We start from the raw sequence: 57671 nt of genomic DNA, 5'->3' as shown, positions 1-57671 counted from the left end.
CTGGAAGGAGGCATCGCTTTTCGTGGGGGAGTTTTATGGGGATCTGCCCATCACGCCAGCGTCATTAAAGTAAACGTCCGCACAGCATTCCCAGCATGATCAGTCCGGCATGGACGCTCCGAGCAGCGTCAGCACCTAGATGCTAAATCGTGACGGTCATGGAAAGTGCCTTAGATGTTGCGGCAGGGGCGAGAGTCGAACAATATTGAATCTCCTGCAACTCAAGAGACCGATATGATCCGGCTAGCCGAAGCAAGCGATGAGCCTGAGATTAGAGATTGTGCCGAACAGGCCTATGTTCGCTATGTTCCAATGATCGGGCGTAAGCCAGCTCCGATGGTCGCCAATTTCGTCGCTCAGATAGCGGCAGGAATGGTGTACGTGGCGACGGATGACCAAGCCACCTTTCAGGGGTTCATTGTGTTCTATGCCGAAGAGGAGCATATCTTGCTGGAAAACGTGGCCGTCCTGCCCAGTGCAGCCGGACGCGGTGTAGGCAGAGCGCTGATCAGCTTTTGTGAAGATGCTGCTCGGCAGCGTGGCATGAACGGCGTACATCTCTATACCAACGAGAAGATGACCGACAACCTCGCGATTTACCCCAAGCTAGGGTATGTGAAGGTGGCACAACGTACGGAAGACGGGTTCAAGCGCGTTTACTTCGAAAAATCCCTCACCTGACCAAGTGCGGCTTGACCCAAATTGGCGCCGCTTTTCCAGCATCGATGGCAAGACTCGAAACATCCCATGCCATGAGTTTATAAATCAGACCACTAACTAGAGAGCCTGCCCCCATGAGTTTCAACTGGCACAGTGATCAGCTCACAAGAAATACGACAATTTGCAAGAATTACCGAAATACACAGAATGTCCGCAGATTCATGATGGAACACTGCGGCGCGAACTTTAAACTTGACAGAGATTTTATGGCCTGGATACGTAATGGCGTACCTAAAACACTCGGAGAAGTTGTCGATGAGTGGCTGCGCCGAAATCGCGATGCCCATTGAACGACCGACCTGCATCAGACCAAACACTCTAGATGTTCAACCAGGCGCCCACTTCATCCATCCGAATCGCTGGGGGAATATATTCAGCGTCGCGGCCATCTCCCCGGAGGCGCGGCGGTATATGAGAGTAGGAGTACTACGATAAGGAAAGCCACCTGGGACAGGTAGAACGGCTCCAGCCATTGTTGCTTCAATGCGACGTAAAAAGTGTTATGGATTACGTCGACCATGATAATCGCTACCGTAAGCACGATTCCGGCCCTTGGCTTGATGAAAAGTAGCGAAGCTGCAAGCGGGTCAAAAAACGTAAGCGCCCCCCAAAAAATACGGCTGGCCAGGTAAGTGTCAGGCCCGTATCCGTAGTCCCAGAGCAGTCCATGCGAAACGTCTGCACGGATGTGATTAGCGGTTGCGATAAAAAGGCAGCATGCGAACAATATTCTGACGGCGAATGACAGTTTTGCAGCTACACAGAGCCTGATCTCAGCCCTGAAAAGATAAGTCTTGAAGTCGTCAGCTTTCATAATAACCAAGGCTCAACGGGGCTGAAATCTTAGCCCCGCGACGCCAATATACTGATCCTATTTTTGGCTGAGTGTCGCTATCGATACGCCCGAAGCCACGAAGGTGAGTCCTGCCCCTACGTTCAGCCCATTTACCAGTCGTGGCCTTTGACGCAAAAAACGGGACAGTGCAGTGGCAAATACGCCCATCAATGCGAATCCCACTGCCGTCAGTGCGGCGAACCATATGCCGTACACCAGCATCTGTACACTCACTGATCCGCGTTGCGGGTCGACGAACTGCGGGATGAACGCAAGGACGAAAAACCCAGGCTTCGGATTGAGTGCTGCCGAGAGTAACCCCGTGAGGAAAATGCTCGGCAGTGATTGCCGAGTCGCTGGCTGGAAACTAATCAGGCTACGAGAGCGTAGGACTTTTATACCAAGCCAAAGTAAATAACCGGCGCCGATGAGCTTGACGACCCAGAAGGCAACTGCGGACGTCTGCATAAGCAAAGTCAGTCCTAGCGAAGCGGTTGCCACATGAAAGAGAATTCCCGCCCCGGATGCCATGCCCGATACGATAGCGGCTGTTCTGCCCTGACTGAGTCCTCGGCCTACGGCCAGCAGATTGTCCGGGCCGGGTGCAAGTACCAATAGCAAGCACGCGGCAGTATAGGCAACCCAAATATTGATCGGAAACACGGCATTATCCTTAAGCCTCACCGAGGCATCCATCCTCACGTAATGCCAGACTGTGCCTTTATCAGGTAGCAAAGTCAAAGCCACTGAATTCGATAAAGATGTATTTGCCGAACGGTTATTCATGAGCCGAGCGATAAACAACATCAAGGAACACCGCGCTGCGTTTTTACACACTCCGGCCGTCCTTCAGGACAACTCTCCAGGCTTCGCGATATTAGATTCGATCTTTTTCCCCATGCTGATGCGCGGTTCGGTCGAGTAGCCCAGAGATTCGTAGAAAGTCTTGACGCTTTCATTTGCGCTGACGATTTGCAGGTTGATTTTCATGCACCCCCGTGCGGTCAAAGCGCCTTCAGCATGACGGACCAGATTTGCGCCTAAGCCTCTTCTGCGATGTGAAGGATGCACTGCAATCGAGTACAACCAGCCACGATGGCCGTCGTATCCGGCGAGAACGGTGCCGATAACCTTATGTCCTGCCAGAGCAACAAAAAAAAGGTTCTTCACGGAATCCCGGGAAACACAGAAACAAGAACGCCGATTTGATTGATGATGTTCGTGCGAGCAAACACATCTAACAAACCGGCGTTCTTATGCGCGATATTAATACTTTCCTTCCTTTTTGGGAGGGCTTTTCTGTTGTCACCATCAAGCCTGATGGCGATACCCTACAAATCGATCTAACCCCTCACGCCACCCGGTTCCCATCTTGTGGCGGGTGCCAAAAGCCCTGTTCAACCACTCATGAGTATTGCGAGCGAACCGTTCGTGATTTGCCCATCCTCGGCCGTGCGGTGCGTCTCAGCGTGTTGCTCAGACGTGTTGGCTGCCGTGATTGCGGCAAACGCATGGAAGCCGTCAGTTGGCTGGATCGCTATGCCCGCATGACGCGCCGCCTGTCTGAGGCCGTCATTCAAGCCTGCGAGCGTCTGCCCACGCTGCACGTGGCTCAGATGTTTGGGCTGCATTGGGACACCGTGCGGTTGCTGGAGCGTCGGGCCTTGCAAGCGGCGCTGAGTGTTTTGCCGAAGGCGCAGCCACGGCGCCTGGTGATGGACGAATTCGCCCTGTTCAAAGGTCATCGCTACGCCAGCGTTGTGCTGGATGCGGATACACGACGAGTGCTGTGGATCGGCGAAGGCCGCAGCCGAGCGGCGGTCAGGCCATTTTTCGAAGAGCTCGGACCGCAGGGTTGCGCTCGCATAGAAGCGGTGGCGATGGACATGAACACCGCGTTTGACCTGGAGGTTCGCCAGCAATGTCCGAACGCGCGAGTGATCTACGACCTCTTTCATGTGGTGGCCAAATATGGCCGAGAGGTCATTGATCGAGTCCGCGTCGACGAAGCTAATCGGCTACGTCACGACAAGCCTGCGCGCAAGGTCATCAAGCAAGCGCGATGGCTGCTTCTGCGTAATCCGCAGAACCTGAAAACGCCGGAGCAACAGGTCCGTTTGGAGGATCTGCTGGCGGCCAACCAAGCGTTGATGACGGTCTACTTGATGAAGGCTGAACTCAAAACGCTTTGGACGCCGAGCACCGCTTGGGGCTGGCGATCAGCCTGGAAGCAATGGCTGCGCCATGCTCAAGAAAGTGAAATACCGGCTCTGATCCAGTTTGCAAAGCGACTAAAGGGTTACTGGCGGGGCATCGTCAGCCGGGTTCGCTGGCCGATGCACACGGGTCAGCTGGAAGGCATAAACAATCGAATAAAGGTCATTAAGCGGATGGCGTACGGTTACCGGGACAGCGAATTCTTTTTCATGAAGATCAAGAGCGTCTTTCCCGGTAATCCGTGAAGAACCTTTTTTTGTCTGAAGGTTTTGTGGTGTCTGGTCGGGCCTCTTCGCGATCCGACTTGCCCGCGAAGAGGCCATCAGCCCAATTGTTTGTCAGACGATAGGAAAACTGTTGAAGTCGACGACGTTGGCCAGTCGGCTGTCGATCAGGCCGATAAAGCCGTGCATTTCGGGGCAGTTGAAATGCACGCATCATTGTGTAGAAGTTGCGTGGATGAAAAGCCTTCGATCCCACTGCTGGAACCCACTGGCGGTGAGCTTTCGGCAATCGTTGGTAACCGGCATCGACCTTGGTCAGCACTTGGTGCGGCGGTAAAGGCAGGTGGCACTGCATGACTGTACAATGCCGACGAGCCCGTTAACCTCTCGCGGGCGCGTGCACATTGCTAATGAATAATCTCGGTTCAAATGTTATCGCGAGAATTGAGTGTTGCCGTGGCAACTTCCGGGGTTTGCCCTCGATCCAGATCTGATTTATACAATAAGGCCACATGAAAAATGAAAATGAAAATAGTATTCATCGTTTCGCTAGGCATTTTATCGTTAATCCAAACATCACTGTCCTTCGCGGATAATGCCAATGGGAAAAATCTCTATTCGCAGAGATGTATCATGTGCCACGGAACCGATCTCAAAGCAACAGGGCCATTGGCTAATAAAAGCAATCCTCCTACACCTGATCTCACAACATCCGCTTTCAAAAAACGACTAAATGATTATCCGGGCGTTATTGTGTCATCGATAATACTTCGTCCAAATGGAGACTTGATTCCAAGAACTTTGAAAGAGAATGGTGTAAAGCTACCGCCGTACGCTTGGAGGATTCAGGACCTGCGTGATTTAAATCAATACATGAGTGGGGTGATTTCAAAAAATCGATGATCTGAAATGATGGATGGTCGATTGTCATGCTTTTTACTCTAGCAGGGGGTTGCGCAGTTGAATGGGGCAAGCTCCCCCCGCCATAGGTGCGCATCTGCAATTGTGGTCGCCATGCAGAGGGCGTGCGGTTTAAAGTGGTCGGCCACGCACCGATCAAGGACGAACAGCACCGTGCCAGACCATGACCCCGCCATTCATCTCGAACGCTTCAACGAATCGCACATCGAGGGCGTTACTGCGCTCTACAACGATCTGGCCGTGGCCCGGCAGGTGCTGCAGATGCCGTTTCAGTCCACCGAGGTCTGGCGCCAGCGCCTGATGGCGGATAACGAGCGTGCGGTCAAACTGGTGGCGCTGCACCAGGGATCGGTCATCGGCAACATTGGCCTGGAACAGTTTTTCGCGAATCCGCCGAAGCCACGCCGGCAGTCTCGGCATGGGCGTTGCGGTGGCGTGGCAGGGCAAGGGCGTCGGTTCGAAACTGCTGGCGGCGGCACTCGATGTTGCCGACAACTGGATGAACCTGCAACGGGTCGAGCTGTCGGTGTACGCCGACAATGAAGCCGCCATCGGGCTGTACCAGAAATTCGGCTTCGAGACCGAAGGCCTGTTTCGCGATTACGCCGTGCGTGACGGGCGACTGGTCGATACCCTGAGCATGGCGCGCCTGCGTCGCACGCTCAAGGCAGACTGAATCAGTCACCCAACGCAAATGCCACCGCCGCCTGCGCATGCAGTTCGGTGGTGTCGAGCAAGGGCAGGGCGCTGTGCTCGGGTTTGATCAGCAGGCCGATTTCGGTACAGCCGAGGATGATCGCCTGGGCGCCGCGCTCGGACAGCGACTCGATCACCCGTTGATAGACCTGGCGCAAGGCCTCACTGATCACCCCGACGCACACCGCAGATCTGACAGGTGAAACCTGGAAAAGCAGGAAAAACACGACCGTTTGTCGCGTTCATCCGCCCAGGCTCTGTAGCCGTTCGCACCTTTGCCATACGCGAGCGGGCGGCATCTGCCATGATCAACTTCCGCAGCACCGCTTCAACCAAAGGAACACCGCAATGGACGACGTACAGCAATTGGGCGAGATGCTTCGCCATTACGCAGATAGCGAAGCGCACAAGAAGCAACTGTTTGAATCGCAATCGGCCGTGTGGGCGACGCGAATTGGTGAGTTGTTCGATCAGATCCAGCAGTGGCTGACACCGGTCCTGGCGCCAAATCTGTTGGAAGTGAGCCGCGAGGTGTATGTCGCGTCCGGGTCGAGCGTGCCGGTCGAGACGTCGACGTTCAAGACCGAGAAACTGTCCATTGTGATTGCCGGTAAACCGGTGGAGTTCGTGCCGGACGTGATGGGTGCGGGAGGGCAGATTTCCCTGGCAGTGATGGGCTTGACCGCCGCGCGTTATGGCAGCATTTCGCTGGTGTGCCTGCCACCGTCCAGCGACTGGCAGTGGCGCAAAACCAATGGCTTGAAAGATCCGGATATCTTTGCGTTCGATGCGAACTTCCTGGCGCAGCAGCTACAGGGCCTCATTCCCCGCGAACGCAGCTAATACTGCAGTAACAAATGAATATTGCGTGGTTTCATAACAAAATGCCGGACATTGGCTATACCTGTAATTCCCATATGCAATATTGTTGCCGGCTGACAGGAGTTACAGCATGAAGCTTGCGTTAATGATGAGCACACTGTGCATCGCCTCTATCGGGGTGGTGGGTTGCTCCAGCAAAGTCGTCGAGCCAGACCAGTATTCCGGCTTTCTCAAGGACTACAGTCAGCTGAAGGAAGCCAAGTCGCCATCGGGTGCCGTGGTGATGCGCTGGATGGACCCCAAGCTTGATATCAACAAATTTACCAGTGTCTACATCGAGCCGACTCAGCTCTATCCCAAGCCGCAACCGACGGCGAAAATTCCTCAGACCACGCTAAACGGCATTACCGGCTACTACGATCAGGCGCTCAAGCGCGAGGTGGGTAAATCCCTGCCATTGGCCTCCGGTCCTGGCCCCGGGGTGATGGTGGTGCGTGCGGCGATCACCGGCATCAGCAGCAAGACCGAAGGCCTCAAACCTTATGAGGTGATCCCGATCGCCCTGGTGGCAGCGGCAGTCAGCACTGCCAGCGGTATTCGCGATCAGGAAACCGACTTGGCCACCGAAGCGGTGTTTCTTGATGGCGGCAACAACAAAGTCATTGCCCAGGTCGTGCGCAAAGGCACCGGCAAACCGCTGGAAAACGCAGATCAGGTGATGAAGGCCGATGACGTGAAAAGCGTGATCGATGGATGGGCATCGGACCTGCATCAGTCGTATCTGAAACTCAAGTCCAAGTCCAAGTAATGCGGCGGGGCTGAGGGCCTGTATCGCGAGCAGGCTCGCTCCCACACTGGATCTGCTGTGAGCACTATTTGTGAACACCAGAGATCAAATGTGGGAGCGAGCCTGCTCGCGAAAGCGGTCCTTCAAGTGCGCTTCAGTGCTTCTTCGCCTGCGCACGCACGCGCTCTTCCTGCTCGCGCAACTGCGGTGTGAATTCGGCACCGAAGTCTTCGGCCTCGTACACTTGGCGAATCTCGATCTCGGCCTCTGTACCCGGCATCGGGTTAGGGCAGCGCTTGACCCACTCGATCGCTTCCTCTTTCGACTTCACCTGCCACAGCCAATAGCCGGCGATCAGCTCTTTGGTTGTGGCGAACGGGCCGTCGATCACCGTGCGCTGGTCACCCGAGAAACGCACACGGGCGCCTTTGCTGCTGGGCTGCAGGCCATCGCAATCGATGAGGATGCCGGCCTTGGCCAGTTCCTCGTTGAAATTGCCCATCGCGGTCATCAGTTCTTCGCTGGGCATCACACCGGCCTCGGAATCCGGGCTGGCTTTCACAATGATCATGAATCGCATGGTCTTGTCTCCGCTGGATTTGAATGACTCATTGTCTAGTCGAATGGCAGTCGCCTGAATCGACACTATCGCTAACAAAAGACCGCAAAAGGAACGGATTTGCTACCTCTGTGAGTGGCTCATGGCACCTCGATATAAATCCACACCGATAACTATGTACCGCACCTGACCGCGGCTCCATCGACATGCTGTGCCTACAGACAAGGAGTGACTGTATGGCACAAAACATATTGAACGATGAATCGACAGGGGAAGTTGTCATCAGGCCGGGACCCTCATCCTCGGGCAGCGTTTTTTAGCGTCGGCGGAGGGGTTTCAGGCGGATTCGGTGGTACGAGCAGCAAGAAGAGAAAAAGGGCCCGAAAACGGGCCATGGAAGCGCATCGTCAGGCGCAGGAAAAAGAGCGGGCTCAGGCTGCAGCCAACGCTCAAGCCGAAGCGGCGCGAGCACAAGCGGCCGCTGCGCAAGTTCAGGAACAGGCGCGGCATCAAGCGCTTTTGCAATTTCTGGCAGGCCTGACGCAGCGGCACGACGTCATCCGATCCGAAGTGGATCGCCGTTTTGCCGAGAAGGCCAGACAACTCACCTCAGCGCTTGAACAGGAAATCCTCGCAACAAAGAGGCCCCCTGACGCCAACCAGACCGAGCGTTGGCAGCTCTACACCATCACCAAAGAAAAAAACGAAATCGACGGGCTGCTCGCACGCAAGACCATTGAGCTCAATGCAAAAAACGCGGTTGCCCGGTCCTTCGATGGGCATGATCCATTTACCCGCACTTCGAATGATTACCTGACGCGATTGGGGGCGTTCGGTCAGGCGCTCAATGACGGCCACCAAATTTGGGAAAACGCCTACAACGCGGCCCATGAAGCGCGGTTGCTGACATCGCAAATCAATGCGCTTACGGGCAAATCCAATGCGCTGGCAAGGCATCACGCTGACCAGACCGTGGTCTGGCGCGAAAGGGAAGCCGTCTGGGAGGCCCAACGTCAATACGCCGAGCAGCGTGAAGCACGCGTTCGCTTCAAGCAGCAGACTGATGAGGATGTACGAGTTGAAAGGGTCAGGCAGGCCCACACGCTGACGGCTCCTGTTACCTCCGTTGCCGCTGGCGGGATGGTTTTGACGCGTGACGGCGTATTTGTGGCGCGGCAAGCGGCGGCAGCGCTTGAGGCGGCTGTCCAGTCTGCCGTCAACACCCTCATCGATTTCGGGCGGATTGCCGCAAAAACGGGGCCGGTGTTCGTCACCGCGATGGTGTACTCGCCAACCTTGGGCAATGGCGAGTTGACTGCCGAGCAACGTCGGCGTTTGTTCCAGGCTGTCGGGGTGCCGGCGCAAGCGTTGGGCCTTACGGACCGACAAGCATTGCAATCAATTGCCGATTCGGGTGGTTCAGTGGAGGTCGCGTACCGGCTCAAATCTGAGACCGTGCCGGAAGGTACAGCGATCATCGTTGCCAGCACGGGTGAGGAGATAGGTGCCCATGTGCCGGTCGTCAACGCAGAGCTTGACCCGTTGACCGGCTTCTATAGCGCCGAGATTCCCGGGTCACCAACCAGGCACCTGCAATTCACACCGGACACCCCTCAGGTTGCCGCTGTCACTCAGCCAGGGCTGAGCGTGTTGACACCACAGGTCGAGGCCATTGCGACGGGTGTCGATCTGCGTTTCAGCGATTGCATTGTGTGCGTGCCTGGACAGCCGCCGATCTACTTCACCTTCAATCTGCCACCCATAGGGTCGGGCGTCGTCACGGGGATCGGTAAACCAGCGGCGAATGATTGGTGGAAAACCGCGAGCCAGGCACAAGGTGCCGCCATTCCCGTGCAGATCGGCGACCAATTCCGTGGCCGTGAATTAAATTCGTTCGCCGCCTTCGATGAAGCGCTGTGGCGAACGCTCGGCGAGCATCCGGCGCTCATCGCCCAATTCGATGAGGTCAACAAAAAACGCATCGAACAAGGTTTCGCGCCGTACGCGCCGAAAAGTACCTGGGTCGGTGAGCGACGCGAGTTCGAATTGCGCTATCAGGAGCAGGCAGAGCTCGGCGCCAATCCTTTTAATCTCGACAAAATCAGCATCACCACGCCGCAAAGCACCCAGGGACGACTGGGGATCACTCCTGCAGTCCTGCCCTGGCCGACTCGTCCGGTCGGCGTTGGTATCTGGACACCACTGGCTCCGCCAGGTATCGAACACCTCGGTCCTACAACCTTACCGGTTACACCGTCGATTCCGACGGTTTATCCCGGCGCTCCAGTCATCCCGGTCCTACCGCAAAACGAGACGTTTCCGGCTGTTGACGAAGGGCAGATCGGTGCCAGTATTCCTGGGTACCCGGCGGATATGGAGTTGCCTTCGTCGGACGTCCTGTTTCTGGATCGGCGAGACGATCCGGGTGTGGCGATGGGGTTTGGGGAGTCGGTTTCAGGAGTATGGCTCGGCGACGCTGCACGAATGGACGGTGCGCCGATTCCTTCGCACATTGCGGATCAATTGCGGTGGCAGGAGTTCAAGAATTTTCATGGGTTCAGGCGGGCGTTTTGGAAGGCTGTTGCGGCGGATGTGGAACTAAGAACTCAATTCACGCCTATCGATTTGCACTTGATGAAAATGGGTAAGGCTCCTTTTCCGTCGGCAGAAGATAGAAATGGAGGTCGAGTTAAATTCGAAATCCATCATCTCGTAGAAGTTGCGCAAGGTGGGGCTGTTTACGATATGGATAATTTGGTGGTGATGACACCTAAACGGCATATTAATTTTCATGGAAAAGGAAATTGATGATGGTTTTTAAAGAGAAATTTGAAGACTACACCGAGGCTGAATTTTTAGAGTTTCTGCGCGGACTTTATGAAGAGAGAGATGATTTGTCCGCTGATGCATTTGATGACTTCATAGTCAAGGGTGTATTGCACTTCGAGGCGGTGACTGAACATCCGGATCGATCTGATGTGATTTTCTACCCCAAGGATGGGTGTGAAAGTACACCGGAAGACGTACTGAGGGTAGTCAAAGAATGGCGCGCACTCAATAACAAACCCGGCTTCAAGCCAGAGTAACTGCACGCATACAATTCAAAGGCATCTGCTCATCGCAACATGAGCAGATGCTGTTATCTGGCAGCCGTTGTGTGCCCGAAACAAGGAAGCAATAAAGATGGAACTTAAAACAACACTCAAGGATTACACCGAATCGGAATTCCAGGCCCTGGTGAACAGAATCTGGGCCGTCGATCTGCCGAAACAGGACCACAACCAACTGATCAATCATTTCGATAGCATCGTGGGTCACCCCAAAGGCGCAGACCTGCTGTTTTATCCGCCAGAGGACGATACGAACACCTATTTATCGGGCTCGGTCGTGTACTACGTCAAAGACTGGTACCACAAACAGAACCGTGCAGCATTCAAGGGGGAGGGGGCTCCTGTTCCACGTCCGGTTGTTGCAAGACCGGGAGCGCCGTTGACCCCGGCGCAGATGACGCAGCAGCGCATTGCCCATAATCTGGCTGACGTACAGAAAACCGCTGTCGATCTGGCTGCTTCAGAACGGGTGGCAGAAGCGGCACTCAGTGTGATCGAGCAACGAATCGAACACCTGCGTCAGCGACAGAACGCCTACGTGGACATCCATGGGCGGGAAGCGGACATCCGTGCTCTGGAGGTCGCCGAGTTTGAAGCGCGCCTGGCGGCTCGCCGGTACGAATTCTGGAAAATGAGCATCGGGCTCAAAAGAGACAGCGCCCGACGCGACCTGTCCTACGCCCGATCCGAGCACGCGCAGTGGCAAAGTATTGCCCACCAGATCAACATCACTTACGACCTCTATCTGACGAAGCTGAATGAGATCAATCAACGCCTCCATCGCCTTCAAATGGATGCTGAAGCGCTGCTGGTGGTCGCGCAAACACAACTCGTTGATCAGCGTTATCAGCAGGGAACAGGGCCGACTCAGGCGAGCGAACAGCTTTTTGCACCGCTTGCCTTTGCCAATGCGCGACCGGGTATTGTCCTCGATGGCGGCCTTTCACAACCCTTGGAGACCCATCGGGTCGCACTGCAAAAAGCCATACGCTCGGCGGTGGCAGAGTTTACCTGGCAGATCACTTCGGGAACCCAGGATCATCAAGGTCAATACGCCGCCGTGCTGCAATTCGATTTTTCCAGTCGGGCCGAAGTGGGGAGGTACGGGCTCAGCGTTCCTCTGCTCGAGTTGCTGCCAATCGAGGGACAGAATTGGCAAGGCCTGGCCGCGACGGGTGCCGAAGTCGATCTTCCATTCAGGATGAGCAGCGGCACGTACACCGTTCCACCAGGGACGATGTCCCGAGGCCTGAGGGAAATAAAGACGTTGCTACAGGTGGCCATTACGCCGACGAATGGCAGCATATTGTCGTCCAGAGTGAGGGTGCGAGCCGCCGTCTGGAATGAGCAACTGAAGACCTACTGCTTCACCGCTGACGGATCGGCCCCGATGATCGTGAGCTGGAGCGCGCCCGCTACCCTTGAAACCACTTCGACCCTGGCGCCTGCTCCCGAGTATCGGCTCGGATTCCTCCGATCTTTATCTGTGCCTATGTTGGAGCCCTTCAGTGATATGGCCGCAATTCGTTTCGATGATTATGTCGTTGTCTTCCCGCCAGCGTCTGGCCTGGACCCGCTTTACATCATGCTCAGAGACCGGCGTGAATATCCCGAAATGAGCGTTGCTGAAGCAAAGCCTGATGCGACGTAGCGCTAATGCCGCTGCCAGTCAGTCTCTCGCCAAACAAAGGAATGTTACCGTCTATGCCTGTTCTGGAACTCACTACCCTGATCCCCAATCGCACACCTGAGCTAGTCCTCGACTTCTGCCTGGAAGGCGTCAACTTCCCGAAGGTCTTTCCAGAACGTGTCACGCTGTTGAGCGATATCGATTTAAGCAACCTGCGCATCGAAGCCGGTCGTCAGTTCCGCTTTTGCCAGTGGATGTTCAATATCATTCCTGTGAGCTGGACGGTGGTGATCCGCGAGGTGGGCGAGCACCATTTCATCGATGAAATGCTCAAGGGGCCAATGGCGGCCTTTCGTCATGAACATCGGGTGGCGGCGGGTGAGGGCGGTACGCTGTACACCGACCGTGTGACCTATGCGGCCATTGGTGGCGCGCCGTTGGAATGGCTGGTGGTCAATGCCTACATGCGGCGGATTTTCGAAGCGCGGCACCGCAATATGTTGCGATTGCTTGGATAGTGCGGAGTGCATCCAATCCTGTGGGAGCAAGCTTGTGTGGCGAGGGAGCTTGCTCCCGCTCGGCTGCATAGCCGTCGCAAAGCTTTTGGGGCCGCTTCGCGACCCAGCGGGAGCAAGCTCCCTCGCCACACAAGCCCGCACACAGGGTTATGCAGTGTTAGTAAGTTTTGTTGAAACGCGTGTATCCAGTTTTATGCGACGACATATCACAATTTGTATCTGGGCATAGGTCGTCAGGCCATTTCGTGGTTAACTTCGGCCTCGTCAAAACTCTCTACATCAACGTTCAGAAGGACTCCGTTCATGGCTCAAGTCACTCTTAAAGGCAACCCGGTTCAAGTCAACGGCCAATTGCCACAAGCCGGTTCCCAGGCGCCAGCCTTTTCCCTGGTGGCCGGCAATCTGTCTGATGTGACCCTGGCGAGCTTCGCCGGCAAGCGCAAAGTGTTGAACATCTTCCCAAGCATCGACACCCCGACCTGCGCCACCTCCGTGCGCAAGTTCAACGCCCAGGCCAATGATGTCGCCAACACCGTCGTACTGTGCATCTCCGCTGACCTGCCGTTCGCCCAAGCCCGCTTCTGCGGCGCCGAAGGCCTGGAAAACGTGCAGAACCTGTCGACCCTGCGCGGTGCCGAGTTCATTGAGAACTACGGCGTGGCGATTGCCGATGGCCCACTCAAAGGCCTGACCGCCCGCGCCGTCGTGGTGCTGGACGAAAACGACAAGGTCCTGCACAGCGAACTGGTCAAGGAAATCGCTGAAGAGCCGAACTACGACGCAGCACTCGCCGTTCTGAAATAAGCGAAGTTTGATAATTGTTAACGGCCTGGCCCTGTCCAGGCCGTTTTCATTTGTGCTCTTAACTTCCTGTTACGTAATCCAAAGGTAAATTGCCGGTAAAGGCGCTTTGCTTAATACCCGCCAGTGCTTATCGTTCAGCCTCCTGTAGAAAGAAGCTTCACGCGCCCAATGGTTGATCATTCCATGCAATCCTCCGCTTCCCGCAATCCTCGTCGCTGGCTGTTCGGCCTGCTTGTCCTGTTGGTCATCGCTGGCCTGTGCTGGAAATTCTGGCCCGCAGGCAGCAGCCCGAAGGAGGGCGCAGGGCAGAAAGCCGTTGCCGGGCATGCAGGTCGGTCGGGGGGGATGCGTCCGGGGTTCGGCGGGGCGAGCGGACCGGTGCCGGTGCGCGTGGCGCCAGTGGTTAAAGGCGATTTCCCGCTGTATTACAAGGCGCTGGGCACCGTGACCGCGCTGAACACCATTAACGTGCGCAGTCGCGTTGGCGGTGAATTGATCAAGATCTCATTCGAAGAAGGGCAAATGGTCAAGGCGGGCGATTTGCTGGCCGAGATCGACCCACGTCCTTACCAGAATGCCTTGCTCCAGGCTGAAGGCACTTTGCTGCAGAGTCAGGCACAACTGAAAAACGCTCAGGTCGATGTCGAGCGCTATCGCGGCCTGTACCGCGAAGACAGTATCGCCAAGCAAACCCTGGACACCGCCGAAGCACTGGTCGGCCAGTACCTGGGCACGGTCAAGACCAATCAGGCGGCGGTCAATGACGCCAAGCTCAACCTGGAATTCACCAAAATTCGCGCGCCGATCGCCGGGCGCGTGGGCCTGCGTCAACTGGACGTCGGCAACCTTGTGGCGGCCAACGACACCACTGCGCTGGTGATCATCACCCAGACCCAACCGATCAGCGTCGCATTCACCTTGCCGGAAAACAGCCTGGACACCGTGCTGACCCGCTATCGCACCGGTGCCAAACTGCCCGCCGAAGCCTGGGATCGTGGTGACACCCAGTTGCAGGCCACCGGCGTGTTGCAGAGCCTGGACAACCAGATCGACGTCACCACCGGCACCCTGAAATTTAAGGCCCGTTACGAGAACCGCGATCAAGCGCTGTTCCCTAATCAATTCGTTAACGTCCACTTGCTGGCCGACACCCTCAAAGGTGTGGTGCTTGCGCCTTCGGCGGCGATCCAGTTCGGCACCAACGGCACGTTCGTCTATGCCATGGACGGTGACAAGAAGGTCACCCTCCGTCAGTTGAAAGTCGGTGCCAGTGACGGTGACAACACGGTGATCACCGAAGGCCTGGCCGCTGGCGATCGGGTGGTGCTGGAAGGCACCGACCGCCTGAAAGAAGGCAGCGAAGTGGAGGTCGTCAACGACAGCAAGGATGTCCCGACCACTCCGACCGAACACCTGCAAGGCAAGTCGGCCGCCACTGCGCCTGATGCGACGGCCACCGACAAGGCGAAAAAGGGCGGCGCATGAACATCTCGCGGCTGTTCATCCTTCGCCCGGTCGCCACGACCCTGAGCATGCTGGCGATTATTCTGGCCGGCGTGATCGCTTATCGGCTGCTGCCGGTGTCGGCATTGCCTCAGGTGGACTACCCGACCATTCGCGTCATGACGCTCTATCCCGGTGCCAGCCCGGATGTCATGACCAGCGCCGTGACCGCGCCGCTGGAGCGTCAGTTCGGGCAGATGCCCGGCCTGACCCAGATGGCCTCCACCAGTTCCGGCGGCGCCTCGGTGCTGACCTTGCGGTTCAGCCTCGACATCAACATGGACGTTGCCGAGCAGCAAGTGCAGGCAGCGATCAACGCTGCGACCAATTTGCTACCCAAGGACTTGCCCGCGCCACCGGTGTACAACAAGGTCAACCCGGCGGACACCCCGGTGCTGACCTTGGCCATCACCTCCAAAACCATGTTGCTGCCCAAACTCAATGATTTGGTCGACACCCGCATGGCGCAAAAAATTGCCCAGATCAGCGGTGTCGGCATGGTCAGCATTGCCGGCGGCCAGCGTCAGGCGGTGCGCATCAAGGTCAATCCCGAAGCCCTGGCGGCCAACGGCTTGAACCTGTCGGACGTGCGCACCCTGATCGGCGCCTCCAACGTCAACCAGCCCAAGGGCAACTTTGACGGCCCGACCCGGGTGTCGATGCTCGACGCCAACGACCAGCTGACGTCACCCAAGGACTACGCCAACCTGATTCTCGCGTACAGCAACGGCGCGCCGTTGCGGCTCAAGGACGTGGCAGAGATCGTCGACGGTGCCGAAAACGAACGCTTGGCAGCGTGGGCCAATGAAAATCAGGCGGTGCTGCTGAACATTCAGCGTCAGCCCGGCGCCAACGTCATCGAAGTGGTCGACCGGATCAAGGCCTTGCTGCCGAGCATCACCGACAACCTGCCGGCCGGCCTCGAGGTCACGGTGCTCACCGACCGCACCCAGACCATCCGTGCCTCGGTCACCGACGTGCAACACGAACTGCTGATCGCCATTGCGCTGGTGGTGATGGTCACGTTCCTGTTCCTGCGGCGAGCCAGCGCCACGATCATTCCGTCGGTGGCTGTGCCGCTGTCGCTGATCGGCACCTTCGGCGTGATGTACCTCGCAGGTTTTTCGGTCAACAACCTGACGCTGATGGCGCTGACCATCGCCACCGGTTTCGTGGTGGACGATGCGATCGTCATGCTGGAGAACATTTCCCGATTTATCGAAGAGGGCGACAGTCCACTGCAAGCCGCGCTCAAGGGCGCCAAGCAGATTGGCTTCACCCTGATTTCCCTGACGTTGTCGCTGATCGCGGTGCTGATTCCGCTGCTGTTCATGGCGGATGTGGTGGGGCGCTTGTTCCGTGAGTTCGCGATCACCTTGGCGGTGGCGATCCTGATTTCCCTTGTCGTCTCCCTGACCCTGACGCCGATGATGTGCGCGCGGCTGCTCAAGCGTGAGCCCAAGGAAGCAGAACAGGGCCGGTTCTACCGCTCCAGTGGCGCCGCAATTGATTGGATGATCGCGGCTTACGGGCGCAAGTTAAAGTGGGTTCTCAAGCACCAACCGCTGACCTTGATGGTGGCTATCGGCACGCTGGTCTTGACCGTGTTCCTGTACATGGTGGTGCCCAAGGGTTTCTTCCCGGTGCAGGACACCGGGGTGATCCAGGGTATTTCCGAGGCGCCGCAGTCGATTTCCTTTGCGGCGATGAGCGAGCGGCAGCAGGAACTGGCCAAGGTGATTCTGGCCGATCCGGCGGTCGAGAGCCTGTCGTCCTATATCGGGGTCGATGGTGACAACTCGACGCTAAACAGCGGCCGGCTGCTGATCAATCTCAAATCCCACAGCAATCGCGACCTGAGTGCCACCGAAGTGATCGCGCGCCTGCAACCAGAGTTGGACAAGCTGATCGGCATTCGCCTGTTCATGCAGCCGGTGCAGGACCTGACCATCGAAGATCGGGTCAGCCGCACGCAGTACCAGTTCAGCCTGTCGTCGCCGGATGCCGAGTTGCTCAGCCTGTGGAGCGGGCGTCTGGTGGAAGCCCTGGCCCAGCGGACTGAGCTGACTGACGTTGCCAGCGATTTGCAGGACAAGGGCTTGCAGGTTTATCTGGTGATCGACCGCGATGCGGCGTCGCGGGTCGGCGTATCGGTGTCGAACATCACCGACGCGCTGTATGACGCCTTCGGTCAGCGGCAGATTTCCACCATCTACACCCAGGCCAGCCAATACCGCGTGGTGCTGCAATCGCAGTCCGGCGAGAAGATCGGCCCGGATGCGCTGAACCAGATTCACGTCAAGACCACCGATGGCGGTCAGGTGCGCCTGTCCAGCCTGGCGCATATCGAGGAGCGTCAGGCGCAACTGGCGATCACTCACATCGGCCAGTTCCCGGCGGTGATGATGTCGTTCAACCTGGCGCCCGGCGTGGCGTTGGGCCATGCGGTGCAGATCATCGATCAGGTGCAGAAAGACATCGGTATGCCAATCGGCGTGCAGACCCAGTTCCAGGGCGCGGCCGAAGCGTTCCAGGCGTCGCTGTCGAGCACCTTGCTGCTGATTCTGGCGGCGGTGGTGACCATGTACATCGTGCTCGGCGTGCTCTACGAGAGCTACATTCACCCGATCACCATTCTCTCGACCTTGCCCTCGGCGGCAGTCGGCGCCTTGCTGGCGTTGCTGTTGAGCGGCAATGACCTGGGGATGATCGCGATCATCGGCATCATCCTGCTGATCGGTATCGTGAAAAAGAACGCGATCATGATGATCGACTTCGCCCTCGAGGCGGAACGCAACCAAGGCATGGACCCGCAAACCGCGATCTATCAGGCAGCGCTGTTGCGCTTCCGGCCGATTCTGATGACCACCCTGGCCGCGTTGTTCGGCGCGGTGCCGCTGATGCTGGCCACCGGTTCCGGCGCGGAATTGCGCCAGCCTTTGGGTCTGGTGATGGTCGGTGGCTTGCTGGTGAGTCAGGTGCTGACGCTGTTCACCACGCCCGTCATCTACTTGTACTTCGACCGCCTCGGGCGGCGCTGGGGCCGTAAGTCCGAGTCCGTGGAACCGGTAGAGCAGCCATGAACCTGTCCGGACCTTTCATCAAGCGCCCGGTCGCGACGATGTTGCTGAGCCTGGCGATCATGCTGCTGGGCGGCGTGAGCTTCGGCCTGTTGCCGGTCTCGCCACTGCCGCAAATGGACTTCCCGGTGATCGTGGTTCAGGCCAGTTTGCCCGGTGCAAGCCCGGAGGTCATGGCCTCGACCGTGGCCACGCCGCTTGAGCGTTCCTTCGGCGCCATCGCCGGGGTCAACACCATGAGCAGCCGTTCCAGCCAGGGTTCGACGCGGGTGATTCTGCAGTTCGACCTGGACCGCGACATCAACGGCGCGGCGCGGGAAGTGCAGGCGGCGATCAACGCCTCGCGCAACTTGCTGCCCAGCGGCATGCGCAGTATGCCCACCTACAAGAAGGTCAATCCGTCCCAGGCGCCGATCATGGTGTTGTCGCTGACCTCGGATGTGTTGGAAAAAGGCCAGCTCTACGATTTGGCCTCGACCATTTTGTCCCAGAGCCTGTCGCAGGTGCAGGGCGTCGGTGAAGTGCAGATCGGTGGCAGTTCGTTGCCGGCGGTACGCATCGAACTCGAACCCCAGGCGCTCAACCAGTACGGCGTGGCCCTGGACGATGTACGCACCACCATCGCCAACGCCAACGTGCGCCGGCCCAAGGGCTCGGTCGAAGACGGCCAGCGGCTGTGGCAGGTGCAGGCCAACGATCAACTGGAAAAAGCCAAGGACTACGAGTCGCTGATCATTCACTACGCGGACGGCGCCGCCCTGCGCCTGAAGGATGTGGCCAAGGTCAGTGACGGCGTCGAGGACCGCTACAACAGCGGGTTTTTCAATGACGACGCGGCGGTGTTGCTGGTGATCAACCGCCAGGCCGGTGCCAACATCATCGAGACGGTCAACGAGATCAAGGCGCAGCTGCCGGCGTTGCAGGCCGTGCTGCCGGCCAGCGTCAAACTGAACCTGGCGATGGACCGTTCGCCGGTGATCAAGGCCACCCTGCACGAAGCGGAAATGACTTTGCTGGTTGCCGTGGCACTGGTGATTCTGGTGGTGTTCCTGTTCCTCGGTAACTTCCGCGCCTCGCTGATTCCAACCCTGGCGGTGCCGGTGTCGCTGGTGGGCACGTTTGCGGTGATGTACCTCTACGGCTTCTCCCTGAACAACCTGTCGCTGATGGCGCTGATCCTGGCCACCGGGCTGGTGGTGGACGACGCCATCGTGGTGCTGGAGAACATTTCCCGGCACATCGACAAGGGCGTGCCGCCGATGAAGGCCGCGTACCTTGGGGCTCAGGAAGTCGGCTTCACACTGCTGTCGATGAACGTTTCGCTGGTGGCGGTGTTCCTGTCGATCCTGTTCATGGGCGGGATCATCGAAAGCCTGTTCCGCGAGTTTTCCATCACCCTGGCGGCAGCCATTGTGGTGTCGTTGCTGGTGTCGCTGACGCTGACGCCAATGCTCTGCGCGCGCTGGCTCAAGCCGCATACGCCGGGGCAGGAAAACCGTTTGCAACGCTGGAGCCAGCGGACCAACGAATGGATGGTCGGCAAATACGCCACCAGCCTCGATTGGGTGCTGCGTCACCGTCGTCTGACTTTGCTCAGTCTGTTCGTGACGATTGGCGTGAACATCGCGCTGTATGTCGTTGTTCCTAAAACATTTTTACCTCAGCAGGACACCGGCCAGTTGATCGGTTTTGTGCGCGGCGATGACGGGCTTTCGTTCAGCGTGATGCAGCCGAAGATGGAAATCTTCCGCCGTGCCGTGCTCAAGGACGAGGCGGTTCAAAGTGTCGCCGGGTTCATCGGCGGCAACAACGGCACCAACAACGCCTTCATGCTGGTGCGGCTCAAGCCGATCAAGGAACGCAACCTGTCCGCGCAGAAAGTCATCGAACGCCTGCGCAAGGAAATGCCCAAGGTGCCCGGTGCGCAATTGATGCTGATGGCCGACCAGGACCTGCAATTCGGTGGCGGCCGCGAGCAGACCTCCTCGCAATATTCCTACATCCTGCAAAGCGGCGATCTCGGCGCGCTGCGTCAGTGGTATCCGAAAGTCGTCACCGCCCTCAAGGCGCTGCCGGAGTTGACGGCGATTGACGCGCGCGAAGGCCGGGGCGCCCAGCAAGTGACTCTGATCGTCGATCGCGATCAGGCCAAGCGTCTGGGCGTGGACATGGACATGGTCACCGCGGTGCTGAACAACGCCTACAGCCAACGGCAGATTTCGACGATCTACGACAGCCTCAACCAGTATCAGGTGGTGATGGAGGTCAATCCGAAATACGCCCAGGACCCGATCACCCTGAATCAGGTCAAAGTGATCACGGCCGACGGTGCGCGGATTCCGCTGTCGGCCATCGCTCACTACGAAAACAGCCTGGAAGACGACCGGGTCAGCCACGAAGGTCAGTTCGCTTCGGAAAGCATCGCCTTCGACATGGCCGAAGGCGTGACGGTAGAGCAGGGCTCCGCCGCCATCGAGCGGGCGATTGCCAAGGTCGGTTTGCCCGAAGACGTGATCGCAAAAATGGCCGGTACCGCCGATGCGTTTGCCGCCGCTCAGAAAAGCCAGCCGTGGATGATTCTCGGCGCGCTGGTGGCGGTGTATCTGGTGCTGGGCGTGCTGTATGAAAGCTATATCCATCCGCTGACCATTCTCTCGACCTTGCCGTCGGCCGGGGTCGGGGCGCTGCTGTCGATCTATGTGCTGGGCGGTGAGTTCAGCCTGATCTCCTTGCTTGGGCTGTTCCTGCTGATCGGCGTGGTGAAGAAAAACGCGATTCTGATGATCGACCTGGCGTTGCAGCTTGAACGAAAGCAAGGCCTGGAGCCGCTGGAGTCGATCCGCAGTGCCTGTCTGCAACGGCTGCGGCCGATTCTGATGACCACCCTGGCGGCGATCCTCGGCGCGTTGCCGTTGCTGTTGAGCCGGGCCGAAGGGGCGGAAATGCGTCAGCCGCTGGGCCTGACCATCATCGGCGGGCTGGTCTTCAGTCAGGTGCTGACCCTTTACACCACCCCGGTGGTTTACCTCTATCTCGACACACTGCGCCATCGCTTCAACCACTGGCGTGGGGTGCGTACCGATGCTGCTCTGGAAACTCCGCTATGACTGACCGTTCGCTTATCAACCGGGTTGCACCGCTGATCACGGCCCGAGGCTCGCGTTTGCTGAGCCTGTCGCTGTGTGTGGCGATGCTCAGTGCCTGCGCCATCGGCCCGGATTACCAGCGCCCGCAAGCCGCCGCGCCGGCACAGTACAAAGAAGCGGCTGGCTGGCGTCAGGCCAATCCCAGCGACTCTCTGGCGCGCGGTGCCTGGTGGGAGCTGTACGGTGATCAGCAGCTCAATGGCTTGATCGAAAAACTCAACAGCGCCAACCAGACCGTCGCGCAGTCCGAAGCCCAGTACCGTCAGGCCCAAGCCTTGGTGCGCAGTGCCCGGGGTGCGTTTTTCCCAACGGTGGACCTGACCGTCGGGAAAACCCGTTCCAGCCAGGGCACCGGTAGCAGCAGTTCGAGCCTGAGCAGTTCTTCCAGTGGTATTCGCGACACCTACACGGCGCAGGCCGGGGTCAGCTGGGAAGCGGATGTCTGGGGCAAGTTGCGCCGAGGCCTTGAAGCTGACACGGCCAACGCCGAGGCGAGTTTTGCCGACTTGGCGGCGATGCGCCTGAGCCAGCAATCGGAGCTGGTGCAGAACTACCTGCAACTGCGGGTGATCGACGAACAGAAACGCCTGCTGGAAGCGACGGTCGAGGCCTATCAACGTTCGCTGACCATGACCGAAAACCAGTACCGCGCCGGTGTCTCCGGCAAGGACGCAGTGGCCCAGGCCACCACTCAGCTTAAAAGCACCCAGGCGGAGATGGTCGACCTGATCTGGCAGCGCGCGCAGTTCGAAAACGCCATCGCTGTGCTGATTGGTCTGCCTCCGGCCGAATTCAGCCTGGCTGAAACCAAAGATATCCCGGCATTGCCGCAGGTACCGCTGAGCCTGCCTTCGCAATTGCTGGAACGCCGCCCCGACATCGCCTCCGCCGAGCGCTCGGTGATGGCCGCCAACGCCAACATCGGCGTGGCCAAAGCCGCTTACTACCCAGACCTGACCCTGAGCCTGAACGGCGGCTATAGCAGCAGCACCTCTAACAACTGGATCAGCGTACCGAACCGCTTCTGGTCGGTCGGCCCGCAACTGGCCATGACCCTGTTCGACGGTGGGCAGCGCTCGGCGGAAGTCGATCGCAGCGAAGCGGCCTATGACGAAACCGTCGCCAAGTACCGCCAGACCGTGCTCGACGGCTTCCGTGAAGTGGAAAACTATCTGGTGCAACTCAAGGTGCTGGAAGACGAAGCCAAGGTGCGCCAGGAAGCCCTGGATGCGGCGCGAGAATCCTTGCGATTGACCCAGAATCAGTACAAGGCCGGGGTGATTGCTTATCTGGATGTGGTGGTGGTTCAAGCCACGGCGTTGAGCAACGAACGCAACGTGCTGAGTTTGCTGCAGAGCCGCTTGATCGCCAGCGTGCAATTGATTGCCGCACTGGGCGGCGGGTGGGACGGGCAGCTTCAGGTGAGTGACAAGGAATAACGCATGATCGTACCCACGCTCTGCGTGGGTACGATCAGTTGAGCAACAGTCAAACGTTTCATCTTCTTGATGGCCTTTTGATTACTTTGTGAGTGCGTTCATCCACGAAATCAGTACAATCGCCGGCTTTGCTCCCCGAGAATTACGCAAACCGGCGGGAGCGGTCACGAGAAGTCCCATGCTTATCGGTAGTTATTCCATTACCCTGGTTTTCATATCATTGTGTGTGGCGATACTCGCCTCTTATACCGCGCTCGATCTGACCGGGCGCATCGCCACGTCCAAGGGGCGGGCGGTGCATCTGTGGACAGCGGGTGGCGCTTTTGCGATGGGGATCGGCGTGTGGTCGATGCATTTCATCGGCATGCTCGCCTTCACATTACCGATCGATCTGGGCTTCGACGCGGTCTTGACCTCGCTGTCCCTATTGATTGCGATCCTGTCTTGCGGTTTTGCCCTGTGGCTGGTCAGCCAGCCGCAACTGCCGGCCTGGCAACTGGGGTTCGGCTCGCTGGTCATGGGCGCGGGCATCAGCGCGATGCATTACACCGGCATGGCCGCCATGCTCATGCAGCCGGGCATCGATTACGACCCGACCCTGTTCAGTGCCTCGCTGCTGATTGCCGTCGGTGCGGCGGGCGCGGCGTTATGGATCGCGTTTCGCTTGCGTCGGCACACGCCGTATGTTCGCCTGATTCGCGCCGGTGCTGCAGTGATCATGGGCATCGCCATCGTCGGCATGCACTACACCGGCATGGCGGCGGCGCGCTTTGCCGACGGCAGTTTCTGTGGCGCGGCGGTCGATGGGCTGAATGGCGAGGGCCTGGATAATCTTGTTCTGATCACCACCCTGGCGGTGTTGAGCATTGCCTTGCTGACATCGATCCTCGATGCGCGCCTGGAAGCTCGCACCGCGGACCTGGCCCGCTCGCTGACCGAGGCCAATCGCGAACTCACCCAACTGGCGCTGCACGACACCCTGACCGGGCTGCCAAACCGCGTGTTGCTGGCCGACCGTATCGATCAGGCGATGTCGAGGGTGCAGGAGCAGGGCGGTTGTTTTGCGCTGATGTTCATCGATCTGGATGGCTTCAAACCGGTCAACGATGCTTTTGGGCACCACATGGGCGACCAGTTGCTGCGTGCGGTCAGCCTGCGCCTGCGTGAAGACTTGCGCAGCCAGGACACCCTGGCGCGGATCGGCGGCGATGAATTCGTGCTGCTGGTGCAACTTGCCGGGGCGAATGACGCGCTGAACCTGGCGGCGCGTCAGGTCGGGCTGATCGGGCGCTCGTTCCGGGTAGCGGAACATGACTTGCAGATTTCCGCCAGCGTCGGCATCGCGCTCTATCCGGGCAATGGTCAGACCGCCGAGGAGTTGCTGATGAACGCCGACGCCGCGATGTACCACGCCAAGGGCGCAGGGAAAAACGGCCACCGCTTCTTCGACGTGTCGATGAACAGCAACGCGCGCAAACAGCTGCAGTTGCTGCAAGACCTGCGCAATGCCGTCGATCAGCAGCAGTTCAGTCTCTATTACCAACCCAAGTTCGACGCCGGCAATGGCCGGCCGGTAGGCGCCGAAGCTCTGTTGCGGTGGATACATCCGACCCAGGGCATATTGCTGCCGGATATGTTCATCGACCTTGCGGAGAAGACCGGGCTGATCATTCCCATTGGCGAATGGGTGCTCAACGAAGCCTGTCGGCAAATGCGCGAGTGGTACGTACTCGGTTACACCGACTGGCGCATCGCGGTGAACCTCTCAGCCTTGCAGTTCTGCCACGTCGGATTGGTGCAGAGCGTCGCCAAGGCCCTGGCCGCTCATCATTTGCCGGCCAACAGCCTGACCCTGGAAATCACCGAAACCACCGCCATGAGCGACGCCGATGCGAGCATGACGGTACTGCGGGAACTCTCGGAAATGGGCGTCGACCTGTCCATCGACGACTTTGGCACCGGCTATTCTAGTTTGATGTACCTCAAGCGCCTGCCGGCCAATGAACTGAAGATTGATCGGGGCTTCGTTCGCGATCTGGAGCACGACAGCGACGACGCGGCCATCGTTTCGGCCATCGTTGCGCTGGGACAGGCATTGGGCTTGCGGATCGTCGCCGAAGGGGTGGAAACCGATGTCCAGCAAGATTTCCTGACCCAATTGGGCTGCGACTCGTTGCAGGGCTACCTGCTGGGGCACCCGCTGCCTGCTGATCGTTTCATGGCCGATATTCACCGTGCAGAGCAATCGGCTACTGGCTGATGGACCCCTGTGGCGAGGGAGCTTGTCGGATCGCCGCACCGTCCCGTTCGGCTGCGTAGCAGTCGTAAACCAGACACCTCGATTTATCTGATGTACCGCACAGATTTGTGGGATTGGAATTGACACAGGTTCATGCAAAACCGCGAAATGGCGGTTATTCTTGGCCCCGACTGCTTACGCTTGGAACGGGGGAGAAGCCAGCATGGACAAAGTCATCGTCATCACCGGCGGCAGCCGCGGAATTGGCGCCGCCACGGCCCTGCTAGCCGCCGAGCAGGGCTATCGGATCTGTATCAACTATCAGTCCGACGAACAGGCAGCCCTCAGTGTACTGGAGCAAGTCCGCGCACTCGGCGCCCAGGCCATTGCGGTACGCGCCGATGTCAGCATCGAAGACGAAGTGATCGGTCTGTTCCACCGCGTGGACACTGAACTGGGCCGGGTCACGGCGCTGGTGAACAATGCCGGCACCGTCGGGCAAAAGTCGCGGGTCGACGAAATGTCTGAGTTCCGTATTCTGAAAATCCTCAAAACCAACGTCCTGGCGCCGATCCTCTGCGCCAAACACGCCATTTTGCGCATGTCACCCAAGCATGGCGGGCAGGGTGGCAGCATCGTCAATGTGTCGTCGGTTGCCTCGCGTTTGGGGGCACCCAACGAGTACGTGGATTACGCCGCGTCCAAAGGCGCGTTGGACACCTTCACCATCGGTCTGTCCAAGGAAGTGGCGGGCGAGGGGATTCGCGTCAATGCCGTGCGGCCGGGTTACATCTACACCGATTTCCATGCATTGAGCGGCGATCCGGACCGGGTCAGCAAGCTGGAATCGGCGATCCCGATGGCTCGCGGTGGGCGGCCGGATGAAGTGGCGGAGGCGATTGTGTGGTTGTTGTCGGATAAGGCTTCTTATGCAACGGGGACTTTTGTTGATCTCGGCGGTGGGCGGTAAGATCAGGGGCAAGATCTTTTGATTTTAGAAAGATCTGACAATCCGCCCTAACGTCTCCATCGCCTTCTCCGAATCCTCAGTCCAGGGGCTCCCATAATTCAGCCGAATACAATTCCTGAATCGCTGGGTCGCTGAAAAAATCGGCCCCGGCGCGATGCTGATCCCTTGTGCCAACGCCATCTGAAACAACTTCAGCGAATCCATTTGCGGCGGCAGTTCCAGCCACAGGAAATAACCGCCGGCCGGTTGGCTGACGCGTGTTTGCGCCGGGAAGTAACGGGCGATGGCGGCGAGCATGGCGCTTTGCTGTTCTTCCAGGGCGTAACGCAGTTTGCGCAGGTGCCGGTCGTAGCCGCCGTGCTGCAGATAATCGGCGATGGCGGCCTGGGCGGGCATCGAGGCGCAAAGTGAGGTCATCAGTTTCAGGCGTTCGATTTTCTGTGCATAGCGCCCGGCGGCGACCCAGCCGATGCGGTAGCCGGGGGCCAGGCTCTTGGCGAACGATCCACAGTGCATCACCAGACCGTCACTATCGAAAGCCTTGGCCGGTTTTGGCGCCTGTTGGCCGTAATAAAGCTCGGCGTAGACGTCGTCCTCGATCAGCGGCACCTGATGGCTACGCAACAACTCCACCAGTTCCAGCTTTTTTGCCTCGGGCATGGTCGCGCCCATGGGGTTCTGGAAACTGGTCATGCACCAGCAGGCCTTGATCGGATGCCGCTCCAGGGTTTGGGCGAGCACGCCGAGATCGATGCCGTCTCGCGGGTGGACGGGAATTTCCACTGCTTTGAGCTTCAACCGTTCCAGCACTTGCAGGCTGGCGTAGAACGCGGGGGCTTCGATGGCCACCAGATCACCGGGTTCGGTCACCGCTTGCAGGCACAGGTTCAGGGCTTCGAGGGCGCCGTTGGTGATCAGCAGTTCTTCCATGGGTAGCATCAGCCCGCCGACCATGTAGCGCAGGGCTATTTGCCGACGCAGTTGCGGGTTACCCGGCGACAGGTCGGTGACCACCATGCGCGGGTCCATTTCCCGGGCGGCACTGGCCAGCGAGCGAGACAGGCGTTGCAGCGGAAACAGAGTGGGGCTGGGGAAAGCCGAGCCGAAGGGCACGGTAGTCGGGTCCTTGATTGAGTCCAGCACCGAAAACACCAGTTCGCTGACATCGACTTCGGTGGACTCGTTAACCTGGCTGCTGATCACCGGCTCCGAGAACGGACTCGGTGCATGCGTATTGACGAAGTAGCCGGAACGCGGCCGGGCGCGGATCAGGCCACGGCGTTCGAGCAGGTAATAGGCCTGGAACACCGTGGACGGGCTGACGCCGTAGGTCTGGCTGGCGTAACGCACCGATGGCACCCGCTGGCCGGGACCGAGAACGCCGCAACGGATCAGTTCAGCGATATCGTCGGCGAATTTTTCGTAGCGTTTCATCGAGTGCCTGGTTTGAAGTTATTCATGGGTGCCCTTTTGTGGCGAGGGAGCTTGTCGGATCGCCGCGCCGTCCCGCTCGGCTGCGTAGCAGTCGTAAATTTGGGGGGGCGCTTCGCACCCCAGCGGGAGCAAGCTCCCTCGCCACAGAGACCGCATCTGACAGGGGACTGCCTCTGACAAAGGATTGCATCTTAAAGGCTCAGCGGTTCATCGGCGCAACAAACCGGCTCTTGGCCACGCTGTAGATCTCCGGCTCATCGCTGTCGACAATCTTGAAACTGATGGTCTGTGAGCTACTGCTCGGTCGATCCATGGTCATCGCCACCGACACCGGCACGTCGACGATCTCACCGGGGGCCAGGCTCAGTTCGGTTTTGCCTTGCAGCTGGAAGCCGTCGCCATCGACCAGCGTCAATCGATAGTCCTGACGTTGCTGGGTTTTGTTGATGACCTTCAGGCTGTAGATGTTTTCGATCTGGCCTTCACTGTTCTCGCGGAACAGGCCACGGTCCTTGCTCACGTCCAGCGACACCATCGGCCGTTCCACCAGCGCCAGGGCGAGGGCGCCGATCATCACCAGCAGCACCGCGGTGTAACCGATCAAGCGCGGGCGCAGCAGGTGGGTCTTGCCACCCTGCAACTCATGTTCCGAGGTGTAGCTGATCAGCCCACGGGCATAGCCCATTTTGTCCATGATCGAATCGCAGGCGTCGATGCATGCGGCGCAACCGATGCATTCCATCTGCAAGCCGTCGCGGATGTCGATGCCGGTCGGGCAGACCTGCACGCACAACTGGCAGTCGATGCAGTCACCCAAGCCGACGTCGGCGGGTTTGACGTCACGTTTGCGCGGGCCACGGTTTTCGCCGCGGGCCACGTCGTAGGAAATCGTCAGGGTGTCTTTGTCGAACATCACGCTCTGGAACCGCGCATACGGGCACATGTGCATGCACACCGCTTCGCGCAACCAGCCGGCGTTGATGTAAGTGGCGCCGGTGAAAAACAGTACCCAGAACAGGCTGACACCGCCGATCTGCAAGGTCAGCAATTCTTCGGCCAGCGGACGGATCGGTGTGAAGTAGCCGACAAAGGTCAGGCCGGTGAGCAGGCTGATGGCCAGCCACAAGGTGTGTTTGGCCGAGCGGCGGAGCAGTTTGTTCAAGCCCCAGGGCGCGGCTTGCAGTTTGATGCGCTGGTTGCGCTCGCCTTCGGTGAGCTTCTCGCACCACATGAAGACCCAGGTCCAGGAACTTTGCGGGCAGGTGTATCCGCACCAGACACGGCCTGCGAACACGGTGATCGCAAACAGGCCGAAGGCAGCGATGATCAGCAATGCCGAGAGCAGAATGAAATCCTGCGGCCAGAAGGTCGCGCCGAAGATGTGAAATTTGCTTTCGGAAAGGTCCCAGAGCACCGCCTGGCGGCCGCCCCAGTTCAGCCATACCGTGCCGAAAAACAGCAAAAACAGAAACCCCGTGCCGCTCATGCGCAGGGTGCGGAACAAACCCGTGAAGCTGCGAGTGTGGATCAGGTTGTCGCTGGATTTGGCCTTTATCTTTGGACGCAAAGGCTCATTGTTTTTTATAAATGAGGCAGGTTCAACGGTTCGGACGGGAATTCTATCGCTCATGGTCTGTCGCTCATCAGCCTCCATCAGGCCTGAGCACTATGACCCGCGATCTGTTTGCATAACAGACTCACCTAAAACGATAAAAAGCGGATCAGATGGGTCGCCAGCGCGCGCCCGCAACAACCTGATGCACCCGCAGCGGCTGGCCGCAAACACCTATGTCAGGTGTTTGCGGCGTGTGTTGATGCAGGTCAGTCAAATCACCGAACCACGGTCTGTGGCCTTCAAGTGCCGACGACCGTCCACGGCGCCTGCTACGGTCAATGCATCAGCTTCTGCTTCGGTGATGTAGATGTGCTGGCCGTCGAGGTCGACCATCGACATGGATTTTTCCGGGTCGGTGACGATGGTGACGTCGGGACAAAGACGAATTTCTTCGCCGTTCTTGGTGATAAAGAAGCAGGTCTGGTTTTCGATGCGCACGGTCATGGCGGTGTCCCTTTTTCAGCGGTACTGAAGCGTTAGGACGCATCCGCCGGTCATCGTTCTGTGCAACCGATTAATGGTGCACACGGTCCATCCATTATCGAGTCGTTAAATCATCACAAGGACTGCGCCATGGAAGCCTGGTGGCACGAGGTTTGGGTGACATTGCAAGCGGAGTTCGCCGATATTGGCGATGCGAAACAATTTACCCAGATTATCGTCCGCCTGCTGATCGCAGCGCTGTTGGGCGGCATTCTGGGGTTTGAGCGTGAACACAAGGGCAAAGCCGCCGGGGTACGCACCCATATGCTGGTGGCGCTGGGCGCGGCGTTGTTTGTGCTGGTGCCGCAAATGTCAGGATCCCAGGCCGATGCCATGAGCCGGGTGGTACAAGGCGTGATTGCCGGCATCGGCTTTCTCGGTGCCGGAACTATCCTGAAAAACGCCGATGGCGATGAAGGCCATGTCAAAGGCCTGACCACCGCCGCCGGTTTGTGGATGACGGCAGCCATTGGCGTTTCGGCCGGATTGGGCCGCGAGGCGACTGCGGTGCTTAGTACGTTGTTGGCGTTGGTGATTCTCGGTGTGATGCCTATCGTCGTGCGCCAAATTGAAAAGGATCGAAACCCGTAATTGAACCTTCATGCAGTTTACGGATGCACGATTTCCGGCGGCTGGGAGCTCGGCGGCTCTTCCCGGGGTGGCGGGCTGGTGCCTGGCGGTTCCTGCTCTGGGATGGGCCCGGGTTCGGTCGGCGGGGTTGGGGGTATGGGCGGAATCGTCGGCTCATCGATGTTCGGATCGGGTGTCTCGGCGGGGATAGGAATACTCATCGAAACAGTCTCCAGTGGCAGATGGCGTGAGTCGTGCTTAAGTTGATTGACCCGTACTCAGGGAATTTGATTCCCCGAAAGACTTGGCAAATCCTTCTGAACTTTTAGCGTCGCCTGTTGTTCGGAACTTAAGTGAGTTCATGTCGGGGCAGACCGCTTCACATGAGCGACGATCAGGCACAAGAGCGTCCTTGGGGCGTTAAGGAGAGATGCTCGATGACCGCTGAGAAACCCACCGAACTGAGCTACAACCCGCATATACCGCTGTCGCAGGCGTTACTGCTACCGCGGATCGTGATTGAAAACACCCTGCCGACCCTCGATGGCGGGCAATTCGCCGTTAAAGCCGTGATTGATCAGGACGTGGTGGTGACCAGCAAAGTGTTTGCCGACGGTCACGACAAACTGGCCGTGCGCATCCGTTGGCGTGCCGATGGCGAGGACACCTGGCAGAGCGAGGTGATGACCGAACTGGGCAATAACGGCTGGCAGGGCCAGTTTCGTGTCAAAAAGCAGGGGCGCTATGTGTTCTGCCTCGAAGCCTGGATCGATCAGTTCGCCAGCTTTTGTTATGAGCTGGAGAAAAAGCACGTCGCTGGCGTCTCGGTCAGCCTGGAGCTGCAGGAAGGGCGCACTCACGTTCAGCAGGCGGCCGAACGTTCCGAAGGCCAGCTCAGTGAACAGCTGGCGGCGTTGCACCATGAATTGTCCGGTCTGCTCGAAACCGAGCAGGTCGCGTTGTTTCTGCACCAACGCAGCGCAGACTTGATGGCCCAGGCCGACCATCGCCCGTTCCTGAGCCTGAGCCCTGAATTCCCGGTGGACGTGGAGCGAGCGCTGGCGCAGTTCGCCAGCTGGTATGAACTGTTTCCGCGCTCGATCACTGATGATCCGGCCCGCCACGGCACTTTCAACGATGTGCATTCGCGGCTTCCGATGATCCAGGACATGGGCTTCGACGTGCTGTATTTCACGCCGATCCACCCGATCGGTCGCAGCTATCGCAAAGGCCCGAACAACGCGTTGATCGCCGGCCCCGACGATCCGGGCAGCCCTTACGCCATCGGCAGCGAAGAGGGCGGGCATGAGGCTATTCACTCGGAACTGGGTACGCGCGAGGATTTTCGTCGGCTCGTCGCGGCCGCTGCCGAGCATGGGCTGGAAATCGCTCTCGACTTTGCGATTCAGTGTTCCCAGGACCATCCGTGGCTCAAACAGCACCCGGGCTGGTTCAACTGGCGGCCGGACGGCACGATCAAATACGCCGAGAACCCGCCGAAGAAATACCAGGACATCGTCAACGTCGATTTCTATGCCGTGGACGCGATTCCCAGCCTGTGGATCGAGTTGCGCGATGTCGTCGTGGGTTGGGTCGAGGAGGGCGTGAAGCTGTTTCGCGTCGACAATCCTCACACCAAACCGTTGCCGTTCTGGCAGTGGCTGATCGCCGATGTGCGGGCGCTGTACCCCGAGGTGATCTTCCTGGCCGAAGCCTTTACCACGCCGGCGATGATGGCGCGCCTGGGCAAGGTCGGTTATTCCCAGAGCTATACCTATTTCACTTGGCGCAACACCAAAACCGAGCTGGCAACCTATTTCACCGAACTCAACGAGTCGCCGTGGCGTGAGTGTTACCGGCCGAATTTCTTCGTCAACACGCCAGATATCAACCCCACTTTTCTACATGAGTCCGGGCGCCCCGGTTTTCTCATCCGTGCGGCGCTGGCGACCATGGGTTCCGGCCTGTGGGGCATGTATTCGGGTTTTGAACTGTGTGAAGCGGCACCGGTTTCGGGCCGGGAGGAATACCTCAATTCCGAAAAGTACGAAATCCGCCCCAGGGACTTCAACGCGCCGGGCAACATCATTGCCGAGATCGCCCAGCTCAACCGCATCCGTCGGCAGAACCCGGCACTGCACACGCACCTGGGCCTGAAGGTCTACAACGCCTGGAACGACAACATTCTGTACTTCGGCAAACGCAGCGTTGACGGCAGCAATTTCATTCTGGTGGCGGTCAGCCTCGATCCGCATCACGCACAGGAGGCGAACTTCGAATTGCCGCTGTGGGAAATGGGTTTGCCCGACGAGGCCAGCACCCAGGGCGAAGACCTGATGAACGGTCACCGCTGGACCTGGCACGGCAAGTACCAGTTCATGCGGATCGAACCGTGGCATCTGCCGTTCGGGATTTGGAGGATTACCGCACCGTCATGATCGTTCCCACGCTCTGCGTGGGAATGCCGCCCTGGACGCTCTGCGTCCGCCGCTGTGACGCAGAGCGTCACTGGATGCATTCCCACGCAGAGCGTGGGAATGATCTCGGCCAAGGCGTTCTCTAGTATTAACAGGAGTTTCAAATGGCGAAGAAACCCAGGTCAGCCACCTTCATCAAGGACCCGCTCTGGTACAAGGATGCGGTGATCTACCAGGTTCACGTTAAGTCTTTTTTCGACTCCAACAACGACGGGATCGGCGACTTTCCCGGCCTTATCGCCAAGCTCGATTACATTGCCGACTTGGGTGTCAATACCATCTGGCTATTGCCGTTCTACCCTTCGCCACGGCGCGACGACGGTTACGACATCGCCGAATACCGTGGCGTGCATGCCGACTACGGCACTCTGGCCGATGCCAAACGCTTCATTTCCGAGGCCCACAAACGTGGCCTGCGGGTAATCACCGAGCTGGTCATCAATCACACCTCGGACCAGCACCCATGGTTCCAGCGCGCGCGCAAGGCCAAGCCCGGTTCGGCGGCCCGAGACTTCTATGTCTGGTCCGATAACGATCAGAAATACGACGGCACCCGCATCATCTTTCTCGACACCGAAAAGTCCAACTGGACCTGGGATCCGGTGGCCGGTCAGTACTTCTGGCACCGTTTCTATTCCCACCAGCCAGACCTGAATTTCGACAACCCGCAGGTAATGAAAGCGGTACTGTCGGTGATGCGTTACTGGCTCGACATGGGCATCGACGGGCTGCGGCTGGACGCGATCCCGTACCTGATCGAGCGCGACGGCACCAACAATGAAAACCTGCCCGAGACCCACGACGTCCTCAAGCAGATCCGTGCCGAGATCGACGCCAATTACCCCGACCGCATGCTGTTGGCCGAGGCCAATCAGTGGCCGGAAGACACGCAGCTGTACTTCGGTGACACCGACGCCAAGGGCTTGAACGGCGACGAATGCCACATGGCCTTTCACTTCCCGTTGATGCCGCGCATGTACATGGCGCTGGCTCAGGAAGATCGCTTCCCGATCACCGATATTTTACGCCAGACCCCGGAAATCCCGGCCAATTGCCAGTGGGCGATTTTCCTGCGCAACCACGATGAGCTGACCCTGGAAATGGTCACCGACCGGGAGCGCGATTACCTGTGGAATTACTACGCCGCCGACCGCCGGGCACGGATCAACCTGGGTATTCGCCGGCGTCTGGCGCCGTTGCTGGAGCGTGATCGCCGCCGCGTGGAACTGCTCAACAGCCTGCTGCTGTCGATGCCCGGCACGCCGACCCTGTATTACGGCGACGAAATCGGCATGGGCGACAACATCTACCTCGGCGACCGCGACGGTGTGCGCACGCCGATGCAGTGGTCGATCGACCGCAACGGCGGTTTTTCCCGCGCCGACCCGGCCAGCCTGGTGCTGCCGCCGATCATGGACCCGCTCTATGGCTACCTGTCGGTCAACGTCGAAACCCAGGCCGGTGACCCCCATTCGTTGTTGAACTGGAACCGACGTATGCTCGCGGTGCGCAAGCAGTCCAAGGCCTTCGGTCGCGGCACGTTGAAAATGCTCTCGCCGAGCAATCGACGGATTCTGGCGTATACCCGCGAATTCACCGGCGCGGACGGCAAGCACGAGATCATTCTGTGTGTGGCCAACGTGTCCCGTAGTGCGCAAGCGGTGGAGCTGGATCTGTCGGCTTATGTCGGCATGGTCCCGGTGGAGATGCTCGGCGGCAATGCGTTTCCGCCTATCGGCCAGCTGACTTTCCTGCTGACGCTGGCGCCTTACGGTTTCTATTGGTTCGGGCTGGCGGCGGAAAACCAGATGCCGAGCTGGCACGTGGAGCCGGCGCAAAGCCTGCCGGACTTCACCACCCTGGTGCTGAAGAAACGCATGGAAGAGCTGCTCGAAGCGCCGTCCCGCCATACCCTGGAACAGGGCATCCTGCCGAACTGGTTGCAGAATCGCCGCTGGTACGCCGGCAAAGACGGAGTCATCGACAACGTCAACCTCGCTTACGGCGTGCGTTTCGGCGACCCGCAGCATCCGGTGTTGTTGGGTGAAATCGACGTCACCAGCGGCGGTCAGACCAGCCGTTACCAATTGCCGTTTGGTTTTATTTCCGAGGAACAGGTGGGTGCGGCCTTGCCTCAGCAATTGGCGCTGGCCAGGGTCCGGCGTGGGCGTCAGGTCGGTTTGATCACCGACGCCTTCAGTCTGGATAGCTTTGTTCATGCGGTGTTACAGAGCATGCAGGCCGGGATGCTGTTGTCATCGGATGGCGGCGAGATCCGCTTCGAGCCTACCGACGAACTGGCCAGACTTGGCCTGACGGCCGAGTCGGAGGTGCGGTACCTGTCCGCCGAGCAATCCAACAGTTCGGTGGTGATCGGCAGCAGCCTGGTGCTGAAACTGATCCGCAAGGTCGCGTCTGGGGTGCACCCGGAACTGGAAATGAGTGCGTACCTGACCCATGCCGGTTTCCAGAATATTTCGCCGCTGCTGGGGGCGGTGATTCGTCGCGACGCGGCGGGCGAGGACACGCTGTTGATGATCGCCCAAGGCTATTTGAGTAATCAGGGCGATGCGTGGGAGTGGACCCAGAATAACCTCGAACGGGCACTGCGCGATGAACTCGCTGATGCCGTGTCGGAACAGGAGCAGCACTACAACGCCCTCGGCGAGCTGAAGGATTTTGCCGGCATGCTCGGCCAACGCCTGGGGGAAATGCATGAGGTGTTGGCCGCCCCGAGCGCCAACCCGGACTTTGCCCCACAGATCACCACCCAGAAAGATGCCCTGGCCTCGGCCAAAGATGTGGCGGCGCAACTGGAGTATGCCCTGAAGTTGCTCAAGCAGCATTCAACTGAACTGAACGCCGTGGATCAGGCCTTGGTCAGTCGCTTGCTGGACAACAAAAAAGCCATCCTGAGCCATGTTCAGGACCTGGGTAAACAGGCTGTTGGGGGCCTGCGCATTCGCGTCCATGGTGACTTGCACCTGGGACAGGTGCTGGTGATCAAGGGCGATGCCTACCTGATCGATTTCGAAGGTGAACCGGCGCGGCCGCTGCATGAGCGTCGGGGCAAGCACAGCCCTTATAAAGATGTCAGCGGCGTGTTGCGCTCCTTCGATTACGCCGCGGCGATGACGATCAACGTGCATAACGTCGATAACACCGCCGCCGCCCAAGAGGCGCGTCAACGGGTTGCCGAGCGTTATCTGAAAGAGGCAAGGCAAGCATTTGTCGACGCTTATCGGTTGGCGGCAGCTAGTCTTGCTCATGCATGGCAAGATCCTGAAGGCGAGGACGCCGCGCTGGCGTTGTTCAGTCTGGAGAAGGCAGCTTATGAAGTGGCCTATGAGGCTGAAAATCGCCCCACCTGGCTGCCCGTGCCGTTGCACGGTCTGTACGGGTTATTGAGTGGGCTTAAACCCTTTTCCGATCTTGGTGGAGAGTAGTCATGAGTATCTCGAACAAGGAACAGGGGCACGTTAAAGAGGCGCTGCTGCCCAGGGCGCGGGATATCGACGCATTAGTACGCGCTGAGCATCGGGATCCCTTCGCAATTCTCGGCCCGCACGGCGATGGCGCTGGCGGGCAATTCATTCGAGCCTATCTACCGGACGCTTTGAGCGTGCAGGTGGTGGACAAAGAATCCGGGGAAGAGCTCGGCAGCCTTGAGACCACCCAAACCCCGGGGCTGTTCGTCGGGCACTTCGAGCGGTCCCGACCCTACCTGTTGCGAACCCGCTGGGCCGGTGGCGAGCAACTCGCCGAGGACCCTTACAGCTTTGGCCCGTTACTCGGCGAGATGGACTTGTACCTGTTCGCCGAGGGCAATCACCGCGACCTGAGCAGCTGCCTCGGCGCGCAGTTGAAGACGGTCGATGGGGTGGATGGCGTGCGCTTCGCCGTGTGGGCGCCGAACGCCAAAAGGGTCTCGGTGGTTGGCGATTTCAACGTCTGGGACGGTCGCCGCCATCCGATGCGCCTGCGTCACCCTACCGGTGTCTGGGAGTTGTTCATTCCGCGCTTGCAAGCGGGGGAGCTCTACAAATACGAGATCCTTGGTGCCCACGGCATTCTGCCGCTCAAGGCCGACCCGATGGCGCTCGCCACCGCACTGCCGCCGGACACCGCCTCAAAAGTCGCCTCGCCGCTGAAAAACGACTGGCACGACCACGCCTGGATGCAGTCGCGCGGCGAGCGTCAGCGAACCAGTGCACCGCTGTCGATTTACGAGTTGCACGCCGGTTCCTGGCAATGCGAGCTGGATGACCTGGGCGAAGTCGCCCGTCAGTACACCTGGCCCGAGTTGGCCGAGCGGCTGATTCCTTACGTGAAGGAGCTGGGTTTCACCCACATCGAACTGATGCCGATCATGGAGCATCCGTTCGGTGGCTCCTGGGGTTATCAACTGCTGTCGCAATTCGCCCCGAGCGCCCGTTACGGCACGCCGGATGACTTCGCCGTGTTCGTCAATGCCTGTCACCAGGCCGAGATTGGCGTGATCCTCGATTGGGTGCCGGCGCATTTCCCCACCGATACCCACGGCCTGGCGCAATTCGACGGGACCGCGTTGTATGAATACGGCAACCCGCAGGAAGGTTTTCACCAGGACTGGGACACGCTGATCTACAACCTGGGCCGCACCGAGGTGCACGGCTACATGCTGGCATCGGCGCTGCATTGGCTCCGGCATTTCCACGTCGATGGCCTGCGTGTGGACGCAGTGGCGTCGATGCTGTACCGCGATTACTCGCGCAAGGCCGGCGAATGGGTGCCCAATCGTCACGGCGGACGGGAGAATCTGGAGGCCATTGATTTTGTCCGCCATCTCAACGATGTGGTGGCCCTGGAAACGCCTGGTGCGCTGATAATTGCCGAAGAATCCACGGCGTGGCCGGGGGTCAGCCAAAGCACGCAACAGGGCGGGCTGGGTTTTGCCTATAAATGGAACATGGGCTGGATGCACGACTCGCTGCATTACATTCAGCAGGATCCGGTGTATCGCGCCCATCATCACAACGAGCTGAGTTTCGGCCTGGTGTATGCCTGGTCCGAGCGCTTCATCCTGCCGATTTCCCACGACGAAGTGGTGCATGGCAAGCATTCGTTGATCGACAAGATGCCCGGCGACCGCTGGCAGAAGTTTGCCAACCTGCGAGCTTACCTGAGTTTCATGTGGACGCATCCCGGCAAAAAACTGCTGTTCATGGGCTGCGAGTTCGGCCAGTGGCGGGAGTGGAATCACGATCAGCAGCTGGATTGGTATTTACTGCAATACCCGGAACACCAGGGTGTGCGCAAACTGGTTGGTGACCTGAATCGGTTGTATCGCGAAGAGCCGGCACTGCACGATCAGGACGATGCGCCGCAAGGCTTTCAGTGGTTGATTGGCGACGATGCGGTCAACAGCGTTTATGCCTGGCTGCGCTGGAGCAAGGACGGGCGACCGGTGCTGGTGGTGGCCAACTTCACCCCGGTACCGCGTCAGTCCTACCGCGTCGGCGTACCGTTCGCGGGGCGCTGGGTCGAATTGCTCAACAGCGATGCCGACACCTATGCCGGGTCCAATTACGGCAACGGTGGCGGGGCGTTCACCGACGAAGAACCGAGCCATGGCCAGGCCCTCTCACTGGTGTTGAACCTGCCGCCGTTGGGTGTGTTGATTTTGCGTCCGGAGGGTTAGGGTTCTGATCGTTCCCACGCTTTGCGTGGGAATGCAGCCCGGGACGCTCCGCGTCCCAAGAGCAGACGCAGAGCGTCCAATGAGGCATTCCTTTGCTGCGCGTGGGAACGATCATCGGCCAGGCTTTACCACCGCATCCGCACCCCAAGGCTGCCAATCAACCCGTTCAAATCATTGTCATCCACATCACTGCTGTAATCGGCGCTGATATACAGGCTGACCAAAGGCGTCACTTTGGCCACCAAACCCAGACCCACATCCACCGTCGATGAATTACGACTGCTGCTGATTTTGTCGACCTGATCCAGGCTCACGGTATTGCCGGTGTACACCGTGTGCCACACGTTGGTCCGCACATACGGTTCGACGGGCAAGCCGTTAATATCGTAACTGCCTTTCAAGCGTGCACCGACCCGACCGCTCCAGGATGTCAAGTCGCTGGATGACGCATTACCAGAACCGGCATACGGCGTATCCAGCGTAATGCGTTGATTGATCAATTGCGCCTGGGGTTCGATCACCCAGTTATTACCCAGACCAATCGGGAAACCACCTTCCACCGACAACGTCACGGCGCTGCCTTCGGTGGCTTGTCGCGCGCCTTGGTCATTGCGGCTGTAACCGTTGACTCGGCCACCGCTGGCCGACAAGTCCACGTGCCAGCCTTGCGGGCCGGTCAGGCTCCAGTAGGCGCCGAGACTCTGGCCTTGAAGGTTGAGCGTGTCATGGTCGGGATCGGCGAGGGCGCGACTGGTCAGCAGGCCGTTGTCATTGCCCTGGAATTGGGTGGTGCCGCCGATCAGTCCGACCCGTTGGGTATGGCCGCTATTGCTTTGTACGGTCAGCAGCGCCGGGCCTTTGAATTCGCCGACGCCGGGGATAGAAGAACCCTGGGCCAGAGAGTCGGTTTGGGCCTGCCGTGAGGTCTTTCCGTAGACGTGGTCCCAGGCTGAAGGCGAGGCATCTTCAACCGTCAGGCGTGAGCTTTGTAAGTCTGGATTGACGCGTAAGCGGCCGGGATACGTGGCGGAGGCGGTGGGCAAGGTGAGGGTCGGCAGTGCCTGGTTGTACCAGAGAGTTGGTTCGTCCTCGGCAGGCGAGGCCTGCACCTCCATGGATGAGCACAGCAGGAGTGAACCCGTGACTGTACAAAAAGTGATTTTGATCTCTTGGGGGGTGAATGACGTTTTCATGGGGGTCTACCTTGCAATCGCATGTGTATCTCGCTGTGGCGTCTCTCCTACCCCGAATGAGGGGCGACCGAATGGATTGAGGCAAGGTCAGACCCGCCCGTTTTTACAGGAGTCTGGAGGCTTGCCCTCGATGGATTTCCGGGGGTAGTAATGAGTAGCTAAGAAGATCGACGAGGCTGCGTCAAGAAAATGGCCGATAAATGGTATTGCTATTTTATGGCGTGTAAGTGGCTGATATTTGGCGTGTATCTAAGTTGTTGTTTGTGCGATGAATCATTCTGAAAGGTGCGGGCCAGACGGGTTGGGTAGCGGGCTATCAGTCAGCCGATGGAGGGTCGGTGCAATATTGATGAGCGAATTCATCCTGTTATTGCTGTCATTTTTTCTGTTGCTATCGGCAGTGCCTGACGCCTGCCGATTGACGCCGTTACAGGCGCACCTCCACCGCCAGCGGCAAATGGTCCGACAGATGCGTCCAGGGTTTGTGACCGAGTATTCGCGGTTCATGACTGGTTGCGTTACGCAGGTAGATCCGGTCCAGGCGCAGCAGGGGAAAACGCGCGGGGTAAGTTTTTGCGGGTCGGCCGTGGTGGCGCTCGAAGGCTTCGTGCAGATAATCACGACGGGCAAGTGCAGCATTACCTTGCAGTTGCCAGTCGTTAAAGTCGCCGGCAATGATCACCGGGGCATCATCGGGCAGCGATTCGAGCAGCAAGCAGAGCAATTGCAACTGGAGTTGCCGATGGCTTTCCAACAGGCTCAGGTGCACGCAAATAGCATGTACTTCGGCATGGCCCGGCACGTCCAGCACACAGTGCAGTAACCCGCGCCGCTCGGGGCCGGTGATCGAGACATCGAGGTTGCGAAATTCGCGGATCGGGTACTTCGACAGCAGGGCATTGCCGTGATGGCCGTCAGGGTAGACCGCGTTACGACCGTAAGCGAAATCGCTCCACATGCTGTCGGCCAGGAACTCGTATTGCGAGGTCCGCGGCCAATCGTTGTAACGGGAAGAATGCCGGTCGTGCTCACCGACCACTTCTTGCAGAAACACCAGGTCCGCCGCCGTGCTGCGTACCGCTTCACGCAGTTCAGGGAGAATAAAACGCCGATTCAGGGCGGTGAAGCCTTTGTGGGTGTTGACCGTCAGCACCCTCAGTCGATGAATCGCCGTAGGCGTGTTCGATAGCACTGATTCGACGGCCTGTCGTTCGGCATCGCGGGTCACGTTCACTCCTTTGAATCAGGGCGGATGTAATGCATGCGACTGATGCACGGGCGAGCAGTTCAACGTGATTTGTGGCCGACTTCCTTTCACTCGTCTTCCACACGTTGCAATTCAAACAGCAGCAGCGAACGGCCGGTGACCGAATACTCATGACCGAACTCGAAGCGTTCCTGGCCACGAATCGAGGGTTGATGGGTATCGATCATGCAGGTCCAGAAACCGCCGTCAGGCACTTCCGGCAGGAGGAAATTGACGATGTCATGGTGAGCGTTGACGACCATCAGCAGAGTCGCGTCGGCGCCCTTGCGGCGAATACCGGTTTCCTGGGCGCGGCCATCGAGCAGGATGCCCAGGCAGCGACCATGGGCTTCTTCCCATTGTTCAGTGGACATTTCGCTGCCATCCGGGGCCAGCCAAGTCACGTCCTTGACGCCGATGTCTTCGTTGTAATTGCCCACCAGAAAGCGCCCGCGACGCAGGATCGGATAGGCCAGGCGCAATTTGATCAGGCGCTTGACGAATTTGAGCAGGGCCTTGCCATCTTCGCTCAGGTCCCAATTGACCCAACCGATCTCGCTGTCCTGGCAATAGGCATTGTTGTTGCCTTCCTGGGTGCGGGCGAACTCGTCGCCGGCCACCAGCATCGGCGTGCCCTGGGACAGCAGCAACGTGGCGAAAAAATTACGCATTTGTCGCTGGCGCAGCGCATTGATCTCGGGATCGTCGGTGGGGCCTTCGACGCCGTGGTTCCACGACAGGTTGTTGTTGCTGCCGTCTTGATTGTTCTCGTCGTTGGCTTCGTTGTGCTTGTCGTTGTACGACACCAGATCGTTGAGCGTGAAACCGTCATGGGCGGTGATGAAGTTCACCGAGGCATACGGACGCCGGCCACGCTGGTTGAACATCTCCCCGGACGCGGTCATGCGGTTGGCGAAGTCGGCGAGCTGGCCGTCGTCGCCTTTCCAGAATGCGCGCACGGTGTCGCGGAACTTGTCGTTCCACTCGACCCACCCTGGCGGGAAGTTCCCGACCTGATAACCGCCGGGGCCACAGTCCCAGGATTCGGCAATCATCTTTACCTGGCGCAGCACCGGGTCTTGACGGCAGGCCACGAGAAAGCTGTGACGCTCATCGAAACCGTCGTGGTAACGGCCAAGAATGGTCGCCAGGTCAAAACGGAAACCGTCCACGTGCATTTCCGTGGCCCAGTAACGCAGCGAGTCGGTGACCATTTGCAGCACGCACGGGTGACTCAGGTCCAGGGTGTTACCGGTCCCGGAATCGTTGATGTAGTAGCGCTTGTCGTCGGGCATCAAGCGGTAGTAAGAGGCGTTGTCGATGCCGCGCATCGACAGGGTCGGGCCTTGTTCGTTGCCCTCGGCTGTGTGGTTGTAGACCACGTCGAGGATCACTTCCAGATTGGCCTCGTGCAGGTGCGCGACCATCTCCTTGAACTCGGCGATCTTGCCGCTGGCCAGGTAGCGTGGGTCCGGGGCAAAGAACGCGATGCTGTTGTAACCCCAGTAATTGGTCATGCCTTTGTGCAGCAGATGCTGGTCATTGACGAAGGCATGAATCGGTAGCAGTTCCACGGTCGACACGCCGAGCTTGCGGATGTGTTCGAGCACGTCATCGACCATCAACCCGGCGAAGGTGCCACGCAGGTTCTCGGGGACGGAGGGGTGACGCATGCTGAGGCCGCGTACGTGTGTTTCATAAATGATCGTTTTATCCCACGGCACGCTGACACGATGGTCATGACCCCAGGTGTGAGCCGGGTCGATCACTTTGCATTTGGGTACGAAGGGCGCGCTGTCCCGTTCATCGAAACTGAGGTCCGCGTCAGGGTGGCCGATGGTGTAGCCGAACAACGCTTCGGACCATTTCAATCGACCGACCAATTGCTTGGCGTAGGGATCGATCAGCAGCTTGTTGGGGTTGAAACGATGACCGTTGGCCGGGTCGTAAGGACCGTACACGCGATAGCCGTAGATCAACCCCGGGTGGGCGTCGGGCAAATAGCCGTGATAGATCTCGTCGGTGTATTCCGGTAACTCGATACGCTCGAGTTCCACCTCGCCGGAATCGTCGAAGATGCACAGTTCGACCTTGGTCGCGTTAGCCGAAAACAGCGCAAAATTAACCCCCAGGCCATCCCAGGTCGCGCCTAGCGGGAAGGGCAAGCCTTCACGGATTCGCGAGGCCTCGGTACGAGGTTCGGGCGCGGTTTTCTTTGGACTGCTCATAGTTGCTCCTGCATGGGGGCATTATTGGACTAATGCCGGTCAGCTGTGGCGAGGGAGCAAGCTCCCTCGCCACAAATCAAACGGGGCAAGGCGATCAAGCGTCAGGTCGTTGGCGGTTTACGCGCGGCGCGAGGCTTTTTTATCGTGGTTTTTTCTCCTGGCGGGATCACTGTCGAAGCGGCGGCGGGTTTGGCTTTGGGCTTGGTTTTAGCTTTGAGTGCGGGTTCGATGTCTTTGGCATTGACCAGCTTGCCGTCGGGCTTGCCGAGTGCAGACTTGGTGCCGACGCGTTTGCTGCCGGTCGCTTTCGATGACTTGCCGGGAGCCAGTGCTTCGGCTTCGGCCAGTTTGCAGGCCATCTCCCAATGGCGTTTTTCCTGGCCCACGGGTTTCCCTTCGGACTCCCAGATTTGATAGGCAAATTCGCGGATGCGTTTATCGTCGGTACTCATCGCAATGCTCCTGAACTGAACTCAAGCTTGGGTCGTTTGGATAAAGAGATTGACCGGGAAATTCCCCAGCGCGGCGCTGACCATCAGTTCCCTGTGTTTTGTGACTGCGACGCTTGCAAAAAGTCCCTTCAGATTTTCTTCAGGCGCAGTGAACGGTAACTTGACCCGTGTATCGCCCCAGAGCGGCGCGTCAATCTGTGGTTCGGCACTGTTTTCCAGCAGTTCGGCACAGCGTATCGGTACGATCACGACAGCCCGTTTTCCCTGCCATTCGCGAGCAAATGCCAGTACCCGGTGAGCCTGGCTGCCGAGGACTTCAAGGGCTTGATAAATCCCTTTTTGAAACAGCCCGGTATGCTCGGCACGCCGGTTTAACGTCTGGGTGATCAGGGTTTGCTTGATGCGCCCGTCACGCCAGTTCACCAACAGATCGGGCAGGTCCAATCGTACGTGCATGGCCTGCTGACGGCTGACGTAATCCACCGGCCGGCGGTTGTCCGGATCGACCAGCGTGAAGTCCCAGAACTCGTTGCCCTGATAAAGATCCGGTACCCCCGGCACGGTCATTCGCAGCAAGGTTTGCGCCAAACCATTCAACGCACCCGGGACGGCGATGCTCTGCGCAGCCGCACCGAGGGCCGTGCGCAGTGGCTGGCCTTCGGGGCTGAGCAGCAGACGTAGGAGAAACCTATGGGTCGCCTGCTCATACCCCTCATTCGGCGCGCTCCAGCTGCTTTGCAACTTGGCTTCGCGCAGGGCTTTGCGTTGCCACTGCCAGAGGCGCTGGGCGTAGTTCTCGAGCGCCACCCGATCATCGCTGCGTAGCTCCAGCGGCCAACTGCCGAGGATCGCTTGATAAAGGATCAGCTCGTCACCCGCCGAAGGCGCGCCGGGTTCAGTGCGCAATTCATCGGCCAGGGTTCGCCAGTGTTCGACCTGTTCGGCGTACCAGGCGCTGCGCTCGCTCAATACCGCCAGCCGCGCACGGGTGTCCTCGCCGCGTTTGTGGTCGTGGGTCGCGGTGGCCAGCAGGTTGTCGGGGAATTCGGCGAGACGATTGACGCAGGCCGCGTGGAAGTCGCAAACCGGCGCACTGAACTGCTCGGTGTTGTAGCCGACATCGTTGCGCGACAGCAGCACCGCCGAGCGATAAAGCGCGGTGTCTTCCACCGCCTTGGCCGCCGCCGGTGAAGTCAGTTGCTGGAAGCGCACGCACGCATGCTTGAGCAGTTTGCGTGGGAGGCCCACCGGGTGTTTGCGCCAGGGTTGGCCACCGAGCCAGCCGGCCAGGCAGTCGAGCACCGGCCAATCGGCCTCGCCAAGGGTTTGCCTTGCACCGTCCATGGCCTGCTGGAAAAACACTTCGTCCTGAGCGGCGCGGCCCAGCGGGCTGATGTAAGTGCGATACACCGGAAAGTGTACGATCAGTTCCTGCAAGGCCCGACGAATCGCTCCGAGGGTCAGGTCCCGTGTCATCAAGTCGTCTCGGGCCACTTGCAACAGGGCGTGGGCGACACTTTCGAAATCCCCGGCCAAGGAGCCGTTGAGAATCTGCTGGCGCGCCAGTTGTGCTTCCTGATGGAAATCGGCGGGTCGCTCACTGTGCCGGCTCCAGAGTTCACACAGGGTCTGGGCGCCTTCGGGGTCGTGTTGCAGCAACGACAACTGGTTCATGAATTCGTAACCGGTGCTGCCATCGACGGACCAGTCGCGGTGCAGGGTTTCGCCTTCGCCGAGGATCTTCTCGACGTAGATCGGCAGGTGCCGCTGCGGTGCCAGTCTATCGACTCGGCGGCGTAATTTGCGGCAGTAACCACGCGGGTCGGCGAGACCGTCGATGTGGTCGATGCGCAGCCCGTCGACAAGACCCTCGGCCACCAGCTCGAAGATTTTTGCATGGGTCGCCTCGAACACTGCCGGGCGTTCGACGCGCAGGCCGCCCAGTTCATTGATATCAAAAAAACGCCGCCAGTTGATGTCGTCCGCCGCGGTGCGCCAACTGGCCAGGCGATAACTCTGGCGCTCCAGCAGGCTATGCAGGCGCTGGAAACCCTCGGGGGTGAGTGAGTCATAAGTGCCGAGGGTGTGCTGGATGGCGTGAAGAATCGCCGGATCGCCGGCCAGTTCATGCAACTCGGTTTTTAGCGGAACTGCCAAGCTGTGCACGTCAGTCTGATAACTCAAGGTATTGAAACGGTCTGCCAGGGATTTGAGCTGCTCGACCTGCTCGGCATTCAACTGATCATCTGCCTTGAGCAGTTCGCCGTAGTTCGTCGGGCAAATCGGGAAGTGATGTTCGTAGTGCTCGACATAAAAGGCGCCGCGCCGGGCATCGAAACACAAGGGCAGGGTGCCGTCCTGCAAGGCGATGCCGTAATCGCTGGCCAAAAAAGGCAGCAGCAATTGGCCCTCCATCAACGGGTCGGGCGAGTGCCATTGAATGTCGAAGAACTCGCCGTAAGGGCTCAGTCGCCCCCATTCCAGCAAATCGAGCCACCAGGGGTTGTCGCCACCGCCAACGGCCATGTGATTGGAGACGATGTCGAGGATCAGCCCCATGTTCTGTTCGCGCAACGCAGCGACTAAACGGCGCAAGGCAGCTTCACCGCCCAGTTCCGGGTTGACGGTGGTCGGGTCCACCACGTCATAGCCATGCATGGACCCCGCGCGGGCGGCGAGCAGCGGCGAGGCATAGACATGGCTGATGCCCAGGCTGGCGAAGTACGGCACCAACGGCACCGCCTGATCCAGGGTGAAACCTTTATGAAACTGCAGCCGCAGGGTCGCCCGTAGCGGCTGGATGAACGGGTGATTCATTGGTCACGCTCGGCCGCCTGAAGTCGCGCACAGGCGAGCAGTTCCAGGCGCCGGGCGGCGTCCGGATCATCGAGCAGGGCTTGGCTGTCGCCAGGCAGCCTGCGCGACCAGTTGGGATGGGTGTCGGTGGTGCCGGGCAGGTTGGCCTGCTGTTCGATACCCAAGGCATCTTCCATTGGCAGCAATACCAGCGGCGCGCGGGTATGGCCGAGGAAGCGGATCGCGGCGTCGAGCACCTGATCGGTTTCGTGGGACTCTTCGCGGAAATTCTGCGGGTCCTGGCTCAGCACCCGGCGTAGACCTTCGCGCTCGCGCTCACGGTGTTGGCGCCATTCGATTTCACCCGGTGCATCGACCAGATTCAAGCGCGCGCTCCAATCGATATCGCGGCCATGCCACCAGCCATTGAGCGTCGGCAGGTCGTGGGTGCTGGTGGTGGCCAGGGCGTTGTCCGGCCAGTCGAGAATCGGCTTGAAGTGAGTATTGTCCTGTTCGAACAGCAGCACGCGCATGCCGAGAATCGAGCGCGCGATGAGTTTCTCGCGCAACCCCTCGGGCACGGTGCCGAGGTCTTCGCCGAGGACGATGGCCTGATGTCGATGGGATTCGAGGCTCAGCAAACGCAGCAGGTCGTCCACCGGGTAATAGAGGTAGGCACCGTCGCTGGGTTGCGCGTCGTTGGGGATCACCCACAGTCGTTGCAGGCCCATGACGTGATCGATGCGCAGGCCCCCGGCATGGGCGAAGTTGGCCCGTAGCATTTCGATGAATGCGCGAAAGCCGTTGCGCACCAGGCCTTCGGGGGAGAACGCGGAAATGCCCCAGCCCTGGCCGGCACGGTTGAGGATATCGGGTGGCGCACCCACGGTCAGTGAAGCGAGCAATTCGTCTTGGCGACTCCAGGCCTGGCTGCCGCCGCCGTCAGCACCCACCGCCAGATCCGCGATCAGGCCGATGCCCATGCCAGCACTGCGGGCGGCGGCTTGGGCGCGCTCCAGGCTGCGCGCAATCAGCCATTGGCAGAATGCGTAGTAGCCGATGCGGGACGAGTTTTCCTCGGCAAAATGTGCCAAGGCAGTGCTTCGCGGGTCACGCCACTGTTCGGGCCACTCGCGCCAGTCAAGGCTTTCACCGCGAAGGGCACGGGCTTCCTGGATCGCTTCGAAGCGGCAATGATTTTCCAGCGCTTCGCCACCGGCGTGGCGGAAGCTGCTGAAGTCCGGGTGCAAGGGGTGTTCGCCGTGGGTGAATCCTTCATACAAGGCTTCGAGCAAGCGGTGCTTGGCTTCGGCGGCGGTGGGCCAGTCGATCAGTTGCAGTGCTTCGAGGTGCTTGAGCTCAGCGGCGAGGCCGGTGGCGTCGATCGCGGTGCGCAGGGCTCGCTCACCGAGAATCGCACCGGGCGCCGCGTACAGGCTATTGAGGAATAAACGGCTGGACGGCGAGTAAGGGCTGTAACGCTGGGTGTCGCCGCTGAACATCGCATGCAGCGGGCTGATCGCCAACGCTTCGGCGCCCCGTTCGCCGGCCACCCGGGCCAGATCTTCGAGGGCCTGGGTATCGCCGAAACCGCCATCGCCGGGACGGCGCAGCGCGTACAACTGGACACTCAGGCCCCAGGCGCGCGGGTTTTGACTGTCAACCGCGTCGCCGACGCTGTAGCAGCGCTGGGGTGCCACCGCCAGGGTGAAGGATTGATCGTCGATGCTCACATGCTGATAACCCACGGGCACCAGCCCGGGCAATACAGCGTTGTCATCGAGCTTCAAGTTAATCCGTGAGCCGTCTTCGAGATGGATCTCACACGGGGTTTGCGGTTCGAAGTAGTGGGCCAGGTCAAGGCCGACGCCCACGTCGCAGGTCAGCAGTGGCGGCAGGTGCCGGGTTTGTTGCACCTCCTGCAGTTGCAGCAGGCTGGCGTCGATCTCCTGGGCAGTATTGGCAGGATGGCCAAGTCGGCTGAGCACCGAGCGCAACACCGCCGGGGTGACTTTCTGTGGACGACCATTGGCGTCGATCCAGTCGACAGCCAAGCCTGCTCGGCTGGCCAGTATTTCCAGTTGCGCATTGCTCATGGGCGCTCTCCATTCGGGGGTAGCAAAGGGGCTGCGGCCGTGAGGCTGACGAGCGCGCAATACGGGGCAAGCATGCCCTGATTCAACAGACCGGCCGATTGTGGCGGGTGTTCGAACAGCAATCTCGCATCGGCCTGTAGGGTGTGGACCACGGGCGCATCGCGCAGGTTCAGGTCAATGCGCAACTGACTGCCATCGCCCAGTCGCCAGCGCGCCGTCACCGCGCCTTCGGCCAGCACCTGCGCACCCAGCGCGCGGGCGCCGGGCAGGTGCGCGATGATGTGTCGGTGGCGGATCTGCAGCAGTTGGCGATACAGGTCGTAAATGGCCGGATGCTGGGTGGAGGTCAATTTCGGCCGTGACGCCTCGAAGGTCTGCGTCGCGTTCGGGTCAGGAATCTGCTCGCGTTTGTGCGGGTCGGCAAAGGCGTTGAACGCCGCAAACTCATTGCGCCGTCCTTCGCGCACCAATTCCGCCAATTCACCGTGGTGGCTGGTGAAGAACAGAAACGGTTGCTCGGCGGAGAATTCGTCGCCCATGAACATCAGCGGGATCATCGGCGACAACAGCAGCAACGCGGTAGCGGCGGAAAGGGCATCAGGATGGGCCAGCTGATGCAGGCGCTCGCCAAAGGCGCGATTGCCAATCTGGTCGTGGTTCTGCAGAAAAAGCACGAAGGCCGTGGGCGGCAAGTGACCGCTCGGCTCACCTCGCGGCGTACCGTGGCGGGTGATGTGGCCCTGAAACACGAAGCCCTGGCTCAGGCAACGGGCGAGCTGTTCGGTGGGCTGCTCGGCATAGTCGGCGTAATAGGCATCGGTTTCACCCGTGAGCAGAACGTGCAGGGCGTTATGGCCGTCGTCGTTCCACTGCGCATCGAAACCTTGCTCCAGCAGGCTGGCCTGGTTGTGCTCGTTTTCCGCCATGAGCCACACGTGCCGCGCCGGATCGGTTTGCCGGCGAACCCGTTGCGCCAGCTCCTGAAGGAAGTCCGGGTCTTCGATGGCGTGCACCGCGTCCAGGCGCAGGCCGTCGAAGCGGTACTCCAGCAACCACATCAACGCGTTGTCGATAAAGAAGTCGCGCACCTCGCGCCGCCGGAAGTCGATCGCCGCGCCCCACGGGGTGTGTTTGTCTTCGCGGAAAAAGCCTTTGGCGTAGCGATGCAGGTAATTGCCGTCGGGGCCGAAGTGGTTGTAGACCACGTCCAGAATCACCGCCAAACCATGGCCGTGGGCCGTGTCGATCAGGTGTTTGAGTTGTTCGGGCGAGCCGTAGGAGGCTTGAGGCGCGTAAAGCAAAACTCCGTCATAGCCCCAGTTACGCTCGCCGGGGAACTGCGCCAGCGGCATCAGTTCGATGGCGGTAATACCCAGCTCGACCAAACGCGCAAGATGCTGCTCGACCTCGCTGAAGCCGCCGAGTGCACCGACGTGCAGTTCGTAGATCACCGCCTCATGCCATGGCCGACCCTGCCAGGCGCTGTGTTGCCACCGATAGGCGAGGGGATCGATCACTACGCTGTGGCTGTCGATATCGCCCGCCTGGGCGCGGGAGGCCGGGTCCGGCACCGTAAGCTCGCCATCGATGTTGTAGCGGTAGCGGGTACCCGCGGGGCAGCGGGTCTTGATCACGTACCAGCCATCGGCCTGAGGCAATAGCGGCAGGGATTGTCCATCTTCCAGTTCGAGACTGACGAAAAACGCATCGGGCGCCCACAAGGCAAAACGCGTGTGTTCTGCGTCCAGCATGATTGCGCCGTGGGGCCAGGTCTCAAGGGTCCGTAACGGCATCGTTGAAAGCCTCTTACTGTTTGCCCGATTTTCCCAGCGCTTTAGCCACCAGTTGTTCGTAGAGTTCGGCGTAGGGTTCGACGGCCTTGCACCAGTTGAAAGGCGCCGCCATGGCTCGGCAACGCATCGCGTTGAGCAGCCCGGGGAAGGCGAACACCTTGAACGCGCGGCTCAGGGCTTCGCGATAACTCTCCACCGTGGATTCGTCGAAGAGGAAACCGGTCACGCCATTTTCAATGGTGTCGGCCAGGCCACCGGTATTGCGCGCCACCGGTAATGAACCGAAGCGCTGGGCGTACATCTGGCTCAGGCCGCAGGGTTCGTAACGCGAAGGCATCAGCAGGAAGTCACTGCCGGCGAACATCCGGCGAGCGTCAGTTTCATTGAAGCCGATGTGCACGCCAATTTGGCCGGGGAAGCGCAACGCCAGCTCACGCATGGCTTGTTCTTCTTCCGGTTCGCCACGGCCGATGATCGCGATCTGTCCGCCGTTGGCGACAATGTATTCGGCCACCGCTTCGGTCAGGTCCAGGCCTTTCTGGTAGACCAGCCGCGAGACCACGGCGAACAGCGGACCTTCAGAGTCTTCGAGGTTGAACAGTCGGCGAACGTGCGCCGCGTTGACCGCTTTACCGTCCCAGTCGCCGATGCCGAATGGGCGGAACAGGTGCAAGTCGGTGGCCGCGTCCCAGCTTTCATCAATGCCATTGGGAATCCCGCTGAGCAGACCTTGCTGGGTCTTGGCGGCGAGAAAACCGTCGAGGCCGCAGCCGAAGGCTGGCGTAGTGATTTCCTGGGCATAGGTGGCGCTGACGGTGGTGATGTGGCTCGAGTAGGCCATGCCGGCCTTGAGGAACGACATCTTGCCGTAAAACTCCATGCCTTCCTGCTGCAAGGCATGGGTGGGAATACCGAGTTCCGGGCACGAGCCGAGGCTGATGACGCCCTGATACGCCAGATTGTGGATGGTGAACAGGGTCGGGGTGCGTTGGCCACGCCAGTGCATATAGGCCGGTGCCAGGCCAGCGGGCCAATCATGGGCATGCACCAGGTCGGGGCACCAGTGAATTTGGGCGAGGTTGGCGGCGATATCGGCCGCCGCGAGGCCCAGCCGGGCGAAACGAATATGGTTGTCCGGCCAGTCGCGGCCGTTGTTGGCGCCGTAAGGCGAACCTTCGCGTTCGTACAGTTCAGGGCAAATCAACACGTAAATGACCAGGCCGTCGGGCAAGTCCATGCGCCCGATCTTGCAGGGCGGCAATGCGGCGTGCCCGCCCAGTTCACCGATGACATGAATCGGGTTTTCGCTGTTCATCACTTGCGGATAGCCGGGGATCAGCACCCGGACATCGTGCAGATGCGCCATGGCCCGCGGCAGTGCGGCGGACACATCGCCCAGGCCACCGGTCTTTACCAGATCGGCAATTTCCGAGGTGACAAACAGGACTTTTTTCTTGTTGGGATTCTGGCTGACTACCGGGGCCAGCGTCTTGGGGGTCGGCATATTGACCGATTTGGCACTGAGGACACCGACGGTGCTCGTTTCCCCGACCTGCTGAGCACGTTCTCCCTGAATGTCTAACGCCGCACTGATCATATGAATCTCCCGTGTTGTTGATCTGATTTTCAGGCCTGGCACAAACGGTGTTCGGGGCCAAATCCTGTGGCCGGGCGCAAACGCGCTACGCATCGGTGAGCAAGTGCTGCCCATGCGCTGAAGCAGAATGGGTGAAGTGGCTGTTGCAAGGAATGCACCAATCGCTGTGGCCCTACCTTTACCTGACACGAGGCCAACACCAAAAGTTTCGATTATTTTCACCGAATGACCAGCCGGTTTTACTCCGCGAAATCAGTCTAGGCCAGAACCTGGAGGAGGACCGCTCAACCGGGTAAATTGTTCGACAATCGGTTCAGAGAGAGTACAAATCTGGAGGCTTTGGGGGAGACGCACCGACGAAGGGCGTGTTTGTTTTTTTGCGTGGGTCAAATCAAGACTGGAAAGTCACGATAATCGGGCGTGATGGGACGTTGGTTGCACCATTGCGGTGCGGCGATCCGACTTGCCCGCGAAGAACGATAACGCGGTCTCAGCCCAGCAGCCGAACCGGCCGGCTCTGCAGGATCGTTCAATCCATCCAGCCCAGCGTGGCCAGGGCAAGCGCACCATAGCGGGCGCCCTTGGCGAGTGTCACGATCATCAGGAAACGCCCCAGTGGCTCGCGCATGACGCCAGCCACTAGCGTCAGTGGATCGCCGATGATGGGCACCCAGCTTAGTAGCAACGACCAATGACCGTAGCGCTGATAGTGTGTTTGGGCTCGCTGAAGATGGCGAGGGTTGACCGGAAACCAGCGCCGTTCGCGAAACCGTTCGATGCCGCGCCCCAGCCACCAGTTCAGCAGCGACCCCAGCACGTTGCCCAGCGTTGCGACTGCCAGCAGCGACCAGAGCCAATACTGGTCGTGGAGCAACAGCCCCGCCAGAACCGCTTCGGACTGCAATGGCAGCAGCGTTGCGGCACCGAATGCCGCGAGAAACAGTCCGATGTAGGCACCGAACATCAATGGGCGGGGTAGTCCGCCACTACCACCTCAGTGCCGTCCTTTTTCAGGCCGATCACTTGGTAGGCATCGCTCATGCCGTCCATTTCCATGCCGGGCGAGCCCATGGGCATACCAGGGGCGGCAACACCCAACAGGTCGTCACGCTTGCTCAAGGCCAGTACTTGATCGGCTGGCACGTGGCCTTCGACGAATTTTCCGTTGATCACGGCAGTGTGGCAGGACGCGAGGCGAGGTGGCACGCCGTGTTGTTGCTTGAATTGGCTCATGTCGGCTTCGACGTGGTCTTCAACTTTGAAACCATTGGCCTCCAGATGACTGACCCATTTCTTGCAGCAGCCGCAATTGGCGTCGCGGTGAACTTCGATGGGAATCAGATCCGCGGCCTGGGTCAGGGAGGAGATGAAGAGGGCGCTCAGGGCGACCAGACGCAGGTGGGTTCGCATGGGAGTCTCGTCTCGGGTTGTGGCCAAAAAGATGCATTTTTGACCATTTTCTCTCGCGAAGAGGAGGTGGATTGTTTCGAAGTAATACAGCATGAGTAAAGAATTTGTGGCGAGGGAGCTCGTCGGATCGCCTCGCCACAGGGAGGGCATTCCAGCCTGTTGCAATCAACGAACCTTGAAACGTCCTATGATCGCGCTTACCCGGCTATTGGCTTCCAGCAGTTGCTGAGTATTGAGCTCACTGGCCTGACAGGCGTTCTGCGCGACGCTGCCTGCATTTGCGTTTTGCTGTAAGTCGTCATGCAGCCGTTGCATGTGCGCGCAGTGCAGGTTGAGGGATCGAGACTGGACGCCTCGATGAAACAGGGCGAACCAGCCATTATCACCTGGCGTGGGCATCAAGCCGGTGAAGGCGAAGCCCAGAGCTGAAAAACTGTGCATGTCCCGGGCGAAGTGTCGGGACAGTTCCAGTCTTGCCGAGATCAGCCAGTGCCTGGGAAGTTGTCTGATCTGCTCAAGCAAACGTCTGTTCCAACGCTGAATGACAATATCGAACCGATGCTGCTGTTGCTTTATTTGCAAGGGCATCGCGGGCCGTGATGCCTTGTCTTGCTGGGTTCCAAACACCGAACACAAGTGCTGCATGAACGTCCGGCAGCTTGCGGGCCAAGAGATGTCGGGGAGCGGGCGCGCGTGTCCGTCAATCATGTGACAGCCCATCACGATGGTTTCCGGAAGTGGTTCGGCGAATGGCGAAGGGACAAAATCGGGAAGCAGTCCAGTGCTGTGGAAGCCGATTTTTCCTGCCATGCGTTGAGTGTAGGGATGGTGGGTTACTTGCTTGATCGAGATGCTCTTGAGTCCCAGGGCGTCTGATTTCATCAGTAATTCCTGGCCAAGACGAGTCGCGATGCTCTGCCCCTGCGCGGCGGGATGCACCACGCTGAGAGCCAACTCCGCGGTATTCGACGGGATATCGCGGCACAACGCGGCGTGCCCGAGAACGTCTGCGCCGTCCACTGCCAGCATTGATTGCCAGCGACCCTCGGTGTTGTGTTGACTGATCATATTCGGCAGGTAGACATCCGGTTGAACGTAATGACCGCCGTAGACCTCTTGAAACAACCGGGTCACGGCATGTGCATCGGAAGGGCGGTAGGGTCGAACAATCAACCGGGTCATCACACGGGCTCCCGTGGGGGAACGTCATACACTCGTAGATCCAACACGCGCAGTTGTTTACCTGAACGAGGGTGAAGCTTCAGGTCGGTGGCTGCGCAGGTCAGTACCCGCAACTCCAGCAGACCCTCGCGGCTCAGGTCGTCGATGGTGGGGTAGTGGGCAATCAGCGCTTCACGCAATGCACGGAGCAGCGGCTCGACGGTTTGTAACTGAGGTTCGGGCACCCACTTCACGCTCAACAGATCCTTGGGGCCGGTCTGTTCGATCAGCAATTGCCATTGCTCGCTGTGCGCTACGCGCTGAACGATTTCGTGTATTTCTTCGGTAAACAGTGACAGCACACCTACTCGTACCCGCTGACTGTGGGCGCTGCGCCCCTTGAGGGCGAATTTACGCATTGGGGTTGCAGTCGATTCACGCCAACACGCACGGTCGCCTACCGGGTAACGCAGCAGCGGCATGAGCCGACGTGTCAGGTTGGTCAGTACCAACAATCCGATGCGATCGCACTCTTCAATCACTTCACCGGTGTGCTCATCGATAATTTCCAGCAAGGTTTGCTGTTCGAATACACGATGCTCGCCCAATGCACAGTCGCGATCGCTGGCGCCTATGAGTCCGGCGTCCACACTGGCATAGCCGATAGAGGCGATACGAGCGTTGGGGAATACTTCGCCGAGGATTGCCAGTTGCGGGGCAAACAGGCTTTCGCCGCCATACAGCAGCGTCTCGACCCCGCACAGCACACGCCGATGCTGCGTCAGGTAGGCCGCGAATCGCAGTAACTGTGCGGGCACCCCGGCCAGAACGTTGATCCGATATCGCGTGATCGCATCCGCCAGTACATCCAGCTCGATGTCTCCGGTAAACGGAAACTCACAAACGGATCGTCCGACATGGGCCAGGGAATCGTGGACAAACAGAAAACTGGCGTAGAGATCCCCTGAAAAGAACAGATTGGCGATGCGGTCGCCATTATTCAATTGAGAAGTGAGACTGTTTCCGAATGTACTGACCAGTGTTTGCCATTCCTCGTAGGCGTAAACCGCCAGTTTGCCCTGACTGGTCGAACCTCCGGTTTTAAACACCAGCGCATCATCGACGTTTCCCGTCAAGACCGGCCAATGACTCAAATCATTGCTGCCGGTCCAATAGTCGGCCACATGGGTTAACGGTAAATCTCTTAAAGTAATACCTGTGGTGGGTAAATATTTCAGATGCTCGCTGTAGTAGTTTGAGTGTTGTCGTACAAAAGACACGAGTTGTTCGAGCGAATGACTGGATTTCACTGGATTCTCTTTTCTAATCAGGCTTTTTTTGGTTTGAAAAACACGGTCGTTGAAACGTTTTATTTTTATATTCTTTGATCGATAATCAGTGAGACTTTGCCGCTGTGTTTGTTTCGTATGAATTCATGTTCAGCGCATGCCGTTACTTCTACAACCAACAATGCCGCGGCTACGGCATTTGCCAATGCTTCATGGGTCAGCAATTTTTCTCGTACCCAAGTGGTATCTGCGTCCGCTCTAACTTGCATTCGTTCTACGCCACTGGCGGTGTAGTCCAGAACAACTTGAATGGGGACGCCTACGCTGTGTTCCAGCGCCGAAGGTGAAATGAACTCCGTACCAATTCGCACCAGCTTGCCGTGCCGCTGCAGCAGTTCGAATCGCGGGGTTTCCAGTCCGCAAGGGCAGGTTCCGGGGAGCCAGCGGCCGGTGTCGCCGATGTCATATCGGTGAACGCGTTGACCTTGCCGGGCGCGGGAGGTAAATAGCAGACGGCCGATCTCATTGACCTGTACTGGGGCATCCTGTTCGAACTGAACGATCTCCAGATACTGGGTTTCGCACATCAAGTGAAACACGCCGTCTGCCATAGCCCGGCAGGCATGACCCAGTGGGCCTGCATCGACGGATCCATAGAGAGCAGAACGAATCGTCGACACTCCGCAACTTTCCATCAGGCGTCGACTGGCCTCCCCCGGATGCTCGCCGCCAAGGAGCACTTTGCCGATACCGGCATAGTCGCGAAGTCGGGCCTGCTCTTTGAAAAACAGGCGATGCAGCGTACTGGGCATGCCAATCAGCACGGTGACACGTTGCTCCACGATCAGTCGGACGATTTCGCTGAAGTCGTCGTCCTGGTGAGCCCCCATAGGCAAATGTGCAACGCCCATCTGTTCAAGAATGCTCGAAAAGCTGAAAAAGCCACCGTACAGGTTCCCGCTATAGAACAGGTTCATCACCCGGTCCTGTGACGGATCAAGCCCGACAGCAAACATGCCATCAGCCGCGGCGCGCATTTGTCGTTGAAAGTCTTGGTAGCTGAAACCTGCCAGGGCCGGGGTGCCGCTGCTACCGCCGGAGCGGAAGTACAGTTGTGCCGTGGGGCTGATCGGCTGGGTCATGAAGGTGGCTTTGTCCATGATCGGGCCGCGGGCTGTGTCAGGGGCAGGCGGCACCGGGTCAAGCGTTGAGCGGCCAATCGAGACATCAGAAGCCAGGCTCACTGAGAGGCGGCGACTCAGACGCGACAGCGCATAAACACCATCGTGAGGCTCGCCAGCGTAGCCATCATGAATCGTCTCGCAAGGTGCAATACGAGTGACGCCAGCGTTGACCAATGTACGAACTAACTCGGGCGTTTCTGCAGGGGGGGCTATCAGCGCGCAGCTTTGCAGGACGGTGCGCCAGGGCAACAGTGATTCGGCGAGCAGGTGCTGTGGGACTGGCTTGAGCAGCACTGTGCGAAAGAGCGGCGATGGCGCGAGCGTCTGATGATGTTCCCAGATGACACGCCATCCGGGGCCGGTCCACACCTGACCGGTCTGATGGGTAAAGCACTGATCAAGCTGCGCCATGGCAGTGCGTGTGGTGATTTCCGAAGCTTCCTGGTCTGTCGGTACCAGCGCTGGCCACTGTTGGGCGCGACGTTTGAAGGCTTCGGCCAGACGCTCTCCGAGGTCGTGCAGGACCGCCGGATCGTTGCTGTCCACCAACACCCATTGAGGGCTGGAGCACGCTTGTTGATCCAGGCGACAAACTTCATCTACCAAGGCATCGAGCGCTGCAGGATCCGCCGCTTCAGGTGACAGATAGGCGAAGCTGATCTTGTGCCCCCAATCGATCCAGCGGCACCCCGAAGGAATCTGCTGACGAATCGCCTTGAGCGCGGCTTCACCACCCCAGGCCGATAC

The 57671-nt window shown here is 59.1% G+C and carries 41 protein-coding genes and 3 pseudogenes (1 of these 44 only partly in view); 22 read left to right on the top strand and 22 right to left on the bottom strand.

The window, feature by feature from the left end; translation table 11 throughout:
• Positions 1 to 234: 234 nt before the first annotated feature.
• Positions 235 to 681, top strand: a complete 447-nt coding sequence (locus LOY56_RS14320) for a GNAT family N-acetyltransferase (protein ID WP_258614926.1) — start codon at positions 235 to 237, stop codon at positions 679 to 681.
• 113 nt (positions 682 to 794) lie between these two features.
• Positions 795 to 1010 (top strand): DUF6434 domain-containing protein, encoded by a 216-nt coding sequence (locus tag LOY56_RS14315; protein ID WP_258614923.1) that lies wholly within the window; start codon positions 795 to 797, stop codon positions 1008 to 1010.
• A gap of 581 nt (positions 1011 to 1591) precedes the next feature.
• On the opposite strand, the gene LOY56_RS14310 is transcribed toward LOY56_RS14315, so the two are convergent.
• Both LOY56_RS14310 and LOY56_RS14305 read right to left on the bottom strand, forming a co-directional pair.
• A complete protein-coding gene (locus tag LOY56_RS14310; protein ID WP_258622656.1) occupies positions 1592 to 2251 on the bottom strand; it encodes a LysE family translocator in 660 nt (219 codons plus the stop codon).
• A gap of 153 nt (positions 2252 to 2404) precedes the next feature.
• Entirely contained in the window at positions 2405 to 2725 is a 321-nt protein-coding gene (locus tag LOY56_RS14305; protein ID WP_258614921.1) for a GNAT family acetyltransferase, read from the bottom strand.
• Positions 2726 to 2811: 86 nt separating this feature from the next.
• Here LOY56_RS14305 and LOY56_RS14300 point away from each other — a divergent pair, with 86 nt between their 5' ends.
• On the top strand, positions 2812 to 4017 hold the full coding sequence (locus tag LOY56_RS14300) for an ISL3 family transposase (protein ID WP_258614918.1): 1206 nt from the start codon (positions 2812 to 2814) through the stop codon (positions 4015 to 4017).
• 93 nt (positions 4018 to 4110) lie between these two features.
• On the opposite strand, the pseudogene LOY56_RS14295 reads toward LOY56_RS14300, so the two are convergent.
• Positions 4111 to 4203, bottom strand: a pseudogene (locus tag LOY56_RS14295) (antibiotic biosynthesis monooxygenase); the annotation flags it as partial.
• Positions 4204 to 4521: 318 nt separating this feature from the next.
• Between LOY56_RS14295 and LOY56_RS14290 the strand changes: the two are divergent.
• Together LOY56_RS14290 and LOY56_RS14285 are read left to right on the top strand one after the other, a co-directional pair.
• Positions 4522 to 4899: a c-type cytochrome gene (locus tag LOY56_RS14290; protein WP_408980335.1), complete on the top strand. Its 378-nt coding sequence runs from the start codon at positions 4522 to 4524 to the stop codon at positions 4897 to 4899.
• A gap of 171 nt (positions 4900 to 5070) precedes the next feature.
• A pseudogene (locus tag LOY56_RS14285) lies at positions 5071 to 5593 on the top strand (GNAT family N-acetyltransferase).
• 1 nt (position 5594) lies between these two features.
• Here the strand turns inward: LOY56_RS14285 and LOY56_RS14280 are convergent.
• A pseudogene (locus LOY56_RS14280) lies at positions 5595 to 5798 on the bottom strand (aspartate/glutamate racemase family protein); the annotation flags it as partial.
• 163 nt (positions 5799 to 5961) lie between these two features.
• Here LOY56_RS14280 and LOY56_RS14275 point away from each other — a divergent pair.
• Both LOY56_RS14275 and LOY56_RS14270 read left to right on the top strand, forming a co-directional pair.
• Entirely contained in the window at positions 5962 to 6456 is a 495-nt protein-coding gene (locus LOY56_RS14275) for a hypothetical protein (RefSeq protein ID WP_258614915.1), read from the top strand.
• A gap of 109 nt (positions 6457 to 6565) precedes the next feature.
• Positions 6566 to 7243, top strand: a complete 678-nt coding sequence (locus LOY56_RS14270; RefSeq protein ID WP_258614912.1) for a DUF3313 domain-containing protein — start codon at positions 6566 to 6568, stop codon at positions 7241 to 7243.
• Between the two features lie 133 nt (positions 7244 to 7376).
• On the opposite strand, the gene LOY56_RS14265 is transcribed toward LOY56_RS14270, so the two are convergent.
• On the bottom strand, positions 7377 to 7802 hold the full coding sequence (locus LOY56_RS14265; RefSeq protein ID WP_258614910.1) for a YciI family protein: 426 nt from the start codon (positions 7800 to 7802) through the stop codon (positions 7377 to 7379).
• A 372-nt stretch (positions 7803 to 8174) separates the two neighbouring features.
• Here LOY56_RS14265 and LOY56_RS14260 point away from each other — a divergent pair, with 372 nt between their 5' ends.
• From LOY56_RS14260 to LOY56_RS14210, 11 genes are all read left to right on the top strand, one after another.
• A complete protein-coding gene (locus LOY56_RS14260) occupies positions 8175 to 10589 on the top strand; it encodes an S-type pyocin domain-containing protein (protein WP_258614909.1) in 2415 nt (804 codons plus the stop codon).
• A gap of 2 nt (positions 10590 to 10591) precedes the next feature.
• Positions 10592 to 10867, top strand: coding sequence for a bacteriocin immunity protein (locus tag LOY56_RS14255; protein WP_258622655.1), 276 nt, complete (start codon positions 10592 to 10594; stop codon positions 10865 to 10867).
• A gap of 97 nt (positions 10868 to 10964) precedes the next feature.
• Entirely contained in the window at positions 10965 to 12542 is a 1578-nt protein-coding gene (locus tag LOY56_RS14250) for an S-type pyocin domain-containing protein (RefSeq protein ID WP_258614908.1), read from the top strand.
• Positions 12543 to 12595: 53 nt separating this feature from the next.
• A complete protein-coding gene (locus LOY56_RS14245) occupies positions 12596 to 13039 on the top strand; it encodes a polyketide cyclase (protein ID WP_258614905.1) in 444 nt (147 codons plus the stop codon).
• A gap of 303 nt (positions 13040 to 13342) precedes the next feature.
• A complete protein-coding gene (tpx, locus tag LOY56_RS14240) occupies positions 13343 to 13843 on the top strand; it encodes a thiol peroxidase (protein WP_223486770.1) in 501 nt (166 codons plus the stop codon).
• A 168-nt stretch (positions 13844 to 14011) separates the two neighbouring features.
• Positions 14012 to 15328, top strand: a complete 1317-nt coding sequence (locus LOY56_RS14235; RefSeq protein ID WP_258614902.1) for an MdtA/MuxA family multidrug efflux RND transporter periplasmic adaptor subunit — start codon at positions 14012 to 14014, stop codon at positions 15326 to 15328.
• Positions 15325 to 18429, top strand: a complete 3105-nt coding sequence (locus LOY56_RS14230; RefSeq protein ID WP_258614900.1) for an MdtB/MuxB family multidrug efflux RND transporter permease subunit — start codon at positions 15325 to 15327, stop codon at positions 18427 to 18429. Before LOY56_RS14235 ends, LOY56_RS14230 begins: the two co-directional genes overlap by 4 nt.
• Positions 18426 to 21533, top strand: a complete 3108-nt coding sequence (locus LOY56_RS14225) for an efflux RND transporter permease subunit (RefSeq protein WP_258614898.1) — start codon at positions 18426 to 18428, stop codon at positions 21531 to 21533. The genes LOY56_RS14230 and LOY56_RS14225 overlap by 4 nt, the downstream gene beginning before the upstream one ends.
• Positions 21530 to 23011, top strand: a complete 1482-nt coding sequence (locus LOY56_RS14220; protein WP_258614897.1) for an efflux transporter outer membrane subunit — start codon at positions 21530 to 21532, stop codon at positions 23009 to 23011. Before LOY56_RS14225 ends, LOY56_RS14220 begins: the two co-directional genes overlap by 4 nt.
• A 178-nt stretch (positions 23012 to 23189) precedes the next feature.
• Positions 23190 to 25271 (top strand): bifunctional diguanylate cyclase/phosphodiesterase, encoded by a 2082-nt coding sequence (locus tag LOY56_RS14215; protein WP_258614896.1) that lies wholly within the window; start codon positions 23190 to 23192, stop codon positions 25269 to 25271.
• Between the two features lie 202 nt (positions 25272 to 25473).
• Positions 25474 to 26220 carry an SDR family oxidoreductase gene (locus tag LOY56_RS14210; protein WP_258614894.1) on the top strand — a complete coding sequence of 249 codons (747 nt, stop codon included), beginning with the start codon at positions 25474 to 25476 and terminating at the stop codon, positions 26218 to 26220.
• Between the two features lie 24 nt (positions 26221 to 26244).
• Here the strand turns inward: LOY56_RS14210 and mapR are convergent, their stop codons facing one another.
• The 3 genes from mapR to LOY56_RS14195 form a co-directional block, all read right to left on the bottom strand.
• Positions 26245 to 27654 carry a GntR family transcriptional regulator MpaR gene (gene mapR / locus LOY56_RS14205; protein WP_258614893.1) on the bottom strand — a complete coding sequence of 470 codons (1410 nt, stop codon included), beginning with the start codon at positions 27652 to 27654 and terminating at the stop codon, positions 26245 to 26247.
• Positions 27655 to 27853: 199 nt separating this feature from the next.
• Positions 27854 to 29284 (bottom strand): cytochrome c oxidase accessory protein CcoG, encoded by a 1431-nt coding sequence (gene ccoG / locus LOY56_RS14200; protein ID WP_258614892.1) that lies wholly within the window; start codon positions 29282 to 29284, stop codon positions 27854 to 27856.
• Positions 29285 to 29479: 195 nt separating this feature from the next.
• Positions 29480 to 29713 (bottom strand): DUF3203 family protein, encoded by a 234-nt coding sequence (locus LOY56_RS14195; RefSeq protein WP_258614891.1) that lies wholly within the window; start codon positions 29711 to 29713, stop codon positions 29480 to 29482.
• A 129-nt stretch (positions 29714 to 29842) separates the two neighbouring features.
• Between LOY56_RS14195 and LOY56_RS14190 the strand changes: the two genes are divergently transcribed.
• On the top strand, positions 29843 to 30343 hold the full coding sequence (locus tag LOY56_RS14190; RefSeq protein WP_258614890.1) for an MgtC/SapB family protein: 501 nt from the start codon (positions 29843 to 29845) through the stop codon (positions 30341 to 30343).
• A gap of 17 nt (positions 30344 to 30360) precedes the next feature.
• Here the strand turns inward: LOY56_RS14190 and LOY56_RS14185 are convergent, their stop codons facing one another.
• Positions 30361 to 30543, bottom strand: a complete 183-nt coding sequence (locus LOY56_RS14185; RefSeq protein WP_258614889.1) for a hypothetical protein — start codon at positions 30541 to 30543, stop codon at positions 30361 to 30363.
• A 216-nt stretch (positions 30544 to 30759) separates the two neighbouring features.
• Here LOY56_RS14185 and LOY56_RS14180 point away from each other — a divergent pair, with 216 nt between their 5' ends.
• The 3 genes from LOY56_RS14180 to glgB all read left to right on the top strand — a co-directional run bounded on the left by LOY56_RS14180 (position 30760) and on the right by glgB (position 38479).
• Positions 30760 to 32760, top strand: a complete 2001-nt coding sequence (locus LOY56_RS14180; RefSeq protein ID WP_258614886.1) for an alpha-1,4-glucan--maltose-1-phosphate maltosyltransferase — start codon at positions 30760 to 30762, stop codon at positions 32758 to 32760.
• A 143-nt stretch (positions 32761 to 32903) separates the two neighbouring features.
• On the top strand, positions 32904 to 36245 hold the full coding sequence (gene treS / locus LOY56_RS14175) for a maltose alpha-D-glucosyltransferase (RefSeq protein ID WP_258614884.1): 3342 nt from the start codon (positions 32904 to 32906) through the stop codon (positions 36243 to 36245).
• A 2-nt stretch (positions 36246 to 36247) separates the two neighbouring features.
• Complete coding sequence (gene glgB, locus LOY56_RS14170) at positions 36248 to 38479, top strand: 1,4-alpha-glucan branching protein GlgB (protein WP_258614883.1); 2232 nt, start codon at positions 36248 to 36250, stop codon at positions 38477 to 38479.
• A 125-nt stretch (positions 38480 to 38604) separates the two neighbouring features.
• Here glgB and LOY56_RS14165 read toward each other — a convergent pair whose 3' ends face one another.
• From LOY56_RS14165 to LOY56_RS14105, 13 genes are all read right to left on the bottom strand, one after another.
• On the bottom strand, positions 38605 to 39672 hold the full coding sequence (locus LOY56_RS14165; RefSeq protein ID WP_258614882.1) for an autotransporter outer membrane beta-barrel domain-containing protein: 1068 nt from the start codon (positions 39670 to 39672) through the stop codon (positions 38605 to 38607).
• Between the two features lie 427 nt (positions 39673 to 40099).
• Positions 40100 to 40900, bottom strand: a complete 801-nt coding sequence (locus LOY56_RS14160; protein ID WP_258614880.1) for an endonuclease/exonuclease/phosphatase family protein — start codon at positions 40898 to 40900, stop codon at positions 40100 to 40102.
• Between the two features lie 86 nt (positions 40901 to 40986).
• A complete protein-coding gene (glgX, locus tag LOY56_RS14155) occupies positions 40987 to 43146 on the bottom strand; it encodes a glycogen debranching protein GlgX (RefSeq protein WP_258614878.1) in 2160 nt (719 codons plus the stop codon).
• Between the two features lie 101 nt (positions 43147 to 43247).
• Positions 43248 to 43598 carry a DUF2934 domain-containing protein gene (locus LOY56_RS14150; RefSeq protein WP_258614875.1) on the bottom strand — a complete coding sequence of 117 codons (351 nt, stop codon included), beginning with the start codon at positions 43596 to 43598 and terminating at the stop codon, positions 43248 to 43250.
• Between the two features lie 21 nt (positions 43599 to 43619).
• Positions 43620 to 46415 (bottom strand): malto-oligosyltrehalose synthase, encoded by a 2796-nt coding sequence (locus tag LOY56_RS14145; protein ID WP_258614874.1) that lies wholly within the window; start codon positions 46413 to 46415, stop codon positions 43620 to 43622.
• Complete coding sequence (gene malQ, locus LOY56_RS14140) at positions 46412 to 48490, bottom strand: 4-alpha-glucanotransferase (RefSeq protein ID WP_258614872.1); 2079 nt, start codon at positions 48488 to 48490, stop codon at positions 46412 to 46414. Before malQ ends, LOY56_RS14145 begins: the two co-directional genes overlap by 4 nt.
• The gene (gene treZ / locus LOY56_RS14135; protein ID WP_258614871.1) at positions 48487 to 50283 is read right to left on the bottom strand and encodes a malto-oligosyltrehalose trehalohydrolase; all 1797 of its coding nucleotides are present in this window, start codon (positions 50281 to 50283) and stop codon (positions 48487 to 48489) included. The genes malQ and treZ overlap by 4 nt, the downstream gene beginning before the upstream one ends.
• Positions 50284 to 50296: 13 nt before the next feature.
• Positions 50297 to 51880, bottom strand: coding sequence for a glycogen synthase GlgA (glgA, locus tag LOY56_RS14130; protein WP_258614870.1), 1584 nt, complete (start codon positions 51878 to 51880; stop codon positions 50297 to 50299).
• A 529-nt stretch (positions 51881 to 52409) separates the two neighbouring features.
• The gene (locus LOY56_RS14125) at positions 52410 to 52844 is read right to left on the bottom strand and encodes a YqaA family protein (protein WP_258614868.1); all 435 of its coding nucleotides are present in this window, start codon (positions 52842 to 52844) and stop codon (positions 52410 to 52412) included.
• A complete protein-coding gene (locus tag LOY56_RS14120; protein WP_258614867.1) occupies positions 52844 to 53290 on the bottom strand; it encodes a DUF411 domain-containing protein in 447 nt (148 codons plus the stop codon). The genes LOY56_RS14125 and LOY56_RS14120 overlap by 1 nt, the downstream gene beginning before the upstream one ends.
• A 165-nt stretch (positions 53291 to 53455) precedes the next feature.
• Complete coding sequence (locus LOY56_RS14115; RefSeq protein WP_258614865.1) at positions 53456 to 54472, bottom strand: GNAT family N-acetyltransferase; 1017 nt, start codon at positions 54470 to 54472, stop codon at positions 53456 to 53458.
• The gene (locus tag LOY56_RS14110; protein ID WP_408980334.1) at positions 54472 to 55761 is read right to left on the bottom strand and encodes a phenylacetate--CoA ligase family protein; all 1290 of its coding nucleotides are present in this window, start codon (positions 55759 to 55761) and stop codon (positions 54472 to 54474) included. Before LOY56_RS14110 ends, LOY56_RS14115 begins: the two co-directional genes overlap by 1 nt.
• 65 nt (positions 55762 to 55826) lie before the next feature.
• On the bottom strand, positions 55827 to 57671 hold the 3' portion of the coding sequence (locus LOY56_RS14105; RefSeq protein ID WP_258614860.1) for an aldehyde dehydrogenase family protein. The gene runs 558 nt beyond the window's last position; the window shows 1845 of its 2403 coding nt (coding positions 559-2403); the start codon falls outside the window, past its right edge — the gene reads right to left on this strand; the stop codon is at positions 55827 to 55829.

This window comes from Pseudomonas sp. B21-048, assembly GCF_024748615.1.
Taxonomy (GTDB): Bacteria; Pseudomonadota; Gammaproteobacteria; order Pseudomonadales; family Pseudomonadaceae; genus Aquipseudomonas.
This window is presented reverse-complemented; position numbering and strand designations above follow the sequence as displayed.

Bases quoted from the DNA above. Each gene is read 5' to 3' on its own strand.
- LOY56_RS14320 (WP_258614926.1), top strand. From the start codon at position 235: ATGATCCGGCTAGCCGAAGCAAGCGATGAGCCTGAGATTAGAGATTGT.
- LOY56_RS14315 (WP_258614923.1), top strand. From the start codon at position 795: ATGAGTTTCAACTGGCACAGTGATCAGCTCACAAGAAATACGACAATT.
- LOY56_RS14310 (WP_258622656.1), bottom strand. From the start codon at position 2,251: ATGGATGCCTCGGTGAGGCTTAAGGATAATGCCGTGTTTCCGATCAAT.
- LOY56_RS14300 (WP_258614918.1), top strand. From the start codon at position 2,812: ATGCGCGATATTAATACTTTCCTTCCTTTTTGGGAGGGCTTTTCTGTT.
- LOY56_RS14290 (WP_408980335.1), top strand. From the start codon at position 4,522: ATGAAAATAGTATTCATCGTTTCGCTAGGCATTTTATCGTTAATCCAA.
- LOY56_RS14275 (WP_258614915.1), top strand. From the start codon at position 5,962: ATGGACGACGTACAGCAATTGGGCGAGATGCTTCGCCATTACGCAGAT.
- LOY56_RS14270 (WP_258614912.1), top strand. From the start codon at position 6,566: ATGAAGCTTGCGTTAATGATGAGCACACTGTGCATCGCCTCTATCGGG.
- LOY56_RS14265 (WP_258614910.1), bottom strand. From the start codon at position 7,802: ATGCGATTCATGATCATTGTGAAAGCCAGCCCGGATTCCGAGGCCGGT.
- LOY56_RS14260 (WP_258614909.1), top strand. From the start codon at position 8,175: ATGGAAGCGCATCGTCAGGCGCAGGAAAAAGAGCGGGCTCAGGCTGCA.
- LOY56_RS14255 (WP_258622655.1), top strand. From the start codon at position 10,592: ATGGTTTTTAAAGAGAAATTTGAAGACTACACCGAGGCTGAATTTTTA.
- LOY56_RS14250 (WP_258614908.1), top strand. From the start codon at position 10,965: ATGGAACTTAAAACAACACTCAAGGATTACACCGAATCGGAATTCCAG.
- LOY56_RS14245 (WP_258614905.1), top strand. From the start codon at position 12,596: ATGCCTGTTCTGGAACTCACTACCCTGATCCCCAATCGCACACCTGAG.
- tpx (WP_223486770.1), top strand. From the start codon at position 13,343: ATGGCTCAAGTCACTCTTAAAGGCAACCCGGTTCAAGTCAACGGCCAA.
- LOY56_RS14235 (WP_258614902.1), top strand. From the start codon at position 14,012: ATGGTTGATCATTCCATGCAATCCTCCGCTTCCCGCAATCCTCGTCGC.
- LOY56_RS14230 (WP_258614900.1), top strand. From the start codon at position 15,325: ATGAACATCTCGCGGCTGTTCATCCTTCGCCCGGTCGCCACGACCCTG.
- LOY56_RS14225 (WP_258614898.1), top strand. From the start codon at position 18,426: ATGAACCTGTCCGGACCTTTCATCAAGCGCCCGGTCGCGACGATGTTG.
- LOY56_RS14220 (WP_258614897.1), top strand. From the start codon at position 21,530: ATGACTGACCGTTCGCTTATCAACCGGGTTGCACCGCTGATCACGGCC.
- LOY56_RS14215 (WP_258614896.1), top strand. From the start codon at position 23,190: ATGCTTATCGGTAGTTATTCCATTACCCTGGTTTTCATATCATTGTGT.
- LOY56_RS14210 (WP_258614894.1), top strand. From the start codon at position 25,474: ATGGACAAAGTCATCGTCATCACCGGCGGCAGCCGCGGAATTGGCGCC.
- mapR (WP_258614893.1), bottom strand. From the start codon at position 27,654: ATGAAACGCTACGAAAAATTCGCCGACGATATCGCTGAACTGATCCGT.
- ccoG (WP_258614892.1), bottom strand. From the start codon at position 29,284: ATGAGCGATAGAATTCCCGTCCGAACCGTTGAACCTGCCTCATTTATA.
- LOY56_RS14195 (WP_258614891.1), bottom strand. From the start codon at position 29,713: ATGACCGTGCGCATCGAAAACCAGACCTGCTTCTTTATCACCAAGAAC.
- LOY56_RS14190 (WP_258614890.1), top strand. From the start codon at position 29,843: ATGGAAGCCTGGTGGCACGAGGTTTGGGTGACATTGCAAGCGGAGTTC.
- LOY56_RS14185 (WP_258614889.1), bottom strand. From the start codon at position 30,543: ATGAGTATTCCTATCCCCGCCGAGACACCCGATCCGAACATCGATGAG.
- LOY56_RS14180 (WP_258614886.1), top strand. From the start codon at position 30,760: ATGACCGCTGAGAAACCCACCGAACTGAGCTACAACCCGCATATACCG.
- treS (WP_258614884.1), top strand. From the start codon at position 32,904: ATGGCGAAGAAACCCAGGTCAGCCACCTTCATCAAGGACCCGCTCTGG.
- glgB (WP_258614883.1), top strand. From the start codon at position 36,248: ATGAGTATCTCGAACAAGGAACAGGGGCACGTTAAAGAGGCGCTGCTG.
- LOY56_RS14165 (WP_258614882.1), bottom strand. From the start codon at position 39,672: ATGAAAACGTCATTCACCCCCCAAGAGATCAAAATCACTTTTTGTACA.
- glgX (WP_258614878.1), bottom strand. From the start codon at position 43,146: ATGAGCAGTCCAAAGAAAACCGCGCCCGAACCTCGTACCGAGGCCTCG.
- LOY56_RS14150 (WP_258614875.1), bottom strand. From the start codon at position 43,598: ATGAGTACCGACGATAAACGCATCCGCGAATTTGCCTATCAAATCTGG.
- LOY56_RS14145 (WP_258614874.1), bottom strand. From the start codon at position 46,415: ATGAATCACCCGTTCATCCAGCCGCTACGGGCGACCCTGCGGCTGCAG.
- malQ (WP_258614872.1), bottom strand. From the start codon at position 48,490: ATGAGCAATGCGCAACTGGAAATACTGGCCAGCCGAGCAGGCTTGGCT.
- treZ (WP_258614871.1), bottom strand. From the start codon at position 50,283: ATGCCGTTACGGACCCTTGAGACCTGGCCCCACGGCGCAATCATGCTG.
- glgA (WP_258614870.1), bottom strand. From the start codon at position 51,880: ATGATCAGTGCGGCGTTAGACATTCAGGGAGAACGTGCTCAGCAGGTC.
- LOY56_RS14125 (WP_258614868.1), bottom strand. From the start codon at position 52,844: ATGTTCGGTGCCTACATCGGACTGTTTCTCGCGGCATTCGGTGCCGCA.
- LOY56_RS14120 (WP_258614867.1), bottom strand. From the start codon at position 53,290: ATGCGAACCCACCTGCGTCTGGTCGCCCTGAGCGCCCTCTTCATCTCC.
- LOY56_RS14115 (WP_258614865.1), bottom strand. From the start codon at position 54,472: ATGACCCGGTTGATTGTTCGACCCTACCGCCCTTCCGATGCACATGCC.